Raw genomic sequence first — 57,671 nt, 5'->3', positions numbered from 1 at the left:
CCGAGGGTCCATTTCGCGCGAAGCGACATGCGGCCGTCAGCCTGGACAGGAGGGATCGCCGTCAACGTTGGAGTGCGCGTGGAAGGTGCCATGGAACCATTCTTACCGCCGCGGACGTGTTGGCCCTATTTCCACGCCCGTGGCGTCATTGCTGTGCAGCCACCAGCGCGCACGACTAGGCTGATGCCATGAGCGATCCAATCGTCATTTTGACCGAAGAACCCCTGGGCGCCGATGACCGCGTCAACATCCAACGGCTGGTGGACGGTTCGGACACCCGGCTTGTCCTGCTGGTCCCGGCAAACACCGAACGGCACCTCGTGGTGGACTTCCTTGAGAACCTGTCCATGCTGGACGTCGCCAAGGCCTTCCGCGAGCTGACCGCACAGGCCCCTGACCCCAGTGTTCAACGGGCCGAGGCGGCAGAGACACTGGCGGTCTCGCTAGCTGCTTTGGACGGGTTGGGCGGCGGAGTCACCGGCCAAGTGGTGGATGGCGGGGCCGTGAAGGGCCTGGTGACCAAAGTGAAAGAACTCGGTGCTTCCCAGGCAGTGGTGATCACCCGGCCGCATGCGGTTTCAGACACCTTCCATACTGACTGGGCAAACAAGGCCCAGGACCAGCTGGGGCTCCCCGTGCTCCACCTGTATGCCGGTTCGGGATTTATCGGCGACTCCTGAGCGTTGAGCACACTATGAGTATTTTTGGAAAGAGCGTTTTCGGAAACAAGGCCACCGATTCCATCCCCGCGTCCGTGCCGGGCACCGGACCTGATGCGCCGGAACCCGCCGTCCGGAAGTCCGACGACGAGTGGCGGCAGGAGCTGACCCCGGAGGAGTACCACGTGCTTCGGCAGGCGGGGACCGAGCGTCCCTATACCGGCGAGTACGTGGACACCCACACCGAGGGTGTCTACCAGTGCCGCGCCTGCGGGGCGGAACTTTTCAGGAGCAACGAGAAATTCGACTCCCACTGCGGCTGGCCGTCTTTCTGGGCGCCACTGGCTGATGGCACTGTGCGGTATATCCATGACCGAACCCTTGGCATGGAGCGGGTTGAGGTACGGTGCTCAAACTGTGACTCCCACTTGGGCCATGTCTTTGCCGGCGAGGGTTACGGTACGCCCACGGACCAGCGGTACTGCATCAATTCGGTGTCCCTGAAACTGGTTCCAGGGGCCGCAGACGGGCACGAAACCACGCAGTCCTGAGCGGGTCAGACGGAGGTCCGGCCGTGCCTGACCGGGCTTCTACACCGCCTGAGCATGAGAATTTCTTATGCTCAGCCGTCTTGTGAATTAGGGACTCTGATTGCTTGCTACGCTCGCCGTAGATGCCCCAAGCAATGAGAAAGGCCGCCGTCAATGACCGTCACCGTCACCGCTGGACCCACCCGGATCAGCGCCCACCATCCCGCCTGGCTGAAGCTCAGGACCGCCGCAGAATTGCTGCAGGCGTTCCAGAGCCAGGATGGTTCCGTGCCTGACCCGGGACACCATGCCCCCGCCGCCCTCGAACTTGCCGCCATCACCGAAGCGATCAGCGAACTGGCGCCGCTTTTCCCGCACGACGCCGCCTACCTGGAGGCCGTCGTCGCTGACTTCGAGGCGTGGGAGCATAACGGCTTCGGTGTGCCGGACTTCCTGTCCTCGCTGCTGGCTTTCCAGCCGCAGCTGCAGCGCCAGGACGGACTGGCGCACCTTGTCATCTTCCCCATGTATACGCAGAACGGAAGCAGCAGCAGGCTGGTGGAGGCCGTCCTGGTGGAGGTCATTTGGCCCGACTTCGTTGCCGAGCTGGAGGCCGGAGACTATTCCAACAAGCTCTTTGTGCCCATCCGTTTCCTGGACTTTACCCGCGGCTACAACACCAATTCGGCCGTGCTCTTTCCGGAAACTGTTGCTGTCCGGGAAACGCCCAGTTTCACATGGGGCGCTATTTTCGCGGACCGCGAGGCTGCCCGCTTCCGCCGCGTGCTGCGTGCTGCAGCCGACGTCACCTCGTTGGATCTCCCTGAGGGTGCTGCCGAACTCCTCGCGGACCAAAAACTGGCCGAGGCAACGTTTGTGATGTGGGACCTGATTCACGACCGCACCCACATGCGCGGGGACCTCCCCTTTGATCCGTTCATGATCAAGCAGCGGATGCCCTACTTCCTGTATTCGCTGGAGGAGCTGCGCTGCGATCTCACCGCGTTCCGGGAATCCGTCCGGATCGAAAAGGACGACGACGCCGGGCCGGAAGCGCGCCGGCACGCGAAACTCGTGCAGTACGCGATCATCTTCGACCGGATCTTCCGCTTCGCGATCACCGGCAGCCGGGTGCGCAACTATGACGGCCTCGGCGGCCAGCTGCTCTTCGCGTGGCTGCACCAGCACCACGTCCTACACTGGACCGACACCCGGCTCCGAATCGACTGGGACCAGGTGCCAGACGCAGTGATCGCCCTGGGGACCGCTATCGACGACCTGTACTGGCGCTCCATCGACAGGCCCAAGACGGCGCATTGGCTGGCCGCCTACGACCTGATTTCCGCCACCGTCACACCCAGCCCCGCATCGGTCTGGGCCAAGGGCGCCGACGCTCTTCCGGTGTCCGGGCCTCCGCGCGGCCTCACGGACCAGGTGCTGGATGACGAATTCCCGCTGTCCATGTTCTACGAGGCATTGGAGAAGAAAATGCGTCCCGTCATCGAATCCACTGCAGGCATCACAGGAGCCTCCGCCCTATGAACAAACCCGACGAATTGAATGTCCTGGTCACCGGCGGCAGCGGACCTTCCGGGGTCGCCGTGGCCAAGGCGCTGCGGGAGGCCGGGTTCCGCGTCTTCACCGTGGGGTCGGACAAAGCGCGAATCGACGCCGCCGCGGCACAAGCGGGCGGCGGCGTCACTCCCCTGGTGTGCGACCTGGCTGATTTGGCTGACGTCCGCGCTCTCCGGGGTGCCCTGGCGGACGCGGCGGGACCTATCGACGCCGTGATCCACCTGGTGGGCGGCTGGCGCGGCGCAAAAGGCATCCCGGACCAGAGCGATGCCGACTGGGACTTCCTTGAGCGGGGAGCCATCACCACGCTCCGCAACGTGTCGCGGGTTTTCTACGACGACCTGGCCGCCTCCAGCAGGGGAAGGTTTGCCATCGTCTCCTCCACCGCAGTGGAAAATCCGACGGCGGCCACAGCGAGCTACGTGGCCGCCAAGTCCGCCGGGGAAACCTGGACCGTGGCCATGGCCGACGGCCTAGCCCGCTCGGCCGCCAGCGGGGGCAGGGACCTGCACAGCGCCGCCGTCGTGCTCGTGGTGAAGGCGCTGGTGGACGCCGAACTGCGGAAGGCGCATCCGGAACGGACCTTCCCCGGCGCCACCGACGTCGAAGACCTGGCAGCCGCCGTCGTTGGACTTTTCAGCCGCCCCGCAGCAGAGCTGAATGGACAGCGCCTGCGGCTGGCGCCCTGAACCCGGCATCCTGCCACCCCCGCCCTGGACGTGACCTCCTTAGACTGAGAACGTGAGCAAAACAATGACAACCACGGCACACGCCGCCACCCGGACCGCCAACGCCACCGCACGGCTGCATGATCCGTCAGTCCGGGGCTTCGCGTCGGACAATTACTCGGGCGTCCACCCGGAAGTCCTGGCCGCACTCGCGGCAGCCAACGATGGCCACCAGGTCTCCTACGGCGAGGACGACTACACGGCCCGCCTGCAGGAACTGATGGAAGAACACTTCGGGCCCGGCATCGAATGCTTTCCCGTCTTCAACGGAACTGGTGCGAACGTTTTGTCGCTCCAGTCGCTGCTCCCGCGCTGGGGTGCTGTGGTGTGTGCGTCGACGGCCCACATCAACATGGACGAGAACGGCGCCCCGGAACGCATCGGCGGGATCAAACTGCTGCACGTCCCCACCCCCGACGGCAAGTTAACTCCGGAGCTGATCGACCGCGAAGCGTGGGGCTTCGGCGATGAGCACCGCGCGCAGCCGCTGGCGGTCTCCATCACCCAGACCACCGAGCTGGGCACGTGCTACACCCCGGACGAGGTCCGCGCTATCGCCGAGCACGCCCACTCCAAAGGCATGAAGCTCCACATGGACGGGGCTCGGCTGGCTAACGCGGCCGCCCACCTGGGCGTGCCGCTGCGGGCATTCACAACCGACGCCGGTGTGGACATCCTCTCCTTCGGCGGCACCAAGAATGGGCTGCTTTACGGCGAAGTGGTGGTTGCCCTGAACCCTGAGGCCGCCCACGGCCTGGTGTTCCTCCGCAAGATGAACATGCAGCTCGCCTCCAAAATGCGCTTCCTCTCGGCCCAGTTCATTGCGCTGCTTGAGGGCGATCTGTGGCTCCGTTCCGCCGCGCACGCCAACGCCATGGCCACCCGGCTTCGAGCCGCCGTGGAGACGATCGACGGAGTGGAGCCCACCCAGAAGACGGAATCCAACGGCGTGTTTGCTGTCCTGCCGGCCGGGGTGGCGGACCGGCTGCGGGAATCGTTCCGCTTCTATGACTGGGATGAGTCCGCCCGCGAGGTCCGCTGGATGTGCTCCTTCGACACCAGCGAGGAGGACATCGACGCCTTTGTGGCCGCGATCCGCCAAGAGCTGGCGGCCCACGACAAAGGCAATGCGGGCAGGTAGCATGACCGGCCAACGGCGAGCCTGCACCGTGTGCCCGGTGCTAATGCGTAATCTGCGATGGTGAACGCACTCGCCCAGGTTCCCCCGGAATTTCTCCACGCCTTGGGAACGCTCAGGAAAGCCCACTGCCGCAGTGAACTGCGCCTGGCGGAAATTCCCGCGCCGGCGCGGCTGGCCCCGTTTGCCGTAGCACTCGGCGCCGAGGTCATGGCACCCGGCCCCGGCGCCGGCACCACCCCCGTCCACGGCCCGGCAGCCATGGCCCTGGCCGCCGCCGCCGGCACCGAGGATGACGACGATACCGAACTGGCCACAGGCCGGTTCATCCTGCTGCACGACCCCGAGGGATCCGAGGTCTGGGACGGCGAATTCCGCATCGTCACCTATATACGGGCCCAGCTCGAGCCCGAAATGGGCAATGACGAAATGCTCGGCACCGTGGCCTGGACGTGGCTGGTGGAGGCCCTCGAGAACCACAAGGCCCCGTACCGGGCAGCCGGCGGCACTGCCACCCGCGTCCTGTCGGAGAGCTTCGGGACGTTGTCGGACCGGCCCGGGTCGATCGACATCGAGCTGCGGGCTTCCTGGACCCCGGCGTCGTCGGACGTCACGGCCCACTTGGAGGCGTGGTCCGACATGGTGTGCACCTTCGCCGGCCTTCCCCCACTGCCCGATGGCGTCACAGCCCTTCCGAACCGCCGCCGGAACTAGGACCCGCACTGTGGCCAAAACCGAGTCGGTAAACTGAAAGCATCATGACCCCTCACATACCGGATAACACCACAGCCGGCGCCCCGGCTGCTGAAACCACTTCCCACATCACGGTGGAAGGCTTCGACAGCCAGGTCCCCGTGGTCATTGACCTCGACGCGCCCCGCGACGGCGTGCCGCTGGTCATTGAAACGCAGTCCGGACTGGAGCGTTGCGCGGCAGCCATCGCCGCTGGCACCGGACCCGCAGGAGTCGACGCCGAGCGTGCCTCGGGATTCCGCTACGGCCAGCGCGCCTTCCTGGTCCAGATCCGCCGTGAAGGCGCCGGCACCTGGCTGATCGACCCCGAACCCTTCGATGACCTCGCCATCATTAACGATGCTCTCAAGGGGGTGGAATGGATCCTGCATGCCGCCAGCCAGGACCTGCCCTGCCTGCTGGAGCTTGGCATGTGGCCGGACAAACTCTTCGACACGGAACTGGCCGCACGGCTGGCCGGATTGCCGCGCGTGGGCCTGGCCGCCGTCATCGAACAGCTGCTTGGTTTTGGCCTGGCAAAAGAGCACTCTGCCGCAGACTGGTCCACCCGTCCGCTCCCGGAGCCATGGCTGCGCTATGCCGCCCTGGACGTGGAAGTCCTCACGGAGTTGCGCGAAGAACTCATTGAACTGCTCCAGGCCGATGGCAAGCTCGACTACGCGGAGCAGGAATTTGCCGCGATCCTCGCCGCCGGCGTGGCACCGCCCAGGGTAGATCCCTGGCGTAAGACCTCAGGCCTCCACCAGATCCGCGACCGCCGCCAGCTGGCAGCAGTCCGGGAAATGTGGCTGGAGCGGGACTCCTTGGCGCAGAAGCGCGACGTTGCGCCCGGCCGGCTGATCCCTGATTCCGCCCTGGTCTCGGCGGCCAAGGCCATGCCCTCCACTGTTCCCCAACTCCTGGGCACCAAGGGTTTCCACGGCCGGGCTGCACAGCGCGAGGCACCCCGCTGGCTTCGGTGCATCGCTGCCGCCAAAGACCTGGAGGAACTTCCGCCGCTGCACCTGCCCACCAACGCCCCTCCCCCGCCGCGCGTCTGGGCGGACCGCGATCCCGAGGCCGCCAGCCGATTGTCCACAGCCCGTCCGCTCCTGCAGGCGAAGGCCGACGAACTGAACCTGCCGATGGAGAACCTGCTCACGCCGGATTACCTGCGTCGCGTGGCCTGGCGTCCGCCGTCGGACGTCAACGAAGAAACGGTGGCGGCCGAACTCCGCTCCCTGGGCGCCCGCGAGTGGCAGATCGGCCTGGTCGCGCCGGTGATCACGGAAGCTTTCCTCAACCCACAGCCGCTGCCGGCCAAGGAAACGAAAGCCGCGGCGCACACGGAATAGAACTCCTCACCAAGAGCCTTGCACACTATGTTACTCGTGAGTAACATAGTGTGCACTGCCGTCCGGCTGAAGGCTGCCCCCAGCCTCGGACGGCGCCGAGTCTCGATGAGGAGTAAACGTGAGCCAAGCCCGCCACAGCGGAGAACACAGCAGCGGATCCCCGCGCACTGTCCGCGACGTCGTTTTTGTAGACGGCGTCCGCACCCCCTTCGGGAAGGCCGGCGAGAAAGGCATCTATGCCGGAACCCGTGCCGATGACCTGATGGTGAAGTGCATCCGCGAACTTTTGCGCCGCAACCCCACCCTGCCCGCGGCGCGGATCGACGAAGTAGCCGTAGCCGCCACCACCCAGACCGGAGACCAGGGCCTGACTCTCGGCCGGACGGCCGCCCTCCTGGCCGGACTCCCCCGCACGGTACCTGGCTTCGCCATCGACCGGATGTGCGCCGGGGCAATGACCGCCGTCACCACGACGGCGAGCGGCATCGGCTTCGGCGCCTACGACGTCGTCATTGCCGGGGGCGTGGAGCACATGGGCAACCACCCGATGGGCTCCGGCGCCGATCCGAACCCGCGCTTTATGTCTGAGCGCCTGGTTGATCCGGCCGCCCTGAACATGGGCAATACAGCCGAAAACCTGCATGACCGTTTCCCCGCGATCACCAAGGATCGCACGGACGCCTACGCTGTTGCCTCCCAGGACAAGCTGGCGGCAGCGTACGCCCGCGAGCAGATCCAGCCCGACCTCGTCCCCGTGGCAGCCCTGAAGCCGGGCGAGGGCTGGACACTCAACAGCGTTGACGAGCCACCCCGCCCGGGCACCACACTGGAGGACCTCGCCGCGCTGCGCACACCCTTCCGAGCGCACGGCCGGGTGACGGCAGGGAACGCGGCCGGCCTGAACGACGGCGCCACCGCCGCCGTCCTGGCATCCTCGGAGGCCGCCGCCGAACTGGGCCTGCCAGTCAAAATGCGGCTGGTGAGCTACGCCTACGCGGGGGTCGAGCCGGAGGTCATGGGCATCGGCCCCGTTCCCGCCACCGAAAAGGCACTGAAGAACGCCGGCCTCACCATTGAGGACATCGGGCTGTTCGAGATCAACGAAGCCTTCGCCGTCCAGGTCCTGAGTTTCCTGGACCACTTTGGAATTTCCGACGACGATCCCCGGGTTAATCGCTACGGGGGCGCCATCGCGGTGGGCCATCCGCTGGCCTCCTCCGGCGTCAGGCTGATGAACCAGCTGGCGCGGCAGTTCGAGGAAGACCCGTCCGTCCGGTACGGCATCACCACCATGTGCATCGGCCTGGGCATGGGGGCCACGGTAATCTGGGAAAACCCGCACCATGCCGAGTACAGCGGCGCCGTCACCGAAAAATCCCGCCAAGAGACCATCGAAGCAACCACCGAAGGAGCCGCCGCATGAGCGCCGCAGATTTCACCAAGCTCGCCGAACTCTTTCCGAATGAAACGGTGACGCATTCGTATGTCCAGGACGTCGAACTGCCGGCGGCTCCGGGCCAGCCGAGCCCTGGCGTTTTTGCGCTGATCACCCTGGACAACGGCCTGGACCACTCCAAGCCCACCACTCTGGGCCCGAATACCTTGGTTGAACTGGGCACCGTCCTGGAGGGGCTGAAGGAGCGTGCCGCCCGCGGCGAGATCGTGGGCGTCGGCGTGACGGGCAAGCCGTACTTCCTGGTGGCCGGCGCGGACCTGTCAGCGGTCAAGTCGCTGGAGGACCGCGAGCACGGCCTGTGGATGGCCCAGCTCGGCCACGACGTTTACGCCACGCTGGCCAACCTCGGCGTACCCAGTTTCGCCTTCATCAACGGCCTAGCACTGGGTGGCGGCCTGGAGATCGCCCTGCAGTCCACCTACCGCACCGTCTCCACGGGAGCCGGTGCACTGGCGCTGCCTGAAGCGTTCCTCGGCCTGGTCCCGGGCTGGGGCGGCGTCCACATCCTGCCCCGCCTGATCGGCCCGGAGAACGCGGTCAAGGTCATGATCGAAAACCCGCTCAGCAACAACCGCACCCTCAGCGGGCCGCAGGCCTTCGAGTTAGGCATCGCCGATGCCCTGTTCGAACCGGCCGACTTCCTGGAGCAGTCCCTGCTCTGGGCTGCAAAGGTCATCACCGGCGAGGTGGCTCCCGGGCGGGCCAACGCCGTCGATCCCGCAGACACCGCCGTCGGCGCGCGCTGGTCGGCGGCCGTCAAGGCGGGGCGTGCCCTGGTGGAGGCCAAGACGTCCAACGCGTCCCCGGCGCCGGCCAAGGTCCTGGACATCCTGGAGGCCAACCGCACCATGAGCCAGGCCGAGTCGGCGGCGCTCGAGTGCGAGACCCTGGCCGGGCTGATGCAGAGCGATGAGTTCCGCGCCACGGTCTACGCCTTCCTGGACCTGGTCCAGAAGCGGTCCAAGCGGCCGGCGGGCGCACCGGACCGGAAGCTGGCACGTCCGGTCACCAAGGTCGGCGTGGTGGGCGCTGGGTTGATGGCAGGCCAGCTCGCCCTGCTGTTCGCCCGCCAGCTCAAGGTCCCGGTGGTCATGACCGACATCGACCAGGCCCGCGTGGACAAGGGCGTGGGGTACGTCCACGCCGAGGTGGATAAGCTGCTGGGCAAGAAGAGGATCAGCCCGGACGCCGCCAACCGCACCAAGGCCCTGGTGACGGGCTCGGTGTCCAAGGAAGCCTTCGCCGACGCCGACTTCGTCATCGAAGCCGTCTTCGAAGAGCTGAACGTCAAGAAGCAGGTCTTCGCCGAAGTGGAGGCCATCGTCTCGCCGGAATGCATCCTTGCCACCAACACCTCATCCCTGTCCGTCACCGCCATGGCCGAGGACCTCGCCCACCCCGAGCGGCTGGTCGGGTTCCACTTCTTCAATCCGGTGGCGGTGATGCCGCTGCTGGAAATCGTCCGTGCGCCCAAGACCGAGGATGCCGTGCTGGCCACGGCGTTTGAGCTGGCCAAGGGCCTGAAGAAGACGGCCGTCCTGGTCAAGGATGCGCCCGCGTTTGTGGTCAACAGGGTCCTGCTGCGGCTCATGGGCGAAGTAATGGCGGCCTTTGATGAAGGCACCCCCGCCGACATTGCCGACACCGCCCTCCGCCCCATGGGCCTGCCGATGACCCCGTTCACCCTCGGGGCCATGGTGGGCCTGCCGGTGGCCCAGCATGTCCAGGAATCCCTGCACGCCGCATTCGGCGACCGCTTCGAGGTGTCCGCCAACCTGCAGAAGTTGATCGACAACGGCGTGAAGTCGCTCTGGGCTCCCGCAGCCGACGGCAGCCAGGAAATCCCGGCGTCCACGCTCGCCCTCATGTCCTTCGGCACGTCCCCCTCCATCGGGGACGAAGTCCTGCGGCGGGTCCAGGATGCCCTGGCCGAGGAAATTGGCCTCATGCTGGAAGAGGCCGTGGTGGCCGGCCCCGAGGACATCGACCTATGCATGATCCTCGGCGCAGGCTGGCCCATGTTCCTGGGCGGCATCACGCCGTACCTGGACCGTGTGGGCGCCTCGGAGCGCGTCAACGGCAAGCGCTTCCACGCACCGGGGGTCGCGTCAGCAGCGGCGTCCCCCATCCACGCCTAACCTCCGCCGACGAGTTTTTGGTCAGATAACGCACCTTACGGGCCTTAACACCCGCGTTATCTGACCAAAAACTCGGAGGTGAGGGCCGAGGCTGCGGCTCAGCCCCCGTGCAGGCGGCCCGCATCCAACCGCAGTATCCGGTGGGCCAGGGAGCGAGCATAGGCCACGTCATGCGTCACCAGCACGACGGCGGCGCCCTCCGCTGCCGCGTGCCGCACCGCTGTGTCCAGCATGGCCACGCCATGCCGGTCGAGGGCCACGGTCGGTTCATCCAAGGCCATGACGCGCGGCCGCCTGGCCAAGACCGTGGCCAGTGCCAACAGCCGTTGCCGGGAGGCCGGCAGTTCGGCGGGGTGCTGTCCTGCTGCTTCCGCCAGACCCACCGCGTCCAAGGCACGCCGAACCGAGGCCGTGGCCGCCGGGCCGCCCGTCAGCCCAAAGCCGACTTCCCGTTCCGCTGTCCGCTCGAACAACTGGTCACGGGGGTTTTGGAACAGCAGGCCGACGTCCGCGGCCACCCTGCCCGGGAGCAGCCCGGCAATGTCCTGCCCGTTGATCCGGACGCTGCCGGCCAGCGGCTGAAGCAGGCCGTTCAGGTGACGCAGCAGCGTTGATTTACCGGCTCCATTCGGCCCGGTGACAGCAATGATCTCGCCGGGATGAACTGCAAGGCTGACGTCGTCCAGGACACGGGATTTGGGAGTGCGGGCAACTGCCCCACGGGACCACTTCCGTCGAGGCGGCCCTTCATAAGCGAAGCTCACGTCGCGAAGCTCCAGCGCGGGAACCGCTGCCGGCACGGCACCGGCGCCTGCTTGCTTGGCGGCTGGTTGCCCGCCAGGTTGATCCGCCCTGGCTGAAAGTCGCGTCCGCGGGCTGTCCCCGGCGGCGCACGCCGCCACAACGCCGGCGGCAGCGAGTTCCGGGGATGTGGCCAGTTGAGCCGGGGTGCCCTCAACGACTGACCCGCCGTTTTCCAGCAGGATGCAGTGGTCGGCGTCGGGCAGCAGGGCGTCGACCGCCTGGCTCAAAACCACGACGGCGGTGCCGCCTGCCACGAGGCCCCGCACCAGGGCCGTCAGGGCCGCTGAGCCGCCGCTGTCCAATGAGGCGAAAGGTTCATCGAGAACCAGTACGTCCGGACCCGTGATGATGGCGCAGCCGATGGCCAGGCGCCGCAGCTCGCCTCCTGAGATCCTGGCTGGATCACGGTCCAGCAGATGCTCCAGCCCGGTCAGGGACGCAACCCGCCGAACGGCTTCATGCATCTCCGGCCGGCCCGTGCCCAGGTTTTCGAGACCAAAGGCCAGCTCCTCGGCCACCGTAGCGCGGACCGTGGACAACGCCGCGGCCGCGTCCTGCGGGACAAAGCCAATACGTGAGCACCAGCCCGCCGGGTCGATCTGCGGGTCCTCCGGCGCTCCCCTGAACTCCAGCCGGGTGCCGGCAAGTTCCAGAAATCCTTCAAAGACGCCGCCGCTGCCAGGGCGGAGCCAGCCGGCAAGAAGCCGTCCCGCGGTTGATTTGCCGCTGCCCGAGCCGCCCAGGATTGCCGTCAGGGTTCCGGGACCCAGGGACAGGTTGATGCCGCCCAGCACCGGGGCTGCGTCACCGTGGAAGGTAAAGCGTCTTATGTGTGCGGCCAGCACCGGAATCGACGCGTCGCGCATGGCTACACGCCCGCCGTCGGGAACCACAACCGGGCGGCGATTGCCGCCACGGCGGCGACAAGCAGCACCACCCGGGCAATACGTTGGAAGGGCGGGTCCAGAACCTCGCGGTAACTCGTACGGGGGCCTTGGCCACTGAAGCCGCGTGCTTCCAGTGCCTGGGCACGTGTCGCCGCCTCCTCCACCAGTGACAGGACCAGCGGGACAGCCTGCAGGCGGAAGGCGAACACCCGGTGAGTCCACCCCCGGCGGACCACCAGGCCCCGGGATTCCTGCGCCTGCCGGATCCGCCGCACCCGCGCGCTGATGGCCGGCAACAGGGTGAGGGTGGAGGCCAGGACGTAGCCGAACCGGCCCGTGACTCCGCGGGACGAAAGCGCCGCCACCAGGTCGGGCACGCTGACACTGAACGAGAACAGCAACAGGGCAAGCACTGCGGCGGAAAGCTGCGCCACGCGCTCGACGGCGAAGTGCAGCCCTTCGGAGGTCACCCGCGCGGGTCCCCACTCGGCCAGGACGGTCACGCCCTCAGGGAAGAAGAGGCCGTGGAGCACCAGCAGGGACAACCCCAACGGAACCAGGACGGCGGCCGCCGCGGGCAGCATCCGGTCGGCCTTTCCGCCCGCGAACGCGAGCCCAACGGCAGCGGCACACACGGCGAGGGACAACGGCAGATAGGCTGCCGCCGTCGTGATGACCGCAGTGCTGCCGGCAGCCGCCAGCGACGTCAGGGGGTGGAGGCGCATCAGGGGTGGGTCAGGAACACTGGCCGCTGGCCTTGCCGGCCTGCGCGTCTGATGCTGGCAGCACATCCTGTCCGGCCAGCACGCGGTGCCGGCGGACAAAGGGGAACTGCAGCCTGGTGCGGCGCGGCAGCGCATAGACCAGGAGGGCCACGAGGGTGAAGACAATTGCCTTGTCCATCGGGTCCGAGATCAGGGCCTGCTTGGTGATGGCGCCCAGCAGGCTGTCCCCCATGGCGCGGAAGGCGCTGACGATGGCGCCTGTCGCCAGGCCCGACGTGCCGCCGAAGACGAAGGCCGCAACGGGTGCGGAGACCACGCCGGCGATGATGCCGGTCAGGAATCCAGCCACGGGAACCAGATAGAAACGACGAAAAAGGCCGTAGCGTGCGGCGAGTCCGGCCAGGCAGCCGATCAGGGCAGCGCCGGCGGCGAAGGGCAGGACGGTGGGGTTGAAGAAGGACCAGACGACGCTGCTCAGGGCCCCGGTGGCAGCGCCGGCGGCCGGGCCGGCGAGGACAGCAATCAGCACGGTGCCGATGGCGTCAAGGTAGAAGGGCACCAGGGTACTGCCCACGAACTGGCCCAGGACGATGTTCAGCACCAGGGCCACCGGAATCAGCACGAGGGTGGAGACGGGCAACGTGGGAAGCACCGCAACGATCAGCAGGGCAGCGCCCGCCAGGAACCCGGAGAGGGTGATCAAGGCCGCGGCGCTGCCCGGGCCGCCGGTGATGTCGGCAGGCTGGTTGAGGACAAGGTAGATGTACGTCCCGGCAATGGCCAGGGCTCCGAGGATTTCCAGGAGGCGACGCTTCCGGGCTGTGGCCGGTGTGTGCGGCGGCAGGGTGAGGGAGGGCGATGACATGGCGTTCCTTTGGGATGAAGGCTCTGCCACCCGGAAGGCCCGGGCGGGGCGGAATACCACCTATGTCACCTCGGCAGCGGCCGGGGGCGTCTGCGCCGGCCCGGGTCCGGCATCAGTCTACCGGGAAGCAACCGGGCACGCGATGGCTAGTAGACTCCCTGACACTGCCGTCCTGACGTTCCGAAAGGCCGAACCATGCCGCACTACGATCTCGCCATCATCGGTTCCGGATCGGGAAACTCGCTGATCACCCCGTTCTGGGATGGTAAGCGGGTGGCCCTCTTCGACGGCGGCGTCTTTGGCGGCACGTGTGTGAACGTCGGGTGCATTCCGACGAAAATGTTCGTCTACCCGTCCTCCCTGGCCGCCGTTCCCACTGAAGCGGCGCGTCTCGGCGTGGAACTGACGCTGGACAAGGTGCGCTGGAATGCCATCCGGGACCGCATCTTCAGCCGCATCGACGCCATCTCCGAGGACGGCCGGCGCTACCGCGCCGAGGAATTGGACAACGTGGACCTGTACCAGGAGTTCGTGCGCTTCACCGGGCCCCGGTCGCTGCGGACGGACTCCGGTATCGATATCACGGCCGACCAGGTGGTGGTGGCCGCGGGATCCCGTGCGGTGGTGCCGGACATCCCCGGCCTGGACCTCCCCCAGGTGCATACCTCGGACACCGTGATGCGCATCGACGGACCGCCCCAACACGTTGTGGTGGTTGGCGGCGGCTACATCGCCGCGGAGTTCGCCGCAATCTTCCACGGTTTCGGGGCGGAGGTGGTCCAGGTGAACCGGTCCGGGCGTCTCCTCCGCGGCAATGACGGCGAAATTGCCCGGCGGTTCGCCGAGGCTGCCGGCCGCCGCTGGAAGCTGGAGCTCGGCTTCTCGCTTCAAAAGGTGGAGGACAACGGAGACGGCCGGGTCACCGCGGTGTTCGACGACGGCGACGGAAAGCAGTTGCGCATCGAGACGGATATCGTGCTGATGGCCACGGGACGCGTTCCCAACACGGACCGGCTGGAGGTGGACGCGGCAGGCTTCGACCTGACCTCTGACAGGACTTTGTCCGTGGACGCTCAGCTGCGGATTCTGTCCAACGGCGAACCGCTGGCGGGCGTCTATGCCCTGGGCGACATCGCCAACCGGTATCAGCTCAAGCACGTGGCCAACCGGGAAGCGCGTGTGGTGGCCCACAACCTCGAACACCCGGAGCGGCTGCGGAGCATCGACTACACGGGTGTTCCGTTCGCCGTGTTCAGTAATCCGCAGGTGGCCGCCGTCGGGCTAACGGAGGAAGAAGCCCGGGCAGAAGCCGACGACGAAACAGACATTGTGGTGGCTGTCCAGGAGTACGGCAGCACGGCCTACGGCTGGGCCATGGAGGACTCTGAGGGAATCGTCAAACTGATCGCGGAGAAAGCCACCGGCCGGCTGCTGGGGGCCCACATCCTCGGCCACGAGGCCTCCATGCTGATCCAGCCGCTGGTCCAGGCGATCGCCGCGTCCACCCCGGTGTCCACCCTCGCCCGGGGGCCCTACTGGATTCACCCGGCGCTGACAGAAGTGGTGGAAAACGCCTTGCTGGCGCTGGACGTGGACCTACCCGACAACGCTCCGCTGTAGGCGGGCCGCCGGGAGGGAGAAGGGTCAGCGCAGCCGTGCGGCGAGGCCGCCGACGGACCGAATCAATTCCCCGAACGCCTGCTCCGGGTTATTGTCCGCCACGATCCGGGCATTGGGCGGGTGCTTCCACAGGTTCCGGTAATCGGCCACGGTGGTCCCCATCAGCAACGCCGATTCAACCTCGACGTCCACGGTGGCCAGGCGGGTTGCGTAATCGAGAGTCCCGGCTGCTACACCGGCCGCGAAGTAGTCGTGCACGTGCGCCACGTAGCCCTGCCCGTAGAGCCGGTGGAACTCAAAGTAGAAGCGGAGGGCGTCGGACAGGTGCCGGACCAGCGGGCTGTCCGCCGTGCTCCTGAGGCCTTCAGGCTGTTTCGGCAGGACCAACTCCCGCTCCGAGCAGCCGGCCACCTCCGCGAGCCGCAACACATGCTCGGGCCGCAGCTCGATACGCTCGGTGGTATCCAGGGAACAGACAATGGGCAGCCGGTTCACCGGCAGGCCGCGATAGGCCGCGTAGACTTCCTTGGCCGCCTGCGGATCAACGTGCGTGTTCCATTCGGCGGTGGGAGTCGTGTTCCCCTGGTGGTAGAAGCTGCCGCCCATGATCACCACCTTGCGCAACAGTTCGGGCAGCCGGGGTTCACGCCGGATAGCCAGCGCGAAGTTCGTCAGCGGCGCCGTAATCAGGGCAGTCAGCTCCCCCGGGCTGGCCCGGGCCGCCTCCACCCACAGGTCGGCGGCGTGCCGGGGCGATACCGTCCCGGATGGCGGTGGCAGGACGGCGTGGCCAAGGCCCTGCGGGCCATGGGTTTCCGGGGTGGTCACCAGCGGGATGGCGAGCGGACCTTCCGCGCCGACCGCCACCTCCACCCCTTCGCGTCCGCACAGCTCCAGCATGGCGAGGGTGTTCCGGGCCACCTGGTGGGCGTCCACATTCCCCGGCGACGCCGTGACGGCCACAAACTCCACGTCGGGCAGCGAGGCCAGGTAGGCCAGCGCCAGGGCGTCGTCGATCCCGGTGTCAACGTCCAGCAGGAGCCTGGTCATCGGCGGTCTTCCTAGAAGAGTGCGACTTTGGGGACTTTGGGGAAGATCGCGTCCAGTTCGTCCAGCTCGGCCGGCGTGGGCACCCAGGCCACGGCCCCGGCGTTTTGGCGGATCTGTTCGGGCTTTGTGGCCCCGGCGATCACGCTTCCGACGGACGGCTGCGCCGCCAGCCAGGAGAAGGCCACCTGGATCTCGGTCAGGTCCCGTTCTGCAGCGAACGCGCTGAACCGCTGCAGCTGGTCCCAGTCGGCGTCGTGCACCATGTGGGTTCGCGTGTGGCTGAGCCGGGAACCTGCCGGCGCCGTGTCCGGCGAGTACTTTCCGGTGAGGAGCCCGTTGGCCAGCGGGAAGTACGGCAGGACACCCAGTCCGTAGGCTTCGGCGGCCGGAGTGACCTCCAGCTCGGCACGCCGGTCCAGGAGGTTGTAGTGGTTCTGGGTGGAGATGAACCGGGTCCCGCCGGCGGTGCGGGCCACGAATTCCGCCTCGGCGATCTGCCAGCCAGCACGGTTTGAATGCCCGATGTAGCGGACTTTGCCACTGGTGACGAGGTCATCAAGGGCGGACAGGGTTTCCTCGATGGGGGTCAGCGGGTCCGGCGTGTGGAACTGGTAGAGGTCGATCCAGTCGGTGTCCAGCCGGCGCAGCGACGCTTCCGCCGCGCGCACGATGTAGCGGCGCGAGCCCCTGGCACCAAAGTCGGGGCCGTTGGCGCCGCGCATGTCCATCCCGAACTTGGTGGCCACAACCGCGTCGTCACGCCGGCCGGCGAGTGCCTTGCCCAGCATGGTTTCGCTGAGGCCGGGTTCCTTGCCGTAGTTGTCCGCGACGTCAAAGAACGTCACGCCTGCGTCCAGTGCGGCATGCACGACGGCGTCGGTTCCCGCCTGCGTCTCGGTCACTGTGTTGGCGCGGCCAAGGTTGTTGCAGCCGAGCCCCACCACGGAGACGGACAGCCCGGACTTTCCCAGGCGACGGTGTTCAGTCATGGAATTCCCCCTAGACGCTGAAGCTGTTGGCGGGCTTCGCCGAATGCTTGAGCTTGAAGTTGGCCGGTTCGGTAAAAGGTGCGGCGCCGATGCTGAGCTTGGTGAAGTCCAGGTCCTCACCGCGGCTGCAGATCTTGATGGCGTTCACGGCTTTGTTCACTTCCGGGCAGAGGCAGAAGATGTTCAGCTTGTAGTCGCTGAACTCAGTGCGTTCAACAGTTCCCAGCCCGCGCCAGGCCAGGTGGCTGATGAGCGCGTCCTTGGCTTTTTCCTCAAGGTAGCGGTCCCGGTCGGTGCCTTCCCTCGTCTTGAGCGCGAACTGGGCAACGACCCAGAACTGCTCTTCCTCGGGGATTTCGGCGTAGCCGTCCTCCGCGCACTGGACCGCGAAGGCATCCATCAGGCCTTCTGCGGCAGCGGCGTCCGCGACGTCTGTTGCTTCGGTTTTGCTCTGGTGGCCCACCACGCCGTAGTTCATCACAAACTGGCTGTAGTCCTCGTCGAACCAGCCTTCGCGGAAGTGCAGCACTCCCTCGTCGTCCCGTTTGTAGACCCTGATGATGCCGGTCATGACCGTCCCTTCGTGAACCATTCAACGTCTGAGCCGTCGAACGGTGCCTGCTGTGCCTTGACGGCCTGATAAAGCTCTGCTGCGGCAACCTGGATGTCCTGCACCAGGCGGTCCGGATAGTTCATGGCGACTGCGTGCTCGGCAAACTCGTCCTGGTCGTCGATGAAGACGCCGCGCCCGTCCATTCGGATCACGTCCAGATCCATGTCGATCACATGGAACTCTGTGACCGCCGGCCGGATCTCTGTCCATTCGTGGGCCACTGCCAGGTCAACGTACACCCGGACCCCGTTGGGATGCGCGGAATCATAGAAGGTGGCAACCCAGTCCCCGGACCGCGGCACCAGCAGCACCGCATCGGACCGGGTGTAGAACGCAGCGCCGGGCCGCGAACAGAACTCGTTGGTTCCCTGGAAGATCCACCAGCCGTGCCGGTCCTCCCCCAGGTAGCGTCCCGGAACCACCCAGTGGGCTTTGCCGTTCCATTTCCTGTTCCGCGCCACCACCAGCTGGCCTGGCTGGAGGACTGCGGGAATCCTCGTGCTGCTGGTATGCGTGGCCGGCCCGTATTCCCCTGCGGCACCGGGATACTTCAGGGCATCTTCTTCCCTCACAGAATCGGGAGGCTGCCGGTGGTGGGGTGCTCCTGGCCAGGCAGGGGACGCGCAAACGGAACCTTCGTCCCTAAAACCTGCGCGACGACGTCGTGCGTTATCTGCTGTGCCGTCAGCCCTACCCGCTCCATGACCTGGCTCCTGGTGCCGTGGTCCAGGAACTCTGCGGGAAGGCCCACCTCGTTCAAGGCGGTGTCAACCCCTGCGGCGCGCATCTCCTGCCGGATCCGTGATCCCACACCGCCGGCCCTGACGCCGTCCTCGATGCAGATGACCAGCCGGTGGTGGGAGGCCAGCGCGATGATGGAGCGGCGCACGGGCAGCACCCAGCGCGGGTCCACCACGGTGGTGCTGATGCCCTGCGCGCCGAGCCGGTTCGAGACGTCCAGCGCAAGTTCGGACATGGCGCCGACGCTGACAATCAGGACATCGTTTTCGGTGGAGCCTGCGGGGCGGCGGGCCAGCACGTCCACACCGTCGCTGAGCCGTTCGATCGCTTCCACCTCGGCGCCGACCGTGCCTTTGGAGAAGCGGACCACGGTGGGGGCATCGCCGACGGCCACGGCTTCGCGGAGCTCTTCGCGCAGCCTGCTGGCATCGCGCGGCGCGGCAAGGTGCAGCCCGGGCACAATCTGGACCATGGCCATGTCCCACATGCCATGGTGGCTGGCTCCGTCCGGACCGGTCACCCCGGCGCGGTCCAGCACGATGGTGACGCCGGCTTTGTGCAGGGCAACGTCCATCAGGAGCTGGTCGAACGCACGGTTGAGGAAGGTGGCGTAGACAGCCACTACCGGATGGAGGCCGCCGAAGGCCATGCCGGCTGCCGAGGTCAGTGCGTGCTGCTCGGCAATGCCGACGTCAATCACGCGGTCGGGATGCTTGGCGGCGAACTTGTGCAGGCCCACGGGGATCAGCATGGCGCCGGTGATGCCGACGATGTCGGGGCGCTCATCGGAGATGGCGGCGATCTCGTCGGCGAAAACAGAGGTCCAGGACTGTGCCCCTGAAGTGCCCGTGGGTTCGCCGGTTTCGGGGTCGATGATCCCCACCGCGTGGAACTGGTCCGCTTCATGAGCCCGGGCGGGAGCGTAGCCATGACCCTTTTCGGTCATGGCGTGGACAATCACCGGCCCGGCATAGTTCCGGGCCGTGGACAGGGCATGCTCCATGGCCTGGAGATTGTGGCCGTCAACCGGGCCGATGTACTTCATGCCGAGGTCCTCGAACATCCCCTGCGGCGCCCACCAGTCCTTGAGGCCCTTCTTCATGGCGTGCAGGCTCTTGTAGGTGAACTGGCCCACCGGGCCGCCGTTCTGGAGTTTCTTCTTCCACCAGTCCAGGGTGCCCTCATAGGCCGGGGCGGCGCGGAAGGAGTCAATGGTGGGACGCAGCGAAGCGAGGTAGTCAGCGAAGCCGCCAACGGTGGGCGCGTAGGAGCGGCCGTTGTCGTTAACGACAATGACGACGCGGCGCCGTTTGTCCGCTGCGATGTTGTTGATGGCTTCCCAGGCCATTCCCCCGGTCAGGGCGCCATCACCAACGATCGCGACGACGTAGCGGTCGCCTTCTCCGGTGAGCTGCCGGGCGCGGGAAATGCCGTCCGCCCAGGAGAGGGACGAGGACGCGTGCGAACTCTCCACGATGTCGTGCTCGGACTCTGCACGTGACGGGTAGCCGGACATGCCGCCCTGCTGGCGCAGGGTGCTGAAATCCTGGCGGCCGGTCAGAAGCTTGTGCACATAGGACTGGTGCCCCGTGTCGAACACGATGCTGTCCCGGGGCGAATCGAAGATGCGGTGTACGGCAAGCGTCAGTTCCACAACACCGAGGTTGGGGCCCAGGTGTCCACCCGTCTGGGAAACATTGGTTATGAGGAAGCTCCTGACCTCATCAGCCAGTTCTTCGAGCTGCCCCTGGGACAACCCATGCAGGTCCTGCGGATTCCGGATGGTGTCCAAGATTCCCAAATGACCCCTCCTTCGGGTGATAGACGTGCCTGTTAACTCTAACGCCTTGGGTGAAATGCAAAGCCGAAGCCCCGGCTGGTCGGTGACCGGCCGGGGCTTCGGGAGGGTGCTGCGTTGTTCAGATACCTGCTAGTTAGCGGAGATCTGGCGCAGGACGTACTGCAGGATACCGCCATTGCGGTAGTAGTCCGCTTCGCCTGGCGTATCGATGCGGAGTACTGCATCGAAGGACTTGGCGGTGCCGTCTTCTGCGGTGGCAGTGACTTTCAGGGTCTTGGGCGTGGTGCCTTCGTTCAGGGCGGTGACGCCCTCAACCGAGAAGCTTTCCGTGCCGGTCAGGCCCAGGGTAGCCGCAGACTCGCCGGCCGGGAACTGCAGTGGCAAGACGCCCATGCCGATCAGGTTGGAACGGTGGATGCGCTCGTAGCTTTCGGCGATGACGGCCTTGACGCCCAGGAGCGCCGTGCCCTTCGCAGCCCAGTCACGCGATGATCCGGAACCGTATTCCTTACCGGCCAGGACCACCAGCGGGGTGCCGGCTGCCTGGTAGTTCTGCGCGGCGTCGTAGACGTATGCCTGCGGACCGTCAGCCTGGGTGAAGTCCCGGGTGAAGCCACCCTCGACGCCGTCCAGGAGCTGGTTCTTGATGCGGATGTTCGCGAAGGTGCCGCGGATCATGACTTCGTGGTTGCCACGGCGTGAGCCGTACGAGTTGAAGTCCTTGCGCTCCACACCGTTGGCCAGCAGGTACTGGCCGGCGGGGGTGTCCGACTTGAAGGAACCGGCCGGGGAGATGTGGTCGGTGGTGACCGAATCGCCCAGCTTCAGCAGCACGCGTGCGCCGGTAATGTCCTGGACGGGCTCCGGCTGCGCCTTCATGCCCTCGAAGTACGGGGGCTTCCGGACGTACGTGGATTTCGGGTCCCAGGCGAACGTGTCACCGGCGGGCGTGTCGAGCGCCTTCCAGCGTGCGTCGCCGTCGAAAACACCCTCGTAGCCGCGGGCGAACATGTCCTTGTCGATCGAGGAATCGATGACCTGCTGGACCTCAACCGGGTTCGGCCAGATGTCCTTCAGGAAGACATCGTTGCCGGCTTCGTCCTTGCCCAGCGAATCGGCCTCGAAGTCGAAGTCCATGGTGCCGGCCAGGGCGTAAGCGATGACCAGCGGCGGGGAGGCCAGGTAGTTCATCTTCACGTCCGGGTTGATCCGGCCTTCGAAGTTGCGGTTACCGGAGAGCACTGCGGTGACGGAAAGGTCGTTGGCCTGGATGGCCTCGGAGATCTCAGCGTCCAGCGGGCCGGAGTTGCCGATGCAGGTGGCGCAGCCGTAGCCGACGATGTAGAAGCCGAGCTTCTCCAGGTAGGGGGTCAGGCCGGACTTTTCGTAGTAGTCGGTGACTACTTTCGAACCCGGGGCGACGGAGGTCTTGACCCACGGCTTGGAGGTCAGGCCCTTGTCTACGGCGTTGCGGGCCAGCAGGGCGGCGGCCAGCATCACCGACGGGTTGGACGTGTTCGTGCAGGACGTGATCGAGGCGATGGACACCGCTCCGTGGTCCAGTTCGAACTCGCGGCCGTCTTCGGTCTTGACGTGGACGGCGTTCGAAACCCGGCCCGCTGCACCGTGTGCAGCGGAGTAGATGGGCGGAATGCGGTCGGTGTCCGTCACGTGCGAGTCGGGCTGCGTGAACGACGGCGCATCGGAGGCCGGGAAGGACTCCTCCAGCGATTCATCCACCGTGCCGGCGTCGGCCTGGTGCGAGACGTAGTTCAGCAGGTCGTGGCGGAACTCGTCCTTGGCCTCGGTGAGCACGATGCGGTCCTGGGGACGCTTCGGGCCGGAGATGGAGGGAACAACCGTGGACAGGTCCAGTTCGAGGTACTCGGAGAACTTGATTTCCTTGGAAGGATCGTGCCAGAGACCCTGTTCCTTCGCGTAGGCCTCCACGAGGGCGACGTTTTCCTCGGAGCGGCCGGTGAGGCGCAGGTACTCCAGTGTGACGTCGTCGATCGGGAACATTGCGGCCGTGGAACCGAATTCCGGGCTCATGTTGCCGATGGTGGCGCGGTTGGCCAGCGGCACAGCCGCGACACCTTCGCCGTAGAATTCCACGAACTTGCCCACTACACCGTGCTTGCGGAGCTGTTCGGTGATGGTCAGCACCACGTCCGTGGCGGTGGCGCCGGCCGGGATGGACCCGGTCAGCTTGAAGCCCACAACGCGCGGGATGAGCATCGAGACGGGCTGTCCCAGCATGGCCGCTTCGGCTTCGATGCCGCCAACGCCCCAGCCCAGGACACCCAGTCCGTTGACCATGGTGGTGTGTGAATCGGTGCCCACGCAGGTGTCGGGGTAGGCCCGGACGACGCCGTCGACTTCACGGGTCATGACCGTGCGTGCCAGGTACTCGATGTTGACCTGGTGCACGATGCCCGTTCCCGGGGGCACAACCTTGAAGTCATCGAACGCCGTCTGGCCCCAGCGAAGGAACTGGTACCGCTCGCCGTTGCGCTGGTATTCGATCTCCATGTTGCGCTCCAGCGCGCCGGAGTTTCCGAATACGTCGATCTGCACGGAGTGGTCGATGACCATTTCCGCAGGAGCCAAGGGGTTGACCCGCTTGGGGTCACCGCCAAGTTCCTTGACCGCTTCACGCATGGTCGCCAGGTCCACCACGCAGGGGACGCCGGTGAAGTCCTGCATGATCACGCGGGCAGGCGTGAACTGGATTTCTGTATCGGGCTGGGCATTGGGATCCCAGCCGGCCAAGGCACGCACGTGATCGGCAGTGATGTTCGCGCCGTCCTCGGTCCTCAACAGGTTTTCAAGCAATACCTTGAGGCTGAACGGAAGGTTTTCTGCACCTTCAACGGAGTTCAACCGGAAAATTTCGTATTCGGTTCCGGCTACATTCAGTTTGCCTTTTGAACCGAAGCTGTCCACTGTGCTCATCGCAGGACTCCTCTCGCAACAGTTTCATCTTTGTCGCGCGGTAGACCGCTTGCTAGTTAGGCAGGCCTAATTAGTGCTGGCCACAAAGTTGCAGGAGGTCAGCCGTGAATACTCAACCGTGTATACGGTGCGCGACGTGGGATTACTACCGCCATCCTAGTGGCATCACGGGCCCGGCGTCAGCAACGCGACGGTCTCCAGATGGTGCGTGTGCGGATACAGGTCAAACGCACGCAATCCGGCCAGTGACCACCCCGCCTGCTGGAAGTAGCCCACATCCCGGGCAAACGATGCCGGATCACACGAAACATAAGCAACCGCGCGGGGCCCGGCGGCAACCAACTGGCTAACCACGGCCTTGCCTGCTCCCGCACGGGGCGGATCCAGCACCAGGGCATCAAAATTCCGCGGTTTCTGGCGGAGGACCCGCTCCACGCGGCCCTGCACAATTTCCACCTGCGGGGCTCCGTGAAGGTTCTTGCGGGCGTCCCGGCTGGTTCCCGGAGCGCCTTCCACCGAGAGGACGGCGCCTGTCTCGCCGACGGCGTCGGCCAGCGGCGCCGTGAACAGCCCGGCTCCGGCGTAGAGGTCCGCCACCACCGATCCCGGCCCGAGGAAGCCGCCGCTATGGAGGAAATCTGTGACAGCGCCCACAAGCGTCCCGGGCGCGTCGCGGTGGATCTGCCAGAAACCCGCCCCAGTCACCCGGTACTCGTGGCCGGCCGCGGATTCCTGGACCCAGGTCCGGCCCCGCAGTTGCCGAACTTCTTCGGTGAGGGGATCGAACGAGGCCACGGAAACGTCGTCCGGAAGCTGGGCCGCCACAGCGTTGAGCCGTTTCGGGCTGGTTCCGGGTGCGGGGGCGAGCAGCACCAGGGGGCGGGAGCCGTTTGACGGCGCCGCTACCTCCACGCGCTCGATGCCCTGGTAATCGAGGTCCCACAGCCGCAACCGGTTGATGCCCTCGGAAGCCAGGGGCATCTCCCTGACGGGGATGATGTAGTCCGAACGGTGCGCATGCATGCCCAGCTTTCCGCCGGCGGTAACCGAGAAACTGGCGCGGGTCCGCCACCCCAGCCCGGTGCCGGCGTCGTACATTGCATCCACCGCGGACCCGGCCTCGGGGGCGCTCCCCGCCACTGCCTCCACCAGGTTTTCCATATCCTGGCCGTGGCCCCCGGGCACGCGTTCGACGCCGGCGAGGCGCCTGAGCTGTTCGGCGAGTACCGCCGACTTCAGTCCGCGCTGGCGGGGCAGGGAGATATGACCGAATTCGGCTCCTCCTACCGGGGGGTGCCCATGCTGCCAGGAACGGAGCGAGTCCGCCGCACGCCAGAAGTGATCTGCGCGGTCCGGAGATGCCTCCAAAACTTCCACCACGTCGGCGCGCCAGAATTTGGCTGACTCCCCCGCGTCGGTCAGCCGGGCACGGACTTTTTCGCCGGGAATCCCATGCCGGACAAAGATCACCCTGCCTTCGTGGCGTGCCACGCAGTGGCCGCCGTGAGCCACCGGGCCCACATCGAGCACCAGCTCGACGGCGGCTTCCTGGGCGGGAGTGGTGGTGGAAGGACTGTGGGGCTGGGGGGTCATTGAATATCCTGCAGGTTCTTTGCTTCTTCGGACGATTTGAGCTGCCACGGGACACTGGCCACCATGACGCCGGATTCGAAGTGCAGCCGGGTCTTGATACGCAGTGCCGTCTGGTTGTGGACCAGCTGCTCCCACCACTTACCCACCACATACTCGGGGATGTACACCACCACGAGGTCGCGGGGCGAGTCGCGGCGCATGTTCTTGACATATTCCATGATGGGGGTGATGGTCTCGCGGTAGGGGCTGGCCAGGACTGTGAGCGGCACGGGGATATCCAGCTTTTCCCAATCGGCTACCGTGTGAGCTGTTTCCTCGGCGTTAATATCCACGGTGATGGCATCCAGCCGCGAAGGCCGCGACGCCCGCGCGTATGCCAGGGCACGCAGCACAGGTTTGCGCACATGCGAGACCAGCAGCACGGCGTGGACCCGGGAAGGCAGGGCGCGCGGGGAGGAGTCCTCGTCCACGGCCAACTCCTTGGCCACGTTGTCATAGTGCGCCCGGATGCTCCACATGATGAGGAACAGAAAGAACATGGCCAGCAAGGCGATCCAGGCGCCCTGTTCAAACTTGGTGATCAGCACGATCACCAGCACCAGGCCGGTCATGCCGAAGCCGATGGTGTTGATGGTGCGGGACTTCATCATCCGGCGCCGGACTGCTTTGTCCTTGGCGAGCTTGAGGTGCCTCCCCCAGTGCCGGATCATGCCCAGCTGGCTCAGCGTGAAGGAGATAAATACACCGACAATGTAGAGCTGGATCAGTTTGGTGACATCGGCATTGAAGGAAATGATCAGGACCAGTGCGCCCGCAGCCAGGGCCAGGACACCGTTGCTGAATGCGAGGCGGTCTCCCCTGGTCCGCAGCTGGCGGGGAAGGTAGCCGTCCTGGGCGAGGATGGAGCCGAGTACGGGGAAACCGTTGAAGGCGGTGTTGGAGGCAAAGACCAGGATCACGCCAGTCGCCGCCACCACGATGTAGAACGGGATGGACCCGGGGCCGAAGATGGTCTGCGCGATCTGGCTGATGGCCGGGCTCTGGATATAGCCTTCGGGCAGCGGCAGGCCGTTAAGGAGGAATTCGGTGGCCGGGTCAAGCACGATGTGGACCTTGGTGGCGTTGGCCAGGTAAATGATGCCCGCCAGCATGGCGGCGCCGATTGAACCGAGCAGCAGCAGGGTGGTGGCCGCGTTCTTGCTCTTGGGCACTTTAAAGTTGGGGACGCCGTTGCTGATGGCTTCGACACCGGTCAGGGCTGCGGCGCCGGACGAGAAGGCCCGCAGGAGCAGGAAAGCGCCGGCCAGGCCCACCAGCCCTTCGTCGAAGCCGGGCGCCGGAATAATTTCGAAGGCCGCCGAGGGCGCCTGGCCCAACTGGCCAGTGGCGGCCTGAAAGACGCCCACTGCCGTCATGCCGAGGATCGAGGCCATGAAGATGTATGTGGGCACGGCGAAGACGCTGCCGGCCTCCTTGATTCCGCGGAGGTTGACGAGCGCGAGGATCACGACGCCGATGGTGGCTATGACCGCTTGTTCCCCATGCAGTGAGGGCACAGCGGTGATGAGGTAGGCGGCCGCGGAGGACATCGAAACCGCCACTGTCAGGACGTAGTCCACCAGAAGCGCGGACGCCACCGTCAGCCCGGCGTACTTGCCGAGGTTTTCGTTGGCGATCTCGTAGTCTCCACCACCGGATGGATATGCATGCACGTTCTGGCGGTACGACGCCACCACTGTCAGGAGCACCACCATGACCGCCAGGCCCACCCACGGCGAAATGGCAACGGCACTCACGCCGGCCAGTGCCAGGGTCAGCAGGATCTCATCCGGCGCGTAGGCCACCGACGACAACGCATCGGAGGCGAACACCGGAAGTGCTATCCGTTTGGGCAGCAAGGTGTGGGCCAGCCTGTCATTCCTGAAGGGCCTGCCCACCAGCACCCGTTTGACGGCATTCAATATTGTCAGCACTCCACAAAGCTAGTCGTATTCGCGGCGCATGTCATGACGGCGTCGGAGCGGCTGCAGAACGCGGGCTGCCGGTAGAGTTCTTGCAGCAGCAACAGCCGACGGAAGGTAAGGAAACACGGTGGCGCATTTCGTGATCATGGGATGTGGCCGGGTGGGGGCTACCCTGGCGCACACACTGGAGGACGCAGGCCATTCCGTCGCCATCATCGACCAGGACGACCGGGCGTTCCGCCGGCTCCGGCCTGGCTTCACCGGGCGCAAAGTTACCGGGGTGGGGTTCGACCGGGACACGCTTCAACAGGCCGGAGTCGCCGAGGCCTATGCCTTCGCGGCCGTGTCCAGCGGGGACAACTCCAACATCCTGGCAACGCGGGTGGCGCGCGAGACTTTCCACGTTCCCCATGTGGTGGCCAGGATCTACGACCCCGGCCGGGCGGAAATCTACCAACGGCTCGGCATCCCCACCGTTGCCGCCGTGCGCTGGAGCGCTGACCAGGTGCTGCGCCGCATCCTCCCCGAGCAGCACATCGCCGGAGACTTCCGCGAGCCTTCCGGCCGGCTGGTACTCACCGAAGTGGATCTCGACGCCGGCTGGATCGGCCACCGGATCACCGCGGTCGAAAAAGCCGCCAACATCCGGGTGGCCTACCTCACCAGGTTCGGCGAAGGCATGCTGCCCGAGTCCGGCACCCTCTACCAAGACGGCGACACCGTGCATGCCATGCTGCCGGTGGACCGCAGTTCCCAGGTCGCCCAGATCCTGGCCAAAGCACCTGTCAAGGAGTTGTAGTGAAAGTTGTCATCGTCGGTGCCGGCAGTGTCGGGTCATCGATCGCCAGGGAACTTCTGGCGCACAAACACGACATCCTGCTCATCGACCTCAAACCGGAGGTCATCGGCCGCAGCGGCCTGCGCGGCGCGCACTGGCTGGTGGGCGACGCCTGCGAGCTCAGCACCCTGCAGGGGGCAAAAGTGGAGGACGCCGACGTCGTGGTCTCCGCAACCGGGGACGACAAGGTCAACCTGGTGGTCTCACTCCTGGCAAAGACCGAATTTGGCGTGGGCCGCACGGTGGGCCGGGTCAACAACCCCAAGAACGACTGGATGTTCAACGATTCCTGGGGCGTGGACGTGGCAGTCAACACCCCCCAGTTGATGACTGCACTGGTGGAAGAGGCCGTGGAGATCGGTGACCTGGTCAGGCTGCTGACCCTCCAGACCGGGGTTTCGTCGCTCGTGGAGTTCACCGTGCCGCACGACTCCCACGTCATCGGCCTGACAGTTGGGGACATTGATTGGCCAGAGGACGCCACACTGGTGGCCATCCTCCGTGACCACGCGCCGATCACACCCAGCCGCGACGACGTGATCGACGGCGGCGACGAGTTGTTCTTTGTCACCACCATCGCTGCGGAAGACGACCTGCGGGCACTGCTGTCCCCGGAATCAGCCGAGGCCGCGGATCACGCCGGGGCGCCCGAAGGCGTGCACCCGACCGGTTCTCAGGCCCCGGAGGACGACGGCTTCGACGGCTGAGCATCGGGGTCGGTGTCGCCGGAAACCGGCCGGGTGACCAGCCAGGCGATCCAGACGCCGAGGATATACAGCGGGGCTCCCATGATCAGGCGCGTGGTGGCGAGGGCAGCGAGTCCGTCCTCCCCCATCAGGTAAAGCGGAACCTGGACCACCAGCCGAAGCACCAGGACCGCCACGATGACCCACGTGCCCAGGCGGAAAGCCCTAACGCGCGCCGGGTCCTTGCGCCACTCAAGGCCTTCGTTGCGGATGAATCCAAACAGCAAGCCCGCCAACGGCCATTTGATGGCGATGGAGATAACCATGGCGAGGATGTAGGCGGCGTTGGTAAAGAAGCCTGGAAGATAGAAGTCCTCAGCCTTTCCCGTGGTGTTGGCGAGCCAGGCCGATATGCCTACCCCCACAACTCCGGCCAAGGCCTGCGTTAGCGGGCGCCGCTGGACGAGGCGGACCACGGTAAACACTGCGGCGGATACCAGCGCGCCCACCAGAGACAAGGTGAGGTCCCTGGTGATCGTGAACGCCACGAGGAACACCAGGCCTGGCACGATGCTCTCGGCGATGCCCTGGATACCGCCGGCACTCTTGAGGACGTCAATCCGGCCGTCATGGGTACGGTGCAGTCCGGCTTTGGCCGCATAGTCCCCTGCAAGTCCCGCCATGGCGGACTGTTCCGTGCGGGACGCCTCAGGACGGGCAGGTTCCGGGTTGTGCCGGTCTGGTCCGGAGGACGGCTCGGGCAGCTGGGACGGGGTCATTCATGCTCCTGGCTGGACATGATTTCGTAGCGCGGATTGAAGATGGTGGGCAGGCCGTGGCTTTGGGCCAGCATGCCTTCGACGCGAACTTCCGTACCAGCCTCGATTCCCGGCACCCTGCGGCGGCCCAGCCAGACGACGCGGAGTCGCTTTTCGGTGCCCTGAGAGCCGCCCCTGCCAGGGCGCTGCTCTTCGGGATCAGCGACGATGGCCGTGAACGCCGGGCTTTCATTGGTCGGCAGGAAAGTCACCGATTCGATGAACCCGTGGCACAGCACCCGGCCCTTTGCCGGGAGCCGGCTGACCGGTACTCCGGCATGCGGCGACGACCCCGCGGTCAAGTGCTGGGAATCAGCCAATCTGCGTGATTTCCGGACCGCGCTCCGGCTCCTTTAACTCAGGGGCTGAAGGCGGCGGGGTGGCGCTGGCATCCTTGGGCAGGCGCAGTTGAAGCAGGTCCCGCGGCGGCATGGGGCTGTCGCCACGGATCACCACGATCCGGCGGAACAGGGCTTCCAGCGGAGCGGCAGCCTCACGCTCCATGGCCGCTTCCCCGCCGAAGACCCCGCGCAGGAACCACCGCGGTCCGTCGACGCCGATGAAGCGGGCCACCCGGTAACCCTGGCTTCCGTCCGCGGCGCCGGCAGGCAGTTTAGCGACCAGCTCGGTGCCGAAAGTGCCCTCAACTTCCTCGACTTGGCCGCCTTGGCTGCCCACGGACTGGCCGATCTGCTCGCGGATTTCGTCCCACAGACCCTCGGTCTTGGGGGCGGCAAAGGCCTGCAGTTGCAGGCTTGAACCGTTCAGGTCCATGGTCACGGCCACCACGCGCTGGGTAGCTTCTTCGACCTCGAGCCTCAGCTGCAGTCCCTCGCTCGGCTCGATGAGCAGGGCACCGAGATCCACGTAGCCGTCGCGGCTGGCGATTTCGGATACATCGAAGGGGCCGTTGGCCCGGCGCCCCGTATCGCCCGAAGCCGCCTGGGTGGTATCCCCTGATTCCGCTGACACGGAGGATTCCTCCGGTTCGGTGTCCTGTTCCTTCTTGGATTTCCTGCCGAGCCCAAAAACCATGGGTTTGTCTCCTTAGTTGTGAAAGTGCCCGGCCGGGCCCGGGGTCCCGCTGAATTCAGAACTGCTGTGGGCAGTCACTGCGCCGCTGTATGCACTTTGCGGGGTGAATGCACGTGGCGGGTGTCAGGCGTTTCGCGGCGTGAAACCGCCGGTGGACCCGAACCCGCCGGCGCCCCGAACGGATTCACTCAATTCGTTGACTGGGACAAACTGCGCGTATTCAACGCGCTGAATGACCATCTGTGCAATTCTATCGCCGCGGCGCAGTTCGATGGCTTCCCGCGTATCAGTGTTCAGCAGCGTCACGGATATTTCTCCGCGGTAACCGGCATCCACAGTGCCGGGAGCGTTCACGATTGTCAGCCCATGCTTGGTGGCGAGGCCCGATCGGGGGTGGATCAGCGCGACGAAGCCGTCCGGGAGGGCGATGGAAACGCCCGTGGGCACCAACTTCCGCTCGCCCGGCTGCAGCACCACATCTTCCCTGGCCCTGAGGTCGGCACCAGCATCACCGGGGTGGGCGTACGACGGCGCTTCCAGGCCGGCGTCGAGCATTTTCAGCTGTACCTGCAGCGTGGGGGCGCCATGGGCGGCTTTCTCCGGCGCGGAGCCGGAGCCAACAGGGGCAGGTGCGGTTACAAGAGTGGCGAGTTCGTCAGTCACAGTCATTCACTCTAACGCCCAGCCGCCGTTCCCTCCTAGACGCACGGCTACCCTGCGGATGCCAAGATGAAAACGCCAAGGTGAATTAGCGGGGCAAAGATGGAAAGCTGATGGCATGCCCGAATCCAGTTCCACTGAACCTGTCCCCAACACCCCCTCCGCCGGCGCACCGGCAGTCTTCCGGGAGAGGCTGTGGCCCAACGTCTGGATCTGGATCATCGCGGCGGGCATTTCCGGCGCCGGCATCCTGGTCTTCGCGCCGATCAGCTTGGCAGCGGGCTACACCGCAGCAGGAGTGCTGTTCGTCATCATCGCCGTCCTGCTGGTGCTCTCGACGCCAACCATCATGGTCACCGAAGAAACCCTGACCGTGGGCCGGGCAACCATCGAGCGCCGCTTCGTGGGCGCCGTGGAAGGCTTCACTGGCAAGGAAGCCACGGCTCAGCGTGGCACGAAGCTCAACGGCCTCGCCTATCTCTGCATCCGGGGCTGGATCGATCCGGTGGTCCGGGTCGAAATTACTGACCCGTCCGACCGGACGCCCTACTGGCTGACGTCCTCGCGGCGGCCCGAAGAACTGGCAGCTGCACTGTCCGGAAAGTAAGGCCCGGACAACCTAGCGACAGGCGCAACCCGGTTCAGCCTTCGCATTCCTTGCAGTAGAAGTGGCCGTTCTGTTCACGGGCGATCTGGGACCGGTGGTGCACCAGGAAGCACGAGGAACAGGTGAACTCGTCCGGCTGCGGCGGTACCACCTGCACCAGCAGCTCCTCGCCGGACAGATCGGCGCCGGGGAGCTCGTAGCCCGCAGCGAGATCGTTTTCGTCCTCCTCCACCGCTGCCGCCGGTTTCTCGCTCCGCCGGGACTTCAGTTCCTGCAGCGAATCCTCGCTGACGTCCTCTTCAGACTTGCGTGGCGCATCGTAGTCGGTGGCCATCTCCGCTCAACTCCGTTCCATTCACGTCGGCGGGTATCACCGTTGATAACGCGGCGGGCCTCCGGTTTGTGCCCGGCGCGTGAAAGTCCCGGAATATCGCGGCGCGCCCTTGCTCCTAACCGAAAACAGCGCCCGTCAGTGGCAGAGTTTCGATTGATAGTAATGCCAGGGTGGAGGATTTGCATGCAGGATCTACGGCTTGTAGGCGTACACGACGACGGAGAGCATCTCCTGTTGAGCGGTGCCGGCGGCGAGATGTTCCAGCTGCCGATCGATGAGGCACTGCGGGCGGCCAGCCGGTCTTCGGCGAAAGCCGCAACAGCAGCTGCGCCCATTGCCATGTCCCCGCGGGACATTCAGGCACGCATCCGCAGCGGCGCCACCGCAGCGGATGTGGCCGAGCTCTCCGGGCTTCCCCTTGCCAAGGTGGAGCGGTACGAGGGACCTGTCCTCGCCGAGCGGGAATACGTGGCCCAGCAGGCGCGGAAGGTGGAAGTGGCTTCGCCCTCCCCCGGCCACGACGCCTACCGCTCCATTTTCGGGGACAACCCGGCCACCCTCGGTGACATGGTGAACCACAGGCTTTCCGCCCACGGCATTGAACCGTCCACGGTGGAATGGGATTCCTGGCGGCGCCAGGACGGCAACTGGACGGTGGCAGCCCGCTTCGAACCGCAGCGGGAGGGCCCCGCCGGTATTGGTGAGGAGCCGCCGGCACTGTGGACCTTCAGCCCGGGCCGCAAATCGCTGCATAACGCCAACCGCTGGGCCCAGCAGCTCAGCGAACTCGAGCCGTTGGACGGGCCCGTCCCGGCACGCCGCTTGACGGCGGTATCCGACCGGCCTTTCGATTTTGAGACCGACGCCGAAGCGGCTGCCCGCAACGCCACCGGCCCACTGCCCGTCCTGCAGGCCAAGGAATCCGATGGACTCCTGGATATGCTCCGTTCCCGCCGCGGCCAGCGCCTTGGGGTGGATGAGGACGCAGATGATGCCCTGGCATTGCTGCTGACCCATGGGGTGCCGGCAGCGCACCCACGCCCGTCGGAGGTTGTCCCGGAGCAGGGCGCCAGCCAGGGCCCGGAGCAGAACAACCAGGACGAGCCGCCCGCGGAAGCCATCGGACCGGACAGCTCGGCACCGGCCGCGCACCTGGATCCCCTGGCCCGCAGGCGGGACGGCCGTCCGTCCATGATGTCGCGCCTGAGCATCATCCCGCCGCACCGCGATGATGGTGAGGATGATGTCCTGAAGCTGCACGACGGCGTCAGTACCGAGACCCGGGAAATCACCATTGTGGCGTCCCCGCTGCGTCCGGCAGGTCCGGGTGCCCCGGCGGAAGGGCCAGAGGAACCCGGGCCGCCCGCACCGAGTGCAGGCTTGGACGAACTGCTGGGCGGCAGCCCCCGGCGGGCCGCCTACGCGGCCGGCAGCGATGAACCGGCACCCGGCCGGAACCATGACGCCGACCTGCCTGAGCGGCAGCCGGCCAAGCCGAAACGGTCAACCGTGCCCAGCTGGGACGAGATCGTCTTCGGAACCAAGCGGGACTAGCGCCTTAGCGTCCCCGCTTTTTGCCCTCGGCCGCGAAGCACAGGAGCGGAACTTCGCGTTCGGCCTTGGTGAGCGACCCATGCTGGCCTACCACCTCCATTGCGGCAGGCCGCACCCGGCGCGTGTCGTAAAGGGCCAGAGCATCCCGCGCGGCAATCATCACGTCGCCGATCCGGGGCCCGACCTCCGGGCGCACAGCCCCAAACAAGCCGGCCGCAATGGCATCCTCCCGGCTGAAAGCCCAGATCCGGTCGCCGAAGCGGGCACGCCACGCCGCCAGCAGGCGTTCACGGGCCGGACCATCGGTAGGATCGTCAAGGTAGAGGTGCACCATCCGCGGTTCCCCCGCTGTATGACGTACGCCCTCGATGAGCGCCGGGTCCGCCGCGTAATCGATCCGCTGCTGTTCGGGCACGTCCAACATGCCGTGGTCCGCGGTGAGAAGGACGGTGGTCCCGGCAGGGAGGGACGAATTGAGCCGCTTGACCGTGGCGTCGAGCTCTTCGAGTTGGTGCTCCCACTGTTCGGACTGGCAGCCGTAGCGGTGGCCTGCCTTGTCCAGTTCGTTGACGTAGAAGTACATTAGCGCCGGGCCGGCTCCGGCCATGGCCTCGGCGGCGGCAGCCGTGCGGGCGTGAGCGGTTACCGCGGAGACGAAGTTCCCGCCGCGGAGGGCCGCCTGGGTCATGGGCGAGTTACCGAACTGCGGCAGGCTGACAGTGGTTACCGTGACGGAGCCGGCCGCCCGTTCGAACACGGTAGGGTGCGGCTGCCAGGCGACCGGGTCCACATTTGCATCCCAGTTACCCAGCATATTGACCACTTTGTCCTGCGCGGGATCCAGGACGTCATAGCCCACCATGCCGTGCTGGCCGGGCGGGAGTCCTGTGCCGAAGCTGGCCAGGGCCGCTGCCGTGGTTGAGGGAAAGGTGGAGTCCAGCCAGACCGGGACCTCGCCCTGCCCGGCTTGCATGACGGAGCGCAGGAACGGGGTGTGCGCAGACTTTTGCTTCAGCAGGTTCCGGCCCAGCCCGTCGGCCAGTACCACGCAGACACGCGACGCCGGCGGCAGGCCCAGGGTGTTGGCGAACCCTTCCACCCCCAGGCTTGCCGCGGCGCTGGTGAGGACTTCGGCAACGGACCGCCGGCCAAAGGCAGGAGCCGGCGGAACGTTCAGTGGCTGGGTGTTGCCTTGGGACGGGGCTGCAGAAAAAGTTGTTTTGGCTTGCTCCGGCATCTCAGCGCTGGTGCCCGCGGCTGAGCCTGTTGCCGAACACGCCGGTCCGGGGCCGCGGCTGCATGTTCTGCCCGGTATGGAGCAGCGGGGCGGCGGACCCGGTGTTGACGGCCCGCAGGGCGCGGGCAAAGAGTTTGGCGTCCTGGACTGCCTGGGGGCCGTCCGCTTCGGCGCTGATGCGCAGGACGATGTCTTCCTGGGCTATGGTGCCGCTGTAGCCGTGATCGGCCTCGCACTGCGGATCGCCGCAGCTCGCGGGCCCCATGTCCAGGCGCTGGCCGCCGGACCAGGCGATGGCGAGGGTGACTTCCCGGACCGGATCCGATGGCTTGTAGTTTTGCGGCTGGGAATACATGTAGCTCAGGACCACGGAGCGGATCTGCGCCACCGGCACAGACTCTGTGGAGATCTGGGCGACGATTTGTTCGCCGGCCTCATCGAGCTGCTGGTCATCCACGTGGGTGATCACCAGCATGTCGGAGGTCAGGACCAGCACGGTGATGTGCCGGCGGACCTCAGCCCGGTCAAAGTGGGTTTCCAGGTGCACCAGGTGTGCCACGCATTCGCGGCCGTCCAGCGCGTCGTCAACGACGTCGGCCACCAGCGGCGGGTAGAAGCCGGCCTTCTGGAGTGCGTCGTCCAGGCTCAGGGCCTGCGGCGTGTGGCTGTGTGAGCTGTGGGGTCGGGTTGCCTGGTTGTCATTGCCGGGCATGGATGGCGTCGACTGGGAAGGCTGTGAGCTCATGCCCCCATTTTCACAGATCGGCCGGGGACATGCTAACTGCGCTCAGCCCAGCATGGCCCGGCGGGCGCTGTCAGTGCGCCGGGCAGCGTTGCCGATCCGGATCTCCGCAGCCAGGATGGCCAGGCCTTGGGCGCCGCAGAGGACAGGGTTGAATTCGACCAGTGCTATTTCGGGATGGTTATCCTTCATCCAAGCCAGCCGGCCGGCGAGATCCTCAAGGGCATCCATATCCACCGCCGGCAGGCCCTGGTAGCCCAGCAGCTTGCGGGCGGCCCGCGGGCCGCGGACGAAGTCCTTGACGTCTGCGGCGGAAAGCGGTGGTACACGGTGCGCCCAGTCGTCCAGCAGGTTGACGGCGTCACCGGCCAGCCCGAAGGAGATCACCGGGCCCAGCAGCGGATCCTCAATCGCCCGGAACGTGCAGGCCTGCCCCACGGGTGCCATTGACTGGACTTCCAGGGACCGCGACCCATAGGGCGCCAGCGACCGCCGCATCTGTTCGATGTTTCGGCGCAGGGAGTCCGCGTCCTCGATGTCCAGCCGCACTCCGCCCAGGTCCAGGCGGTGCCGGAGTGCCGGGTCCGTGGTTTTCAGGGCCACCGGCCACCCGAGACTGTCCGCGGCTGCAACTGCTTCATCCTCTGACTCGAACCCGGCGGACGGCAGCACCGGAATACCGTAGTGCGCCAGCAGTGAAGCCGTGGACGCGGCATCCAAGGCCTTCAGCTCAGCTCCGTCAACATCGTGGAGCAGCTCGTCCAGTAGCATCCCCGCGCCTTCCGGATCGCAGCCTGGGGGCTCCACAAAATTGCCCGGGTCCCGGGCCAGCCACTCGGAATACCGCACGACGGCGGCGAGCGCCGCCACTGCCGCGCCCGGATTGGAGAAGCACGGCACGGCCCGGTCCCCGGCGCCCACCATGCCTTCCACGTAGACGGAGGCATCAAGGATGCCCGTGAAGGCGGCAATCACGGGCTTGCCGGCCGCTACGGAGCACTCGGCGAGCACCCCGGCGATGCTGTCCACCGTAAGGCCGCGGGCCGGCAGCAGCGCTGCCACCACGGCGTGGACGGCATCAGACGCGAGCGTGTCCTCAAGGCTTCGGCGGAGGGCAGGAAGCGCGAGCGACATCCCGGCGTCGAGATCCACGTCGGTGACGATGCCGTGCACGGCCAGCCCGTGGGCTTCGGCGCTGTCGGCCACCACTTTGCCCAGCGCCATGGAATTGCTGAAGATGGCCAGCCCGGGCCCGGCGGGCAGTGGCTGGCCGGCCACGATCTGGGAAACATCCATGAGTTGCTCAATGGTCTCCACCCGGATGACGCCGGACTGCCGCATCATCGAATCCAGGGCCCCCGCCGGCGCCTGGGTGGTGCGGACAGCGTGGCCGGGCGGGAGCCGCAGGCCCATGGTCTCGGACTTGGCCACCACCACGGGCTTGGTGCGGGCAAGGCGCCGCGCGATCCGGGAGAATTTGCGCGGGTTGCCGATTGACTCCAGGTAGAGGCCCACGGCGGTGGTGTCGGCGTCGTCCTCCCAGAACTGCATCAAGTCGTTGCCGGACACGTCCGCCCTGTTGCCCGCCGAGAGGAACGTGGAGAGCCCCAGCCGCCGGCGGCTGGACGCCGCGTAGAGCGAAACACCGATGGCCGCCGACTGGCTAAACAGCCCAAGACCGCCGCGCCGCGGCATCGCGGGTGCCATGGACGCGTTGAGGCAGACGTCCGGATGGGTGTTCAGGATCCCCAGCGACGACGGCCCAATGACCCGCATGCCGTTCGCCCGGGCCTTCCGGACCAGGTCCCGCTGGCGCAGCAGGCCGCGTTCGCCGTCGTCCGCGAAACCGGCCGACGCAATCACCAGCCCCTTGACACCGGCGGCGGCGCAGTCATCCACCACACCCGGCACTTCCGTATAGGGAACTGCGATGACAGCAAGCTGGACCGGGTCCGGGACCTCGGACAGCTTGCCGAACGACATCATCCCGGCGAGTTCCAGCGCCTCGGGGTTGATGGCGTACACCGGCCCCGGAAAGCCGCCCTCAATGATGTGTTCGAGCAACTGGTGACCCACGGTCCCCCACTTGCGGCTGGCGCCGATGACCGCAATGGACGACGGCGTCAGCAAGTCCCGCACGCTCCTCGCCTCGGCGCGGTGCTCGCGGGACTCCATCACGGCACGCGATCTTTCGGTGGGCCCGATGTTGAACTCCAGGCTGACCACACCGTCGTCGAAATGGCGTTTGACGTCGTAGCCTGCGTCGGCGAAAACCATCAGCATTTTGCGGTTTTCCGGCAGCACTTCGGCGGTGAAGCGGCGGATTCCGTTTTCGTGGGCGGCTGCGGCGAGGTGTTCCAGGAGGATCGAACCGATCCCCCGGCCCTGGTGCACGTCCGCGATGTTGAAGGCGACCTCGGCCTCGGCGGGGTCATCGAGCCGGTCATAGCGGCCAATCCCCAGGATTTCGCCGCCGAAGGTGATGACCAGCGCCACCCGGTCCTTGTAGTCCACTTCGGTGAAGCGTTTGAGCTCCTTGGTGGACAGCCGCGCCTTGAAGGTAAAGAAGCGCATGTAGATTGAGTTCTGTGACTGTCCGGTGTGGAAAGCCTGGACAGCGTCCGCATCGCTGGGATGGATTGGCCTCAGGTGCGCGGTGCCGCCGTCCCTGAGCACGACATCGGCTTCCCAATGTTCCGGATATTCGCCGTCCCCGGGCTGATCCACCATAGGCTTAGCCTAACCACAAACGGACGCCGCAGGCCCTGCGCCAACGAAAACGGCGCCAGAAAACCGCGCCCCACCAGAGCACCACCAGTAACCCAGAAGGATCCACCAGCCATATGGCCCGCCGCCAAAGCCCACCCCCTGCCGGGGCAGCCACCCAGGATTACGTCGAGAACATCGTGGACATCGATGTCACGTCCGAAATGGAAGGTTCCTTCCTGGAGTACGCCTATTCGGTGATCTACTCCCGGGCCCTGCCCGACGCCAGGGACGGACTCAAGCCGGTGCAGCGCCGGATCCTGTACATGATGAGCGAGATGGGCCTCCGGCCTGACCGCGGCCACGTCAAGAGCGCGCGCGTGGTGGGCGAGGTCATGGGTAAGCTCCACCCCCACGGCGACACAGCGATCTATGACGCCATGGTGCGCATGGCCCAGGACTTCTCGCTCCGCCTTCCGCTCATTGACGGCCATGGCAACTTCGGCTCGCTCGACGACGGCCCCGCGGCTCCCCGGTACACCGAGGCCCGCCTGGCGGCGGCCGCGCTGACGCTCACAGACCACCTCGACGAAGACGTGGTGGACTTTGTCCCCAACTACGACAACCAGCTGACCCAGCCCGACGTGCTTCCGGCGGCGTTTCCCAACCTGCTGGTCAACGGGGCGACGGGCATCGCCGTGGGCATGGCCACCAACATGGCCCCGCACAACCTGGTGGAGGTCATCTCCGCAGCAAGGCACCTGATCGCGCACCCGGACGCCACCCTGGATGACCTGATGCGTTTTGTCCCGGGGCCGGACCTGCCCACGGGTGGCCGGATCGTGGGCCTCGACGGCATCCGCGACGCCTATGCCACTGGGCGCGGGTCCTTCAAGACCCGCGCCAAGGTGGAGATCGAACAGCTCTCCGCCCGGCGCACCGGCTTGGTGGTCACCGAACTGCCGTACATGGTGGGTCCGGAAAAGGTGATCGAGAAGATCAAGGATGCGGTCAACGGCAAGAAGCTGACCGGCATCAGCGACATCGTGGACCTCACGGACCGCAAGCATGGCCTGCGCCTGGTGATCGAGCTGAAGAACGGGTTCAACCCGAACGCCGTGCTCCAGCAGCTCTACCGCTACTCCCCCATGGAAGACTCCTTCGGCATCAACAACGTGACGCTGGTGGACGGCCAGCCGCAGACCCTCGGGCTTGTGGATCTGCTGTCGGTCTACGTCGGCCACCGCATCGATGTGGTCCGCCGGCGCACGGCGTTCCGGCTGGGCAAGAAAAAGGACCGCCTGCACCTGGTGGAGGGTCTGCTGATCGCCATCGTGGACATCGACGAGGTCATCCAGATCATCCGCTCCTCGGATGAGGTGGCCGCGGCCCGCGAACGGCTGATGTCCATCTATGACCTCACCGAGATCCAGGCCAACTACATCCTGGAACTGCGGCTGCGCCAGCTGACCAAGTACTCACGGATCGAGCTTGAGAAGGAACAGGACGAGCTGCGCCGCGAAATCGCGGAGCTTGAGGCCATCCTGGGCTCGGAGCAGCGGCTGCGCGATCTGGTGTCGGCCGAACTCGGCGAGATCGCGGAGAAATACGGCACGCCGCGCCGGACCGTCCTGCTCGAATCCGAGGCAGTCTCCCCCACGGTGGCCGCCGCCTTGGCTGCTGCGCCGGGTGCGAAGGGCAAAGCCGCACCACTGGCCCTGGAGATCGCGGACGACCCGTGCTGGGCGATCCTCACGGCGTCGGGCCAGATTGCGCGCACGTCCAACCAGGAACCGCTCGCCGAGTCAGGTCCGCGCGTCAGGCATGATGTGTTCCGCTCGGTGGTCAAGACCTCGGCACGGGGTGAAATTGCCGCCGTCACCTCGCTGGGGCGGATGCTGCGGCTCCAGGTCATGGACATGCCGGTGCTGCCTCCGATGTCCGGGCTGCCCAACCTGGCCGGCGGGGTCCCGGCCAAGGACTTCATCACACTCAACAAGGGGGAGGCACTGGTGGCTTTCGCCCCGTTGGACGAGGTCCTGGCCGTCGGAACCGCCCAGGGCGTGGTCAAGCGGGTCCAGCCGGATTACCCCCTGAACCGCGAGGACTGGGAGATCATCGCCCTCAAGGACAAGGACGTAGTGGTGGGCGTGGCCCCGGCCGGGTCGGGGGACACTGACCTGGTGTTCCTGACCCGCGAAGCACAGCTGCTCCGCTTCAGTGCAGCCAACGTCCGGGCCCAGGGCAGGACAGCGGGCGGCATGGCCGGCATCAAGCTCGGCGCCGGCGACCACGTGGTGTTCTTCGGTGCGGTGGCCGCGAACGATGACGCCGCCGTGGTCGTTACCATCGCAGGGACCGACGGCGCCCTGCCGGGCACCGCGCCCGGCGCCGCGAAGGTAACGGCCTTCGCCGAGTATCCGGTCAAGGGCCGCGCCACAGCCGGTGTCCGCGCCCACCGGTTCCTCAAGGGTGAAGACACCCTAATTCTTGGCTGGGCAGGGCACGGACCGGCCAAGGCATCGTCGCTGGCCGGTGTGGCGAGGTCGCTGCCGCAGGAACACGGCCGGCGTGACGGTTCGGGCATTCCCCTGTCCCAGGCCGTGGATGCTGTGGGACCGGCGATGGCCTGGACCGATCCGGCCTAGACTGCTGCCATGCCTATCATTCCTGATGAGAAAGACTGGACCTGGGTGCTGTCCCGGCCGTGCCCGGAGTGCTCCTTTGATGCGTCCACCGTCACTCCCGCGACAGTCGGCGGCAGCGTGGCGAACATGCTGCCGCGCTGGCGGGCAGTCCTCCGCAGGCCGGAGGTTGGCGAACGTCCGGACGAGGGCACGTGGTCGGCGTTGGAGTACGCCTGCCATGTCCGGGACGTTTTTGCGCTCTTCGACCAGCGGCTGAACCTGATGCTCGATTCCGAGGATGCCCGGTTCGACAATTGGGACCAGGACCGGACGGCAGTCGAGAAGGATTACGCCAGTGCTGATCCTGCCGTGGTCAGTGCTGAACTGACGGCCGAGGGCGAACAGATCGCCGCGTCCTTCGCCGGCGTCCGGGAGGAGGACTGGGGCCGGACGGGCCTGCGCGGCAACGGCTCCACGTTCACCGTCCTGACCCTGTCGCAGTACTTCCTGCACGACGTGGTCCATCACCTCCACGATGTGGACGGCTGATGACAGCAAGAGGCTAGCGAAGGCTCGCCTCCGGGTACGGCACCTTGGCGCTGTCCGCGAAACCCGTCAATGACGCCGCGGACAGGTCCAGGACGGTGTCAGCGGGATCGATATCGGCCGGGTTGTGGGTCACCATGACCACTGTGCGGTCCCTGAGGCCGGTGCGGAGGTCGGCCAGCATCTCCCGTCCCGCTTCCGCGTCCAGATGGGCTGTGGGCTCGTCCAGCAGGATCACTTCGGCGCCCGTCAGGATGGTCCGGGCCACCGCGAGCCGTTGCCGCTCGCCGCCGCTCAGGAACGAACCGCCGGGCCCTATCCGGGTGTCCAGCCCATCAGGGAGGCGTGACACCAGGGCATTAAGGCCGACGGCGTCCAGCGCCGCCGCCAGCTCCGCGTCCCGTGCGGCGGAGGCGACAGTGCCGTGGGCCGGCGAATCGTCGGGCCCGGCTTCGGTTCCGCCAGCCGGCACGGGTGCCGGAGCAGGCAGGCCCAGCAGCAGGTTGCCGCGCAGCGTTGAATCGAACAGGTGCGCCTCCTGGGGGCACCAGGCTGCCGTCCCGGTCACCGCCGCCTTGCCGGCCGCGGGCGGAAGGAAGCCCAGGAGCACCGCGAGGAGGGTGGACTTACCGGCGCCGGAAGGCCCGGTAACGGCCAGCCAGCCGCCTGGCCCGGCTGTGGCGGACATCCCTGAGAACACCGTGCCGCCGCCTGGCCACGCTGCCGCGAGGTTGGACAATTCCACCCCGGGGGCTCCACCGGGGCGGGGCGGGACGTCGTACAGCCCGTCGCCATCAGCGGCCTCCGCTTCGGTGCCCTCGGTTTCAGTGGACTCGGCTGCGCCGGCGTCAAGTACGCCGGACTCCGCAACCCGCCGCATGACTGCACGCAGCGCAGGGTACTGGCGGACCGCCGTCGTCATGGCTGCATACGGTTCCACCAGCGCCAGCTGCAGGAGCACCATCACCGCAGCCGTGGCCGGTTCCATGGCGCCGGCAATGACCTGGGGTGCGGTCAGCACGGCCGCGGCCAGTGCCGCCGTTCCGCAGGCAGCCACAGTGATGGCCTGGCCGAGGCCTTCCGCCCAGGCGGAGCGCTGGGATGCTTTAGTTGCCGTTCTGTCCTCGGACCGAAGCGCGTCCAGGACTGTTGCCGCGATGCCGTTCGCGTGCAGTTCAGCCCGCGCGTCCAGGGCCGCGGACGTGCGCCGCAGGACTCCGGCGCGCAGCCGCTGTTCCGCGGTGGCCGACTGCCGGTCACCCCAGAGGGCGGCCGCCGGGGCCACGATCAGGCTCAGGGCTGCAGCAGTGGCTACTGCGGGCAGTGCCGCGCTGGCCACCAGGGTGGTGGCCAGCAGCGCCGAACCGCCCACCGCAAGGGCAGTGACAGGTGGCAGGACAACGCGCGGCAGCAGGTCACGGATAGTATCGACGTCGTCAATCACCGTGCCCAGGACGTTGCCGCCCTGCAGGAGCCGCCGCAGGGACAAGGCCTTGCGGCTCAGCGATTCCCAGAGCCGGCCGCGGAGCCGGGTGAGGGCCCCGAAGACGGCGTCGTGCAGCAGGAGCCGTTCCCAGTAGCGCAGGACGGCGCGGCCGATGCCGAAGAACCGCACGCCGACGATGGCGGTCAGCAAGTAGAGGATGGGCGGCTGCTCGCTCGCCCTGATGATGAGCCAGCCGGAAAGCCCGGACAGCGCCACGGCGAAGATGGCGGCCAGGGTCCCCACCACGGCTGCGCCTGTGAACCGGCCGGCCACGGGTGACAGCAGGCTGCCCAGCAGCCGTGCCGTGGGAGCCGTCCGGCCACGCCCGCCCTTTCCCACGGGCGAACCCAGGCCGTCGGTTCCGGTGATCTGCACCGCTTCACTGCTGCCTGTTGCGTTGTCTGGTTCTGCGGACTGCGCCGCCGCGGCCGGCATGGCAGTGGTTTCCGACCGTGCCGTGACGCCGCGGGCCGAGACAGGCACCAGGTGGTCGGCCAGTTCCCGGGTCTGCTGGTCGTGGGCCACGAGGATCACGGTGACGTGGCCGCGAAGGGCACGGATGGACGCCTGCACCAGCCCCGCCGAAACGGCGTCCAGGTGGGCCGTCGGTTCATCAAGCAGGAGGACGTTGGCGCCCGCACGGATGCGGGCCAGCCCGCGGGCCAACGCAACGCGCCGCAACTCCCCGGGGCTCAGCTCGGCCGGATGGTGGCCGGCAAGGTGGCCGGCGGCAGCCGCGGCCAGGCACTCCCGGGCGGTTTCATGTGCCTCTTCGCCTGATCCGCTGTTGACGTAGAGCGTAACCTCCTCCAGGACCGAATCCGCCACCATGACCGGGTGCTGCGGAACCCAGGCGACTGCGCTGCGGTCAAAGCCGGAAAGCTGCCCCGACACCTCGGTTCCGCCGCCGTCGCCCACCGTCCCGGCCAAAACGCCAAGCACTGTGCTCTTCCCGGCGCCGCTGGGGCCGTCGAGGGCGGTGATCCGGCCCTGCGGGGCGGTGAAGGTGAGGGGCCCGACGGCGGCTCCGGCCCTGCCCGCGTAGGTGACCGTGAGATCGGTGACGGCCACTCCCCCTGAACCGGGTGCGGAAACCCGGGCGCCGCCGTCGTCCGCTGGACGTGTTGCAACACCGCGCGCGGCAACGTCGTTGCCAGTGCCTGCGGGGTCCCTGGTTGCCAGCGCCCGCGGCTCGGGTGCGTCGGTAACCGCCCGGGTCGCGGCGAGCGCCGCCCGGCCGTCATCACTGGCGTGGTGGGCGGTGCCGAGCTCGCGCAGGGGCAGGTAGCAGTCGGGGGCCAGGATGAGCGCCAGCAGGCCGGCTTCGAGGGCCATATCGCCATGCACCAGCCGGACGCCGATAAAGACGGCCACCACGGCCACCGAAATCGTGGCGATAAGTTCCAGCGCCAGGGCAGAGAGGAACGCGGTGCGCAGCGTCCCCATTGTCCTGGTCCGGTATTCCTCGGAGATCTCCTCCAGGGCCTTGCGCTGCGCCGTGGCACGGCCCAGGCCCACCAGGACGGGCAGCCCCTTGGCCAGCTCCAGCATGTGGGCGGACAGCCGGGTGAGGGTTTCCTGCGCCTCGCGGACGTGGTCCTCGGTGTGCCTGCCGATCAGCACCATAAACAGCGGGACCAGCGGAACCGTCAGGACAACCACAACGGCGCTGACCCAATCGGCAAAGAGGATACGCGCCCCCAGCAGCAGCGGGATGGTGGCGCAGTTGACGAGTGCGGGCAGGAACTGGGTGTAGTAGCTGTCCAGCGCATCCAGGCCGCGCGTCGCCAGCACGGCCAGGCCGCCGTCGCCCGGGCCGGTGCTGCGCGCACCGTTCCGCAGCGCGCGCGCTAGCAGTTCCTGCCTCAGCTCCTCCTTGATGCCCAGGGCGGCCCGCCGCGCGGCGATGCCCTGCGCCCACACGGTGACGGACCTCAGGACCACGCCTGCCAGGCCCCAGGGCAGCTGGTCCTGCCAGGAATCACTTCCGGTGGCCAGCCCGGCAAGCATGTACGCCACGGCCTGCCCCATGAGGACCAGGGCAAGGGCCTTCAACGCTGCCAGCAGGCCCAGCCAGTAGATGGCCGAGCGGGTGGCCGGTCCGGCCGGAAAGTCTGGGCGCACGCCGGGTCAGCCCTTCGTGGTGAAAGCCCTGACGGCCACGGCCGGCAGGAAGCTATGGGCGGCCGGGATGTGGGCCGCGCTGACACGGCGGCGGAACACCCAGTACGTCCAGGCCTGGTAGATGATCACCAGGGGCAGGCCCACGGCTGCCACGACGCTCATGAGGCCGAGCGTGTAGTCGGAGGAGGATGCGTTGGCGATGGTCAGGTCAAACGCGGGGTCGAGGGTCGAGGGCAGTACCACCGGGAACACTGCACCGAAGCTCGACGCACTGCCCAGGAGCAGGAAGGCTCCCATTGCCATGAACGCCCGGCCTTCGGACCCGCGCCGTGCCAGGAACCATGCAACGGCAGCCGCAACCACGGCCAGGACCACCGCAGCCCAGGTCCACAGCTTGCCCTCCAGGAACTGGATGACAAGCGCCCAGGCCGCCAGGGGAAGCAGCAGGACCGGCAGCAGCCGGACAAACCAGGCGCGGGCGCGGTGCCGCACGTCGCCGTCGGTCTTCAGTGCAAGGAACGCCAGGGCGTGGAGCAGGGAGAACCCCACCACGGCCAGCCCGCCCAGGACGGCGTAGCCGCTAAACCAGGCCATGGCACCGCCTTCGCGGTCACCGTTCGCGTTCAGCGGCAGGCCGGTGGTGGTCAGGGCCAGGGCAGCGCCGACGCCGAATGCGGCGAAGAAGGAGCCCAGGGCAATGGCCCAGTCCCAGCGCGCACGCCAGCTGTCGTTGTCTACCTTGCCGCGGTATTCGAACGCCACCGCACGGAAGATCAGGGCCACGAGGACCACCAGGAGGGGGAGGTAGAGGGCGGAGAACAGCGAGGCGTACCAGAGCGGGAAGGCAGCGAAGGTGGCAGCACCCGCCGTGATCAGCCAGACCTCGTTGCCGTCCCAGACCGGGCCGACCGTGTTCAGCAGGACCCGGCGCTCGGTGTTGTTCCGCGCGAACAGCTTCATCAGCATTCCGACGCCAAGGTCAAAGCCTTCAAGGAAGAGGTAGCCGGTCCAAAGCACCGCGATGATGATGAACCAGATAGTGGGCAGCAGTTCCATATCGAATATCCTCTGCTCTTCTTAGTAGGCGAATGCCAGGACGTCGTCGGCAGTTTTTGTGGTGCCGGTGCCGTCGGGACCCGGGGTGGCGTCCTCGTTCTCATCCACCGGGGCCTTCGCCAGTTCCGGCATGGCGGAGACCACGCCGCCACGGATATACGTGACCAGGAGTTTGACCTCCACCACGAGCAAGGCGCCGTAGACCGCGGCCAGGACAATGAGGGACGTCAGCAGTTCGCCGGCTGACACTCCGGGCGAAACGGCCGCCGCGGTGAACATAAACACCTGGTCAATGCCATTCAGGTCCGGGTTGGGCGCCACGACAAACGGCTGCCGGCCCATCTCCGTGAAGATCCAACCGGCGGCATTGGCGCCGAACGGGGCCAGGATGCCGAAGACTGCCAGGCGCATCAGCCAGGGCGACGCGGGGACGGTGCCCTTCCTGGTCAGCCAGAGGGCCACGAGGGCCGCCAGCGCCGCCAGTCCGCCGAAGCCGATCATCATCCGGAAGCCCCAGTAAGTGACTTCCATGACCGGGACGTACTGGATTTCCTGGCCGGCCCGTTCGCCGTAGATCGGGTTGTCCGGCAGGTGCGTACCGTAGTCGGCCTTGTACTGGTCCAGGAGACCGTTGACGCCCCGGACCTGGGTGGTGAAGTCGCCGTTGGCGAGGAAGGACAGGATGCCTGGTACCTCGATCACAGCCGTGATGTCATCGCAGTTCTTGGAGCCGAGGTTTCCGACGCTGAGGACCGAGAAACCGGTGCCGTCGTGGCAGGCGGCTTCGGCCGCGGCCATCTTCATGGGCTGCTGCTCAAACATCAGCTTGCCCTGCAGGTCGCCGGTGAGGGCGGTGCCGGCGAAGGAGATCATGGCGACGACGGCGCCGATCCGCAGGGAGCGGATCCACACTTTGTAGTCGGTCTTGTCGCGGCCGGGAATCGACGCTTCACCGGGAACAACTTTGCCGTCAGGGCCGATGGTGTCGATGCCGTCCTTGCGCCTGCGCCAGAGGTGGTACCAGGCGATGCCCAGGAGGAATCCGCCGGCCACCGCCAGTGCCCCCATCAGGGTGTGCGGGAAGGCTACCAGTGCGGTGTTGTTGGTGAACACTGCCCAGGCGTCGGTCATGACCGGCCGGCCGTCGATGATTTCCGCGCCGACCGGGTGCTGCATCCAACTGTTGGCCACAATGATGAAGTAGGCCGAGAAGACCGATCCCACCACCGCTATCCACAGGCAGGCGAGGTGGATGGCCGGCTTCAGCTGTTTCCAGCCGAAGATCCACAGCCCCAGGAACGTGGACTCGACGAAGAACGCCAACAGCGACTCCAGTGCGAGCGGCGCCCCGAAGATGTCACCCACGAACCGGCTGTATTCGCTCCAGGCCATGCCGAACTGGAACTCCTGCACGATGCCGGTGGCAACGCCCATGATGAAGTTGATCAGGAACAGCTTTCCCCAGAACTTGGTCATCCGGAGGTATTCGACCTTGCCGGTCCGATGCCAGATGGTCTGCATCACTGCCACCACCAGGCCCAGTCCAATAGTGAGCGGCACCATCATGAAGTGGTACACGGTGGTGATGCCAAATTGCCAGCGCGCGATTTCCAGAGCTTCCACAGCAGTCCCTCGGGGGTCAGGGTTCAACTTCTACGGATCGTAGAACTGTAACTTCTACAGAGTGTAGAACAATGCGGCAGGCACTGTAAAAACAAGAGTTGCACGTCACCATGAGCCCTACAAGACCGCCAAACACGCCGTGTTCTACCGTACGTAGAAACTCAGCCAAAAAGCGGGTAAATTTGATTCTGTATCTGTAGCGAGGAATGTGCAGGCACCGCGGCGCTCAGCCAGCGGATGCGGGAACAAGAAGGATGTAGCAATGGCAAGTCTTGGGGAACTGGAACGGGCAGTGATGGATCTGCTCTGGGCGGGCCACGAAGCAGCCACCGCAAATACCCTGCGTGACAAACTGGCAACCACTACGGAGGCAAAAGGGGACGCGGCAGGCCATGCGGGCAAGGAGCTTGCCGTCACCACCGTCCTGACTGTGCTCTCACGGCTGGAGAAGAAGGGCCTTGTGGAGCGGGAACGCGGCACCAGGCCGCACCGCTACCAAGCCGTTTCGAGCCGGGAAGAACACACAGCCGAACTGATGCATGAAGTGCTGGGGTCCGCGCCTGACCGTGAAGCCGTGCTGGCGCAGTTCATCGGCTCCGTTACCGAAGGTGAAGCCGAAACACTGCGCAAACTGCTCGGCCACGTCTAGCGGGCCGATGTTCTGGGCCTCGTACCTGCTGGCGGTCCTGGCGATAGTCCTGGCGTGGCCGGTGCCTATCTTTCTTTCGCGTGCCCAGTGGCCGGCACGGTCGCCCTTCACCGCCATGCTCCTCTGGCAGGCAATTGCCCTTGCCGGCGGGCTCTCGATGATCGGCGCCATGCTGGTCTACGGCTTGGAACCGGTGGGCGACAACCTAATCGCCGGCCTGCGGGCCCTCGCGGGGATGGTGCTCTTTAATGCGCCCACCACCGCGCTCGGCTTCTGGCATCTATTTGCCCTCTCCGCCGCAGCCCTGCTGACCGCGCACCTGGTCTTCACCCTGCTGCTGACGTACTACAAGATCGAGCGGCAGCGGCGGCGACACCGTGAGCTGCTCGCACTCCTGTCCTCGCCTTCCGCGGAGGGTGCAGGAACCGTGGTCATCAGCCACGACTCCCCCGTGGCCTACTGCCTGCCCGGCGGGGCACGCTCGGTCACTGTGCTTTCCGACGGCCTGATGGCAGCCCTCGAACCGGCCGAGTTGCGGGCAGTCCTGAGCCACGAGAACGCCCACCTCAACCAGCACCACCACCTGCTGCTCTGGGCGTTCGCCGCGTGGCGTCAGGCACTCCCCTGGCTCCCCACCACTAGGCTGGCCCAGGAATCCGTGAACTCGCTCATTGAGATGCTGGCCGACGACGTTGCACTGAAGACGGAGAGCCGGGCAACCCTCATCAAGGCCATCGCTATCGTGGCCAGCGGCTCGGCGGGGGGCGGAACTTTCCGGCCTGCCGCCCAGGCCGGCCTTGCCCTCCACGGGCTCGAAGCGGCAGCGGGTGTTACGGGCTCCGACGCCGCCCGCACCACGGCCTCGAGGGTCAGCCGGCTGCTCTCCCCTCAGGCTGAACTTTCTGCCACAGCCCGCGCCGCGGTACTGGCCGGCTGCATCCTGCTGCTCGCCCTGCCCACTGCGCTGCTGATTGTGCCGGGCCTGCTGGGCTGAGCGTGACGGGCCGGCCGGCAAGCCCGTTAGGCGTCGATCCGCTCCCGGTCCAGGCTGGAGGCACCGGCGATGATGAAGTCCTTCCGCGGCGCCACGTCTGAGCCCATCAGCAGGTCGAAGGTGTCCTCGGCCTGCTTGGCGTTCTCGATGCCCACCTTGCGCAGTGTCCGGTGCCGCGGATCCATGGTGGTCTCCGCCAGCTGTTCGGCGTCCATCTCGCCGAGTCCCTTGTACCGCTGGATCGGCTCCTTGTAGCGCTTGCCCTCTTTGGCGAGCCGGGCTAGCAGCACGTGGAGTTCCGCTTCGGAATAGGTGTAAATCATGTCGTTGGCCTTCTGGCCCGCATTGATCACTTCGACGCGGTGCAGCGGCGGGACGGCGGCAAAAACGCGCCCCTCGTCGATCATGGGCCGCATGTAACGGAAGAACAGCGTGAGCAGCAGGGTACGGATGTGGGCGCCGTCGACGTCGGCGTCGGTCATCAGGATGACCTTGCCGTACCGGGCGGCGCTGATGTCGAAGCTGCGGCCGGAGCCGGCACCGACCACCTGGATCAAGGCAGCACATTCGGCGTTGGAGAGCATGTCCCCCACCGAAGCCTTCTGGACGTTGAGGATCTTGCCGCGGATGGGGAGCAGCGCCTGGAAGTCCGAGGACCGTGCCAGCTTCGCCGTTCCCAGGGCGGAGTCACCTTCGACGATGAAGAGTTCGGAACGCACGACGTCGTCCGTCCGGCAGTCAGCAAGCTTGGTGGGCATGGACGACGTTTCCAGTGCATTCTTGCGACGCTGCGTTTCCTTGTGAACCCGCGCGGAAATACGGGACTTCATCTCGCTGACGATCTTCTCGAGCAGCAGCGCAGACTGTGCCTTGTCGTTGCGGTTGGCGGAGTTCAGCTTTGCGTTGATCTCGTGCTCCACCACCTTGGCCACAATGGCCCGCACTGCCGAGGTGCCGAGGATCTCCTTGGTCTGGCCTTCGAATTGCGGCTCAGCCAGCCGGACTGTCAGGACGGCTGTCAGCCCGGCGAAAATGTCGTCCTTTTCGATTTTGTCGGTGCCCGCCTTGAGCTTGCGGGCGTTGGCTTCCACCGCCTTCCGGAACGTCTTGACGAGGGCCTGCTCAAAGCCTGACTGGTGGGTTCCGCCCTTGGGCGTGGAGATGATATTCACGAAGGTGCGGACCGTGCTGTCATAGCCGATCCCCCAGCGCAGTGCCACGTCCACTTCGCAGTCACGTTCCACCTCGGCGAGCTGGCTGTGGCCGCGCTCATCAAGTACCGGCACGGTTTCCTTGAACTTGCCAGAGCCGTGCAGCCGCCAAATGTCGGTGACGGCGGGATCGGCGGCGAGGAAGTCGACAAACTCGGAGATGCCGCCGTCGTGATGGAAGACCTCCTCATGGGGACCTGCTTCACCCGGGGTTCCGGCCAGCCTGCGTTCATCCCGGACTGTGAGCTTGAGCCCCGGCACCAGGAAGGATGTCTGGCGCGCCCGGGCAGCCAGCTCGTCGTAGGAGAACTTCGCGTCCGGAGTGAAGATCTGCCGATCGGCCCAGTACCGGATCCGGGTCCCGGTCACTCCCCGCTTTGCCTTGCCAATAACGTCCAGGACGGAGTCCTTAACAAACGGTTCGAACGCCGCTGCCGGATCGGACTTGGATCCCGAATCCTTGAAACGTCCGGGCTCCCCGCGCCGGAAGGACATTTTGTACGTCTTGCTGCCGCGGTCCACTTCCACGTCAAGCCTGGCGGACAGCGCGTTGACCACGGAGGCACCCACGCCGTGCAGGCCGCCGGAGGCGGTGTAGGAGCCGCCGCCGAACTTGCCGCCCGCATGCAGCTTGGTGAAAACCACCTCGACGCCGGTGAGTCCCGTCTTGGGTTCCACGTCGATGGGGATGCCGCGCCCGTCGTCGTGGATTTCCACTGAGTTGTCCGCATGCAGAATGATCTTGATGTCATGCCCAAAGCCCGCCAGTGCTTCGTCCACCGAGTTGTCAATGATCTCCCAAAGGCAGTGCATCAGGCCGCGCGAGTCGGTGGAACCGATGTACATGCCGGGGCGTTTGCGGACGGCTTCGAGGCCCTCCAGCACGGAAAGGTGCCGGGCGGTGTAATCAGAACTTGGTGCCACGGGTGGTGAACTCCTTCAGTGACGGAACAGCTGGCGCTGCGGACGCTTGTTCAAGCCTAGTCCGCACGGGTGCAGAGGGCCTGCTGCCACACGTTGCCGGCGCTGTGGTCGCCGCCACTCGTGACGTCTCCGTGACCATAATCCGGAGCTTGATACATTCTTGTGGCTACGCGGTCAGCGAACTTGACCCGTCCTTGCGATGGGATTGCTACGAATGCTGGTTATATAGACATACAGATCTACTAAGGAGGCCGATATGACAACAGCAGTGGCAGACCGCACACTCAACGCACTGGACCGGTGCGATCGTTGCGGGGCTCAAGCATATGTCCGCGTTGTACTTGAGACCTCCGGCGGTGAGTTGCTCTTCTGCGGCCACCATGCCCGTGCAGTCGAGGCAACACTCAGGCCCCTGAGCTCTGACTGGCACGATGAGACCGGCAGGCTCCACGAGAAGGCTCCCGTAGCCGTCGACTGACCTGCACGACATCCGCACAGGACCCCCTCCTTTGGAGGGGGTCCTGTTTTGTCTTAAGTCCCGGCCCCCGAACCGCGGTACTCCGAGCAGACCTGGACTCCAAAAAGCAACGCGAGGTCAGTTTCCGCCCTTAGATCCTTCGATTTCGGGCGGAAACTGACCCCGCGTAGCATGGGTCTGGTTTAGTCCAGGTAGTCCCTGAGCACCTGCGACCGCGAGGGGTGGCGGAGCTTGGACATGGTCTTGGACTCTATCTGGCGGATACGTTCGCGCGTGACGCCGTAGACCTTGCCGATTTCGTCTAAAGTCTTCGGCTGGCCATCGGTGAGGCCGAACCGCATTGCCACCACACCGGCTTCGCGTTCCGACAGTGTGTCCAGCACCGAGTGGAGCTGTTCCTGCAGCAGCGTGAAGCTCACGGCGTCGGCGGGGACCACAGCTTCGGAGTCCTCAATGAGGTCACCGAACTCGGAGTCGCCGTCCTCGCCAAGGGGGGTGTGGAGGGAGATGGGCTCGCGGCCGTACTTCTGGACCTCCACCACCTTCTCCGGGGTCATGTCCAGTTCGAGGGCCAGCTCTTCAGGCGTGGGTTCGCGGCCAAGGTCCTGAAGCATCTGGCGCTGGACGCGGGCCAGCTTGTTGATGACTTCCACCATGTGCACCGGGATGCGGATGGTGCGGGCCTGGTCAGCCATGGCACGGGTGATGGCCTGGCGGATCCACCACGTGGCGTAGGTGGAGAACTTGAAGCCCTTGGTGTAGTCGAACTTCTCCACCGCACGGATCAGGCCCAGGTTGCCTTCCTGGATCAGGTCCAGGAAGAGCATGCCGCGGCCGGTGTAGCGCTTGGCCAGCGAAACCACCAGGCGGAGGTTGGCCTCGAGCAGGTGGTTCTTGGCACGCTTACCGTCATGGATGACAAACTCAAGCTCACGCTTGAACTTGGGATCCATGGAACCGTCGTCGGCGTTGATCTTCTCTTCGGCAAAGAGTCCGGCTTCGATCCGGAGCGCCAGGTCGACTTCCTGCTCGGCGTTGAGCAGCGCAACCTTACCGATCTGCTTAAGGTAGTCCTTCACGGGGTCGGCCGTGGCACCGGCGGACATTACCTGCTGGACGGGGGCGTCGTCGTCGTCGGCGTCCGAGTAAACAAAGCCCTTGCCAGTGGCTGCTGATGCGGCCTTGGCGGCGTCGATCTCGGTGTCATCGCCGGCGTCGGCACCCTCGATCACGATGTCGTCGAGGTCTTCGACCTCATCGTCATCGGAATCCGATGCGCCACGTGCGGCTTTTCCGGCTGCCTCGGCAGCGGCTTTCGCGCCGGGCTTGGGCCCGCGCTTCTTGGGCTCAGGCTTGCCGTCGACGGCGGTGTCACCGGCGGCGTCCTTGACGGCCTTGTTGGCTGCCCGCGTTGCTGCGCGCTTGGCGTTCGTTGCAGCCTGCTTCTCCTCAGGGGACAGAACGTCCTGGGGGGCGGATTCCTTCTTCGCGGAAGACGGGGTCACAGAAAACCTTTCTAGCGGCGGTCTGTGGAATCACCATACGGGCAACACCACTATGACCCTGTCAAGTCCGTGATCAACATCAGGTGCAACCACGGCCGGCAGAGTCTATAAGTAGAACTGCCGGGGCGGCTGTAATATTCCCGCCAGGGCCCATTACATGCACTTGATACACGGACCCAACCGGGTCTCGGCAACCATTGTCTCACGGATTGCCTCCACCGGCTTCAAAGAACAGCAGCGTCTAGGCTGCGTCCGGTTCGAACCGCCGCCAGGCCGCCTCCTTCCTCGCAGCCCAGCCACACAGGGTTCCGCGCCGCACCAGTTCCAGCATGAGCTCAGCAAGCCGGTAGCCAGGTTCTTCGTCAAGGGCTTGGCCGAGGTAAGCGGCGGCGTACGATCCCCTCCCCCGGCACCACGCAATCCAGCCGCGGCCTGTCAGGGCGGCGGCGCCGGGCTGTCCACCGCAGGCCGAGAGCTGTTCCAGGACCGCATCCAGCTTGTTCAGGCTGTCCCAGGCGGGCACTTCAGGCTCCAGCCCCAGCAGGACCTCGCCGTAACCCGGTTCGCCGACACAACAAGCGGAGGCGCTGCCGGAGGTGCCCTTCCCCAGGCCCGCGGGACCAACCGGCGCCAGCGTGCAGTCCTCCTCGAAGATGCCAAACACTTCGGCACCCGCAAGGGCCGCCGGCGTGCCCGCCGCAGCCATGACAAAGACCGCATCACGCCAGGCGGGGACGCGCAGGGACGCCCGCAGGAACGCGACGTCGTTCGCCGGCAGCTGCTGGCCTGCACAGGCCAGGACGGAACTCCATTGCGCCAGGAGGCTGGTGAATTGTTCCCTGCTCCCCCGGCGCCGGTCCAGCTGCGCTGCCCAGGCATCCTCCGAAGCCAGGACTGCGGCTCGCTCCTCACCGGGTACCGCAGCTGTTGGGAGGACGCCGTTTTCCGGCGCCGGCCCCACGCTGCTGCCGCGATAGACCATTTCGGCGTTAAGCATGCTGTCCTTGATCACCTGCACCGGCAGGCCCGGCAAGGGGCAGCACACCAGATCAGTGCAGTTGGCGCTCCGCCAGTAGTCGTCTCCCACGTACCAGGCGTCGCGCACAGCCAGGCCTCCGGCGTCGAGACAACTTTCCAGGGCGTCAAGAAGGCCCCGGTACGTCCCCGGCGGTTCCATCCAGCCGTGGTTGGTGAAGATGGCCAGCAGCGCGCCGTCGGCATTGCGGTCGGCTGAGAGGTACTCGCGCACGGTGCGGACATAGTCCCGCGGATCTGCAAGTGTTTCCGGGCCGGGGAGGTCAAGCCGCAGGGTTGCTCCGAGCCGTTTGCCCTGCATGGTCATGGCCACGAGGCTGTTTGAGGGCCAGTACCCCAATGAATGTGGAATGAACCCGAGGACGTCTTCAGGGCCTCGGACGGTCAGGTGTTCTGAAGGTTTCATGGCTCCAGCCTTCGCCCAGCGCCGGCCCCGTGAAAGTCCCCGCCACCGCTATGTCAATAACTGCCCCTGAGAGGCAGCTGTGGAGGAGAAGTGCGTCCTATTCCGGGCTGTCCTGCCGGCGCCGCTGGGCCAGGATGGTGCGCCGTTGTTGGGCCATGGCCTGGAGCAGTGGGGGCACCACCACGCCCTGCGCTGCCATCTGGCGCCGCACCTTGCGCCGGCACCGCAGCATCATGGCGGCCCCGAACGCCAGCAGTAGGAAGTGCACGCTCAAAGCGATCCGGAAGGGTTCCAGGCCGTACAGTTCGCCGCCTGAATAGTCGCTGGCCAGAAGGATGTCCAGCACGAAGCCGATCAGGAAAATCGCCACCAGCGCCGCGATGAATCATCCCACGTTGACGATTCCCGTGGCAGTGCCGATCCGGTGTGCGGGATTGAACGTCCGGGCGAAATCAAAGCCGATCATGGACCCCGGCCCGCCAATAGCCAGCACCACCACGAGGATGGCGAGGAGCCACAGCGGTGACCGGCCCGGCGTCAGGAGCACGGCGGCCCAGGCTGCTGCCGTAGCACCGGATATCAGCAGCACCATGGTGGACCGGCGGAGCGGATGCCGGGCGACAAAGCTGCCGATGAAGGGGCCGGCGGCAAGTCCGGCGGCAACGTACAGGGTCATCAGTCCTGCCACCGTTCCCGAATCCAGGCCCTGTCCGGAGATGAGGAAGGGGTAGCCCCAGGTCATTGCGAACACGGTGCCGCTGAACTGGATGGTGAAGTGGCTCCACATCCCCAGCCGGGTCCCGGGCTGGCGCCACGCACTGGCAAGTGAGACGCCTGTTGCCCGGAGGCCACGCTGGACTTCGTGGGTCACCGTCCCTGGCGGCTGGTCCTGCAGGAGAACCACCACCAGGATCACTGCCAGCGCAGACATGCCCGCGAGCATCAGGAAGCCGGGGGTCCAGCCGAAGGAATGCAGGACAAAGGCGAACGGCAGCACGCTGAAAAGCTGTCCAAGCTGGCCGGACATGCCCGTCAACTGGGTGACCAGGGGAACCCGCGCCGGAGCGAACCACAAAGGGACCAGGCGGATGACGGAGATGAAAGTCATGGCGTCGCCGGCGCCCACCAAGACCCGCCCCGTCACACCACCGGGGATGCTCTCCGCAAAAGCGAGCTGGAGCTGGCCGAGACCCATCAGGACGGCCCCGCCGGCGATCATGGCCCGCGAGCCGAACCTGTCCACCAGCACGCCAACCGGGATCTGAAGGCCTGCATAAACCAGCAGCTGCAGGACCGTAAAGAACGAAATTGCGGAGGCGCTGGCGTTGAACCGCTCAGTGGCTTCAAGCCCCACCACACCGAAGGACGTGCGCTGTGAGACCGCAACCAGATACGCGAAGATACCGATGGTCCAGATCAGCCAGGCTCGGGGGGAAGTCACTCCCTCATTATGCCCGGGCCGCGGTACTGACCATGGCAACCGTCTGCCAGGCGGACACGCGCACCCGGCCGGGCAGCTGCAGACCTGCCCGTTGCCGGACAACGCGACGCCAACCGGACAGGCTAGAGGCCGGGGTTCTCGCGGGCAAGGTACGCCTCGACGGCGGCGCCCAGTTCATCCCCGTTCGGCAGTTCGTCATTCTCATCGGCCAGCAGTGAACGCCGCACGGTGCCGTCCGCCTTCTCGTCGTACCGTTCCTCCAAGCGGGAAACCACCTGCCGGACATCGTCCGAGGCTTCGACCTGCTCCGCGATCTGGCGGGCGACTTCCCGGCCTGCTTCACGCAGCCGGTCGGTGGGGAGCATCAGGGACGTGGCTGCTCCCAGGAATTCGAGCCCGGCAACTGCCGCCGTAGGGTATTCCGCTTCGGCGAGGTAGTGCGGGACGTGAATCACGTATCCTGCAACATTGCGTCCGGCGTCCACCAGCCGCAGTTCCAGGATGTGCCCCACAGCTGCCGGGACATCCACCGTGGGCTTCCAGACCGAAATGCCCTCGATGAGTTCGGGGCGGTTGCCGTGGACAGTGACGCCTACGGGGCGCGTGTGCGGCACAGGCATAGGGATCGAGTGGATCCACGTCACGAGGTTGACATCGAGTTTCTCCACAATGCCGACAACCGCGCGAGCGAACCGCTCCCACTGCAGGTCGGGTTCGAACCCTGCCAGCAGGAGGAAGGCGTTGCCGAGCCCGTCCTTTAACTTATACAAAGCCAGCTTCGGCTCCTGGTAGTCCTGCAGATGGTCTTCAACGAAGGAGATATGGGGACGTCGGGACCGGTAATCGATGAGCTGGTCGGCGTCGAACACTGCCACCGTTTCGGCGTCGAGGGTGTCCAGCAGCTCCGCGTTGATCTGCTTCACCACATGGCCTGCATCCGCAAAGCCGGTGAAACCCATCACCAGGTTCAGCCCGCGAAGCGCCGGGCTGTGGAACAGTTCGATGTTGCTCGCGTAGAGCGCATCGGGGTCCAGCAGTGAGCCGGAAATCCGTTCAAGCACAGCGTCTTCCTTTCGAGGATTCGGGTGGATAAGTTGTACAACGCCGCCGGGCCGCCCTGCATTCCACCGGCCGGTGTGGCGCACGTCTCAGGAGATTCCGCTGCGGCGGTCACCAGCGGCTACGATCGACAAGTGGCCTGCCGGACGGGCCTGACCGGCACCCCGGCCAGGTCGCGACCGGACGGCCGCAGGAATTCCATGGCCAGCGCCAGACATCCACCTGCGCGAGCAGCCTTTTCGAGAATTGAGGACTTTACCCCGTGGTCAAGAATACTGAAATCAACCTTAGTACCCTCGCCAAGGACCTGAAGAGGGCCACCAGTGACGCCGTCGTCATCGGCGTGGGACAGGGCCCCGACGGCCCGGTGCT

At 66.2% G+C, this 57,671-nt stretch carries 47 protein-coding genes and 1 pseudogene (2 of these 48 running past the window's edge); 20 read left to right on the top strand and 28 right to left on the bottom strand.

What is annotated here, in order from left to right; translation table 11 throughout:
* Window positions 1–29: the start of an alpha/beta hydrolase family protein gene (locus AB4Y73_RS06620; RefSeq protein WP_441870281.1), read on the bottom strand. The gene continues 1,186 nt to the left of window position 1, outside the view; only the first 29 of its 1,215 coding nucleotides appear in the window; it begins with the start codon at window positions 27–29; the stop codon falls past the left edge of the window.
* A 159-nt stretch (window positions 30–188) separates the two neighbouring features.
* Here AB4Y73_RS06620 and AB4Y73_RS06615 point away from each other — a divergent pair, with 159 nt between their 5' ends.
* The 9 genes from AB4Y73_RS06615 (at window position 189) to AB4Y73_RS06575 (ending at window position 10,311) form a co-directional block, all read left to right on the top strand.
* Complete coding sequence (locus AB4Y73_RS06615; protein ID WP_441870131.1) at window positions 189–680, top strand: hypothetical protein; 492 nt, start codon at window positions 189–191, stop codon at window positions 678–680.
* Between the two features lie 14 nt (window positions 681–694).
* A complete protein-coding gene (gene msrB, locus AB4Y73_RS06610) occupies window positions 695–1,210 on the top strand; it encodes a peptide-methionine (R)-S-oxide reductase MsrB (protein ID WP_441870129.1) in 516 nt (171 codons plus the stop codon).
* A 153-nt stretch (window positions 1,211–1,363) separates the two neighbouring features.
* Entirely contained in the window at window positions 1,364–2,731 is a 1,368-nt protein-coding gene (locus tag AB4Y73_RS06605; protein WP_441870127.1) for a DUF6421 family protein, read from the top strand.
* Window positions 2,728–3,453 (top strand): SDR family NAD(P)-dependent oxidoreductase, encoded by a 726-nt coding sequence (locus tag AB4Y73_RS06600; RefSeq protein ID WP_441870125.1) that lies wholly within the window; start codon window positions 2,728–2,730, stop codon window positions 3,451–3,453. Before AB4Y73_RS06605 ends, AB4Y73_RS06600 begins: the two co-directional genes overlap by 4 nt.
* Window positions 3,454–3,517: 64 nt before the next feature.
* Window positions 3,518–4,633 carry a threonine aldolase family protein gene (locus AB4Y73_RS06595; RefSeq protein WP_441870279.1) on the top strand — a complete coding sequence of 372 codons (1,116 nt, stop codon included), beginning with the start codon at window positions 3,518–3,520 and terminating at the stop codon, window positions 4,631–4,633.
* Between the two features lie 57 nt (window positions 4,634–4,690).
* Entirely contained in the window at window positions 4,691–5,344 is a 654-nt protein-coding gene (locus AB4Y73_RS06590) for a DUF3000 domain-containing protein (RefSeq protein WP_441870123.1), read from the top strand.
* Window positions 5,345–5,388: 44 nt separating this feature from the next.
* Window positions 5,389–6,717, top strand: coding sequence for an HRDC domain-containing protein (locus AB4Y73_RS06585; protein ID WP_441870121.1), 1,329 nt, complete (start codon window positions 5,389–5,391; stop codon window positions 6,715–6,717).
* A 118-nt stretch (window positions 6,718–6,835) separates the two neighbouring features.
* Complete coding sequence (locus tag AB4Y73_RS06580; RefSeq protein WP_441870119.1) at window positions 6,836–8,140, top strand: thiolase family protein; 1,305 nt, start codon at window positions 6,836–6,838, stop codon at window positions 8,138–8,140.
* On the top strand, window positions 8,137–10,311 hold the full coding sequence (locus AB4Y73_RS06575; RefSeq protein WP_441870117.1) for a 3-hydroxyacyl-CoA dehydrogenase NAD-binding domain-containing protein: 2,175 nt from the start codon (window positions 8,137–8,139) through the stop codon (window positions 10,309–10,311). The genes AB4Y73_RS06580 and AB4Y73_RS06575 overlap by 4 nt, the downstream gene beginning before the upstream one ends.
* Window positions 10,312–10,409: 98 nt before the next feature.
* Here AB4Y73_RS06575 and AB4Y73_RS06570 read toward each other — a convergent pair whose 3' ends face one another.
* From AB4Y73_RS06570 to AB4Y73_RS06560, 3 genes are read right to left on the bottom strand one after another with little or no spacing between them, the layout of a single operon-like run.
* Window positions 10,410–11,981 (bottom strand): ABC transporter ATP-binding protein, encoded by a 1,572-nt coding sequence (locus AB4Y73_RS06570; protein WP_441870115.1) that lies wholly within the window; start codon window positions 11,979–11,981, stop codon window positions 10,410–10,412.
* 2 nt (window positions 11,982–11,983) lie between these two features.
* On the bottom strand, window positions 11,984–12,727 hold the full coding sequence (locus AB4Y73_RS06565) for an energy-coupling factor transporter transmembrane component T (RefSeq protein ID WP_441870113.1): 744 nt from the start codon (window positions 12,725–12,727) through the stop codon (window positions 11,984–11,986).
* Between the two features lie 10 nt (window positions 12,728–12,737).
* Complete coding sequence (locus AB4Y73_RS06560; protein WP_441870111.1) at window positions 12,738–13,592, bottom strand: ECF transporter S component; 855 nt, start codon at window positions 13,590–13,592, stop codon at window positions 12,738–12,740.
* 195 nt (window positions 13,593–13,787) lie between these two features.
* On the opposite strand from AB4Y73_RS06560, the gene AB4Y73_RS06555 reads away from it, so the two are divergent.
* Window positions 13,788–15,212: a mycothione reductase gene (locus AB4Y73_RS06555; protein WP_441870109.1), complete on the top strand. Its 1,425-nt coding sequence runs from the start codon at window positions 13,788–13,790 to the stop codon at window positions 15,210–15,212.
* A gap of 24 nt (window positions 15,213–15,236) precedes the next feature.
* Here the strand turns inward: AB4Y73_RS06555 and AB4Y73_RS06550 are convergent, their stop codons facing one another.
* From AB4Y73_RS06550 to AB4Y73_RS06515, 8 genes are all read right to left on the bottom strand, one after another.
* A complete protein-coding gene (locus tag AB4Y73_RS06550) occupies window positions 15,237–16,262 on the bottom strand; it encodes a nucleoside hydrolase (protein ID WP_441870107.1) in 1,026 nt (341 codons plus the stop codon).
* Window positions 16,263–16,273: 11 nt separating this feature from the next.
* Complete coding sequence (locus AB4Y73_RS06545) at window positions 16,274–17,251, bottom strand: aldo/keto reductase (protein WP_441870105.1); 978 nt, start codon at window positions 17,249–17,251, stop codon at window positions 16,274–16,276.
* Between the two features lie 10 nt (window positions 17,252–17,261).
* Window positions 17,262–17,822: a hypothetical protein gene (locus AB4Y73_RS06540; RefSeq protein ID WP_441870103.1), complete on the bottom strand. Its 561-nt coding sequence runs from the start codon at window positions 17,820–17,822 to the stop codon at window positions 17,262–17,264.
* Window positions 17,819–18,436 (bottom strand): DUF402 domain-containing protein, encoded by a 618-nt coding sequence (locus AB4Y73_RS06535; protein WP_441870101.1) that lies wholly within the window; start codon window positions 18,434–18,436, stop codon window positions 17,819–17,821. The genes AB4Y73_RS06540 and AB4Y73_RS06535 overlap by 4 nt, the downstream gene beginning before the upstream one ends.
* Window positions 18,433–20,406, bottom strand: coding sequence for a 1-deoxy-D-xylulose-5-phosphate synthase (dxs, locus tag AB4Y73_RS06530; RefSeq protein ID WP_441870099.1), 1,974 nt, complete (start codon window positions 20,404–20,406; stop codon window positions 18,433–18,435). The genes AB4Y73_RS06535 and dxs overlap by 4 nt, the downstream gene beginning before the upstream one ends.
* A gap of 129 nt (window positions 20,407–20,535) precedes the next feature.
* Window positions 20,536–23,361 (bottom strand): aconitate hydratase, encoded by a 2,826-nt coding sequence (locus tag AB4Y73_RS06525; RefSeq protein ID WP_441870097.1) that lies wholly within the window; start codon window positions 23,359–23,361, stop codon window positions 20,536–20,538.
* Window positions 23,362–23,526: 165 nt separating this feature from the next.
* Entirely contained in the window at window positions 23,527–24,954 is a 1,428-nt protein-coding gene (locus AB4Y73_RS06520; RefSeq protein WP_441870095.1) for a class I SAM-dependent RNA methyltransferase, read from the bottom strand.
* Entirely contained in the window at window positions 24,951–26,927 is a 1,977-nt protein-coding gene (locus AB4Y73_RS06515; protein WP_441870093.1) for an APC family permease, read from the bottom strand. The genes AB4Y73_RS06520 and AB4Y73_RS06515 overlap by 4 nt, the downstream gene beginning before the upstream one ends.
* Window positions 26,928–27,045: 118 nt before the next feature.
* On the opposite strand from AB4Y73_RS06515, the gene AB4Y73_RS06510 reads away from it, so the two are divergent.
* Both AB4Y73_RS06510 and AB4Y73_RS06505 read left to right on the top strand, forming a co-directional pair.
* Entirely contained in the window at window positions 27,046–27,717 is a 672-nt protein-coding gene (locus tag AB4Y73_RS06510; RefSeq protein ID WP_441870091.1) for a potassium channel family protein, read from the top strand.
* Complete coding sequence (locus tag AB4Y73_RS06505) at window positions 27,717–28,463, top strand: potassium channel family protein (protein ID WP_441870089.1); 747 nt, start codon at window positions 27,717–27,719, stop codon at window positions 28,461–28,463. Before AB4Y73_RS06510 ends, AB4Y73_RS06505 begins: the two co-directional genes overlap by 1 nt.
* Here AB4Y73_RS06505 and AB4Y73_RS06500 read toward each other — a convergent pair.
* The 4 genes from AB4Y73_RS06500 to dut all read right to left on the bottom strand — a co-directional run bounded on the left by AB4Y73_RS06500 (window position 28,430) and on the right by dut (window position 30,958).
* Window positions 28,430–29,221 (bottom strand): DUF3159 domain-containing protein, encoded by a 792-nt coding sequence (locus AB4Y73_RS06500; protein WP_441870087.1) that lies wholly within the window; start codon window positions 29,219–29,221, stop codon window positions 28,430–28,432. The genes AB4Y73_RS06505 and AB4Y73_RS06500 overlap by 34 nt on opposite strands.
* The gene (locus tag AB4Y73_RS06495; protein WP_441870085.1) at window positions 29,218–29,580 is read right to left on the bottom strand and encodes a hypothetical protein; all 363 of its coding nucleotides are present in this window, start codon (window positions 29,578–29,580) and stop codon (window positions 29,218–29,220) included. The genes AB4Y73_RS06500 and AB4Y73_RS06495 overlap by 4 nt, the downstream gene beginning before the upstream one ends.
* On the bottom strand, window positions 29,573–30,295 hold the full coding sequence (locus AB4Y73_RS06490; protein WP_441870083.1) for a DUF3710 domain-containing protein: 723 nt from the start codon (window positions 30,293–30,295) through the stop codon (window positions 29,573–29,575). The genes AB4Y73_RS06495 and AB4Y73_RS06490 overlap by 8 nt, the downstream gene beginning before the upstream one ends.
* Before the next feature lie 123 nt (window positions 30,296–30,418).
* Window positions 30,419–30,958, bottom strand: coding sequence for a dUTP diphosphatase (gene dut / locus AB4Y73_RS06485; RefSeq protein WP_441870081.1), 540 nt, complete (start codon window positions 30,956–30,958; stop codon window positions 30,419–30,421).
* A 115-nt stretch (window positions 30,959–31,073) separates the two neighbouring features.
* Here dut and AB4Y73_RS06480 point away from each other — a divergent pair, with 115 nt between their 5' ends.
* A complete protein-coding gene (locus AB4Y73_RS06480) occupies window positions 31,074–31,562 on the top strand; it encodes a DUF3093 domain-containing protein (RefSeq protein ID WP_441870079.1) in 489 nt (162 codons plus the stop codon).
* Between the two features lie 34 nt (window positions 31,563–31,596).
* On the opposite strand, the gene AB4Y73_RS06475 is transcribed toward AB4Y73_RS06480, so the two are convergent.
* Window positions 31,597–31,896 carry a DUF4193 domain-containing protein gene (locus AB4Y73_RS06475; protein ID WP_441870077.1) on the bottom strand — a complete coding sequence of 100 codons (300 nt, stop codon included), beginning with the start codon at window positions 31,894–31,896 and terminating at the stop codon, window positions 31,597–31,599.
* Between the two features lie 183 nt (window positions 31,897–32,079).
* On the opposite strand from AB4Y73_RS06475, the gene sepH reads away from it, so the two are divergent.
* On the top strand, window positions 32,080–33,450 hold the full coding sequence (sepH, locus tag AB4Y73_RS06470; protein WP_441870075.1) for a septation protein SepH: 1,371 nt from the start codon (window positions 32,080–32,082) through the stop codon (window positions 33,448–33,450).
* 4 nt (window positions 33,451–33,454) lie between these two features.
* Here the strand turns inward: sepH and AB4Y73_RS06465 are convergent, their stop codons facing one another.
* Genes AB4Y73_RS06465 through AB4Y73_RS06455 form a run of 3 tightly spaced genes read right to left on the bottom strand, consistent with a single transcriptional unit; the run spans window position 33,455 to window position 38,159 of the window.
* On the bottom strand, window positions 33,455–34,687 hold the full coding sequence (locus AB4Y73_RS06465) for an alkaline phosphatase family protein (RefSeq protein WP_441870073.1): 1,233 nt from the start codon (window positions 34,685–34,687) through the stop codon (window positions 33,455–33,457).
* Window position 34,688: 1 nt separating this feature from the next.
* Window positions 34,689–35,432 (bottom strand): DUF5998 family protein, encoded by a 744-nt coding sequence (locus AB4Y73_RS06460; protein WP_441870071.1) that lies wholly within the window; start codon window positions 35,430–35,432, stop codon window positions 34,689–34,691.
* 42 nt (window positions 35,433–35,474) lie between these two features.
* Complete coding sequence (locus AB4Y73_RS06455; protein ID WP_441870069.1) at window positions 35,475–38,159, bottom strand: bifunctional acetate--CoA ligase family protein/GNAT family N-acetyltransferase; 2,685 nt, start codon at window positions 38,157–38,159, stop codon at window positions 35,475–35,477.
* A gap of 113 nt (window positions 38,160–38,272) precedes the next feature.
* Here AB4Y73_RS06455 and AB4Y73_RS06450 point away from each other — a divergent pair, with 113 nt between their 5' ends.
* On the top strand, window positions 38,273–40,783 hold the full coding sequence (locus tag AB4Y73_RS06450; protein WP_441870067.1) for a DNA gyrase/topoisomerase IV subunit A: 2,511 nt from the start codon (window positions 38,273–38,275) through the stop codon (window positions 40,781–40,783).
* A gap of 9 nt (window positions 40,784–40,792) precedes the next feature.
* Window positions 40,793–41,311, top strand: a complete 519-nt coding sequence (locus AB4Y73_RS06445) for a DinB family protein (protein WP_441870065.1) — start codon at window positions 40,793–40,795, stop codon at window positions 41,309–41,311.
* 13 nt (window positions 41,312–41,324) lie between these two features.
* Here AB4Y73_RS06445 and cydD read toward each other — a convergent pair whose 3' ends face one another.
* From cydD to AB4Y73_RS06430, 3 genes are read right to left on the bottom strand one after another with little or no spacing between them, the layout of a single operon-like run.
* Window positions 41,325–44,918 (bottom strand): thiol reductant ABC exporter subunit CydD, encoded by a 3,594-nt coding sequence (gene cydD / locus AB4Y73_RS06440; protein ID WP_441870063.1) that lies wholly within the window; start codon window positions 44,916–44,918, stop codon window positions 41,325–41,327.
* Window positions 44,919–44,924: 6 nt separating this feature from the next.
* Complete coding sequence (gene cydB, locus AB4Y73_RS06435) at window positions 44,925–45,974, bottom strand: cytochrome d ubiquinol oxidase subunit II (RefSeq protein WP_441870061.1); 1,050 nt, start codon at window positions 45,972–45,974, stop codon at window positions 44,925–44,927.
* Between the two features lie 21 nt (window positions 45,975–45,995).
* Entirely contained in the window at window positions 45,996–47,597 is a 1,602-nt protein-coding gene (locus tag AB4Y73_RS06430; protein ID WP_441870059.1) for a cytochrome ubiquinol oxidase subunit I, read from the bottom strand.
* 262 nt (window positions 47,598–47,859) lie between these two features.
* Here AB4Y73_RS06430 and AB4Y73_RS06425 point away from each other — a divergent pair, with 262 nt between their 5' ends.
* Both AB4Y73_RS06425 and AB4Y73_RS06420 read left to right on the top strand, forming a co-directional pair.
* On the top strand, window positions 47,860–48,246 hold the full coding sequence (locus tag AB4Y73_RS06425; RefSeq protein WP_441870057.1) for a BlaI/MecI/CopY family transcriptional regulator: 387 nt from the start codon (window positions 47,860–47,862) through the stop codon (window positions 48,244–48,246).
* Window positions 48,247–48,253: 7 nt separating this feature from the next.
* The gene (locus tag AB4Y73_RS06420; RefSeq protein ID WP_441870055.1) at window positions 48,254–49,240 is read left to right on the top strand and encodes a M56 family metallopeptidase; all 987 of its coding nucleotides are present in this window, start codon (window positions 48,254–48,256) and stop codon (window positions 49,238–49,240) included.
* 26 nt (window positions 49,241–49,266) lie between these two features.
* Here the strand turns inward: AB4Y73_RS06420 and AB4Y73_RS06415 are convergent, their stop codons facing one another.
* Window positions 49,267–51,375, bottom strand: a complete 2,109-nt coding sequence (locus tag AB4Y73_RS06415) for a DNA gyrase/topoisomerase IV subunit B (protein ID WP_441870053.1) — start codon at window positions 51,373–51,375, stop codon at window positions 49,267–49,269.
* A 256-nt stretch (window positions 51,376–51,631) separates the two neighbouring features.
* On the opposite strand from AB4Y73_RS06415, the gene AB4Y73_RS06410 reads away from it, so the two are divergent.
* Window positions 51,632–51,853, top strand: a complete 222-nt coding sequence (locus AB4Y73_RS06410) for a DUF7455 domain-containing protein (RefSeq protein ID WP_275213604.1) — start codon at window positions 51,632–51,634, stop codon at window positions 51,851–51,853.
* Between the two features lie 182 nt (window positions 51,854–52,035).
* On the opposite strand, the gene AB4Y73_RS06405 is transcribed toward AB4Y73_RS06410, so the two are convergent.
* From AB4Y73_RS06405 to AB4Y73_RS06390, 4 genes and pseudogenes are all read right to left on the bottom strand, one after another.
* Complete coding sequence (locus AB4Y73_RS06405; RefSeq protein ID WP_441870051.1) at window positions 52,036–53,358, bottom strand: RNA polymerase sigma factor; 1,323 nt, start codon at window positions 53,356–53,358, stop codon at window positions 52,036–52,038.
* Between the two features lie 241 nt (window positions 53,359–53,599).
* The gene (locus AB4Y73_RS06400) at window positions 53,600–54,799 is read right to left on the bottom strand and encodes a DUF4192 domain-containing protein (protein ID WP_441870049.1); all 1,200 of its coding nucleotides are present in this window, start codon (window positions 54,797–54,799) and stop codon (window positions 53,600–53,602) included.
* Between the two features lie 97 nt (window positions 54,800–54,896).
* Window positions 54,897–56,240 (bottom strand): annotated as a pseudogene (locus tag AB4Y73_RS06395) (MFS transporter).
* Window positions 56,241–56,362: 122 nt separating this feature from the next.
* A complete protein-coding gene (locus AB4Y73_RS06390) occupies window positions 56,363–57,301 on the bottom strand; it encodes a proteasome assembly chaperone family protein (RefSeq protein WP_441870047.1) in 939 nt (312 codons plus the stop codon).
* Between the two features lie 260 nt (window positions 57,302–57,561).
* Between AB4Y73_RS06390 and AB4Y73_RS06385 the strand changes: the two genes are divergently transcribed.
* Window positions 57,562–57,671: the start of a leucyl aminopeptidase gene (locus tag AB4Y73_RS06385; protein WP_441870045.1), read on the top strand. Its footprint extends 1,414 nt past the window's final position; 110 of the gene's 1,524 nt are visible here — the first part of the coding sequence; the start codon lies at window positions 57,562–57,564; its stop codon lies beyond the right edge, outside the window.

It is taken from the genome of Pseudarthrobacter sp. TAF60_1 (genome assembly GCF_052113505.1).
GTDB lineage: Bacteria > Actinomycetota > Actinomycetes > Actinomycetales > Micrococcaceae > Arthrobacter.
Note: the sequence above shows the minus strand (reverse complement) of the source record. Positions and strands in the feature narration are given on the sequence as shown.

Coding starts and splice junctions, on each gene's coding strand:
- AB4Y73_RS06600 (WP_441870125.1), top strand. CDS start 2,728: ATGAACAAACCCGACGAATTGAATGTCCTGGTCACCGGCGGCAGCGGA.
- AB4Y73_RS06570 (WP_441870115.1), bottom strand. CDS start 11,981: ATGCGCGACGCGTCGATTCCGGTGCTGGCCGCACACATAAGACGCTTT.
- AB4Y73_RS06615 (WP_441870131.1), top strand. CDS start 189: ATGAGCGATCCAATCGTCATTTTGACCGAAGAACCCCTGGGCGCCGAT.
- sepH (WP_441870075.1), top strand. CDS start 32,080: ATGCAGGATCTACGGCTTGTAGGCGTACACGACGACGGAGAGCATCTC.
- AB4Y73_RS06465 (WP_441870073.1), bottom strand. CDS start 34,687: ATGCCGGAGCAAGCCAAAACAACTTTTTCTGCAGCCCCGTCCCAAGGC.
- AB4Y73_RS06520 (WP_441870095.1), bottom strand. CDS start 24,954: ATGACCCCCCAGCCCCACAGTCCTTCCACCACCACTCCCGCCCAGGAA.
- AB4Y73_RS06595 (WP_441870279.1), top strand. CDS start 3,518: ATGACAACCACGGCACACGCCGCCACCCGGACCGCCAACGCCACCGCA.
- AB4Y73_RS06565 (WP_441870113.1), bottom strand. CDS start 12,727: ATGCGCCTCCACCCCCTGACGTCGCTGGCGGCTGCCGGCAGCACTGCG.
- AB4Y73_RS06455 (WP_441870069.1), bottom strand. CDS start 38,159: ATGGTGGATCAGCCCGGGGACGGCGAATATCCGGAACATTGGGAAGCC.
- AB4Y73_RS06575 (WP_441870117.1), top strand. CDS start 8,137: ATGAGCGCCGCAGATTTCACCAAGCTCGCCGAACTCTTTCCGAATGAA.
- AB4Y73_RS06540 (WP_441870103.1), bottom strand. CDS start 17,822: ATGACCGGCATCATCAGGGTCTACAAACGGGACGACGAGGGAGTGCTG.
- AB4Y73_RS06480 (WP_441870079.1), top strand. CDS start 31,074: ATGCCCGAATCCAGTTCCACTGAACCTGTCCCCAACACCCCCTCCGCC.
- AB4Y73_RS06425 (WP_441870057.1), top strand. CDS start 47,860: ATGGCAAGTCTTGGGGAACTGGAACGGGCAGTGATGGATCTGCTCTGG.
- AB4Y73_RS06420 (WP_441870055.1), top strand. CDS start 48,254: ATGTTCTGGGCCTCGTACCTGCTGGCGGTCCTGGCGATAGTCCTGGCG.
- AB4Y73_RS06545 (WP_441870105.1), bottom strand. CDS start 17,251: ATGACTGAACACCGTCGCCTGGGAAAGTCCGGGCTGTCCGTCTCCGTG.
- AB4Y73_RS06585 (WP_441870121.1), top strand. CDS start 5,389: ATGACCCCTCACATACCGGATAACACCACAGCCGGCGCCCCGGCTGCT.
- AB4Y73_RS06560 (WP_441870111.1), bottom strand. CDS start 13,592: ATGTCATCGCCCTCCCTCACCCTGCCGCCGCACACACCGGCCACAGCC.
- AB4Y73_RS06460 (WP_441870071.1), bottom strand. CDS start 35,432: ATGAGCTCACAGCCTTCCCAGTCGACGCCATCCATGCCCGGCAATGAC.
- AB4Y73_RS06500 (WP_441870087.1), bottom strand. CDS start 29,221: ATGACCCCGTCCCAGCTGCCCGAGCCGTCCTCCGGACCAGACCGGCAC.
- AB4Y73_RS06550 (WP_441870107.1), bottom strand. CDS start 16,262: ATGACCAGGCTCCTGCTGGACGTTGACACCGGGATCGACGACGCCCTG.
- AB4Y73_RS06555 (WP_441870109.1), top strand. CDS start 13,788: ATGCCGCACTACGATCTCGCCATCATCGGTTCCGGATCGGGAAACTCG.
- msrB (WP_441870129.1), top strand. CDS start 695: ATGAGTATTTTTGGAAAGAGCGTTTTCGGAAACAAGGCCACCGATTCC.
- AB4Y73_RS06475 (WP_441870077.1), bottom strand. CDS start 31,896: ATGGCCACCGACTACGATGCGCCACGCAAGTCTGAAGAGGACGTCAGC.
- AB4Y73_RS06410 (WP_275213604.1), top strand. CDS start 51,632: ATGACAACAGCAGTGGCAGACCGCACACTCAACGCACTGGACCGGTGC.
- AB4Y73_RS06445 (WP_441870065.1), top strand. CDS start 40,793: ATGCCTATCATTCCTGATGAGAAAGACTGGACCTGGGTGCTGTCCCGG.
- AB4Y73_RS06450 (WP_441870067.1), top strand. CDS start 38,273: ATGGCCCGCCGCCAAAGCCCACCCCCTGCCGGGGCAGCCACCCAGGAT.
- AB4Y73_RS06490 (WP_441870083.1), bottom strand. CDS start 30,295: ATGGTTTTTGGGCTCGGCAGGAAATCCAAGAAGGAACAGGACACCGAA.
- AB4Y73_RS06525 (WP_441870097.1), bottom strand. CDS start 23,361: ATGAGCACAGTGGACAGCTTCGGTTCAAAAGGCAAACTGAATGTAGCC.
- AB4Y73_RS06400 (WP_441870049.1), bottom strand. CDS start 54,799: ATGAAACCTTCAGAACACCTGACCGTCCGAGGCCCTGAAGACGTCCTC.
- cydB (WP_441870061.1), bottom strand. CDS start 45,974: ATGGAACTGCTGCCCACTATCTGGTTCATCATCATCGCGGTGCTTTGG.
- AB4Y73_RS06590 (WP_441870123.1), top strand. CDS start 4,691: ATGGTGAACGCACTCGCCCAGGTTCCCCCGGAATTTCTCCACGCCTTG.
- AB4Y73_RS06605 (WP_441870127.1), top strand. CDS start 1,364: ATGACCGTCACCGTCACCGCTGGACCCACCCGGATCAGCGCCCACCAT.